This window comes from Acinetobacter sp. PC34 (assembly GCF_051789135.1).
GTDB lineage: Bacteria > Pseudomonadota > Gammaproteobacteria > Pseudomonadales > Moraxellaceae > Acinetobacter > Acinetobacter johnsonii.
Window position 1 is genome coordinate 2,304,197 of the sequence record NZ_CP196664.1, and the last position, 56,892, is coordinate 2,361,088.

Genomic DNA, 56,892 nt, shown 5'->3' on the forward strand with positions numbered 1-56,892 from the left:
GGTTGGCCCTCCAGGTGTAGGTAAAACTTCACTGGGTGAATCTGTTGCGAAAGCGACAGGTCGTGAGTTTGTGCGTATGGCACTCGGTGGCGTACGTGACGAAGCGGAAATCCGTGGGCACCGTCGTACTTATATCGGTGCGATGCCGGGTAAAATTGTGCAGTCTTTAACGAAGGTCGGCGTGAAGAACCCATTGTTCTTGCTCGACGAAATCGACAAGATGGCACAAGACTACCGTGGCGACCCTGCTTCTGCGTTGCTTGAAGTACTCGATCCATCACAGAACAGCAAGTTTAACGATCACTATTTAGATCTTGATCTGGACTTGTCTGAAGTGATGTTCATTTGTACTGCGAACAGCATGAATATTCCAGAAGCCTTGCTTGACCGTATGGAAGTGATTCGTCTACCGGGGTATACCGAAGATGAAAAAGTGAATATTGCTGAGCGTTACCTTGTTCCGAAAGCAATGAAGAACAATGGCCTACGTGCGAAAGAATTGACTGTTCATGAAGAAGCGATTCGTGACATCGTACAACGTTATACACGTGAAGCCGGTGTGCGTAGTTTAGAGCGTGAAGTCTCTAAAATTGCCCGTAAAGTGGTAAAAGAAGCGGTCAGCAAGAAGGCGAAAAACCTACAAGTCGACGTGACTTCGGCTAACCTTCCAGACTACTTAGGTCCACATAAGTTTGACTTTGGTATGGCGGAAGACGAAGCCCAAGTGGGTCGTGTCAATGGTTTAGCATGGACTTCGGTCGGTGGTGAGTTGTTGACCATTGAAGTTGCAGCGGTCAAAGGTAAAGGTAAATTCATTACCACGGGTTCACTCGGCGATGTAATGAAAGAGTCCATTACCGCAGCTATGACTGTCGTGCGTACCCGTGCAGATGAATTGGGTATCGAATCGACCCGCTTTGAAGAAACCGATGTTCACGTGCACTTACCAGAAGGTGCAACACCGAAAGATGGTCCATCTGCAGGTTTAGCGTTAACAACTGCATTGGTTTCTGCTTTCACAGGCATCCCAATTCGTCCAGATATTGCCATGACAGGTGAAACCAGTCTTGGTGGTCGTGCAATGCGCATTGGTGGCTTGAAAGAGAAACTACTGGCTGCACACCGTGGTGGAATTAAGCTGGTCTTCATTCCTCAAGACAACGTCCGTGATTTATCTGAAATCCCTGACAATGTCAAAGAAGGTTTAGAGATTAAAGCGGTGAAATCGATTGATGAGATTTTACCACTGGCGTTGACCTCTATGCCTGAGCCTTTGGTCAAAGCACCAATAGTGAAAGCGGTCGATGAAGGCAAAAAAGCTGCACGCCACTAATTCGGCATCGTAAAAAAGAGAGCTTCGGCTCTCTTTTTTATTACAATTTACTGTAGATAACACCACACATCTTTATGCTTTTATTTCCTACAATAATTTGATCAAGGGATACATGTAGGACAACTAAAATGAAAAACCCGATTGGCTGGTTTGAAATTTATGTGGATGACTTATCTCGTGCCAAACAATTTTATGAATCTGTTTTTAATATTCAATTAACTGAATTAACCCCACCAGCAGATGATAATTCACTGCAAATGTGGGCTTTCCCCTCAGACATGCAAGCCTATGGTGCTTCAGGTGCACTGGTGAAAATGCCAGGCCTATCCGCAGGAGGAAACAGTACCTTAATCTATTTTTCATGTGACGATTGTGCGAATGAAGCGAGCCGACTTGTTGAGTCTGGTGGAAAAATTCATGAAGCAAAAACGGCCATTGGTGAATATGGTTTTATTGTGCTGGCCTTTGATAGCGAAGGAAATATGATTGGCCTACATTCCATGACGTGAAATGAATCTACCCATTTTCGCTTAGTTGGTTTGAATTTTTGTATAAAACCTTTTCCTCTATCATCCATCAGACTTGAAAAATCGATAAAAAGCCCGATATAAATAATAAGAACAGATACGCGCTGTATGTTTCTTTTTATTGATAATTTGAAATTGCATGGTCATCTGATTCTCCAGACGGATGACCTTTTATCGCAGTTCTCGCTACTTGGGAACTGCGTTTTTTATTGCTCAAAATACATTAAGGTTTCAATAAATGCTGTACCAACCCATCGATCACATTCGCCATTTTGGTCAAATTCAACGTTGCTAAGCGGTCTGCTTTGGTATGGTAGTGACCATTTCGATAAAATGCGGTATCGGTAATCATGACTGCGGGAATATCAAACTCCCAATAATTCAAATGATCTGAAAAATCAAAAGCATTGGCAAAGCTCGGAGCAACCAAACGCTGACATTCTAACTGATCAAGTTGCTGCATCGCTGCACAATAGCCTGCGCCTAAATCACGTGAACTGACATTACTCACTGTCGCAATAAAATTACCATGGCTTGGATAAATCCACTTTAAGCCCACAGGATAGCTTTGGATGGGTTGTTCGCTAAAGAAGCCGATCATTTCTAAAATATACACACCTTTAATCTTATCTTTTTGTGCCTGAACCGATTTCGCATGCACATAACTGCCCATTTGTTCAGTTTTAGAAAACGGTGGTTCTTCTAAACTATAGAACACAAAGTCCACATTGTTAGGCAGTTTAAACTTCTGCTCTGCCAAAATACGCGCCGTTTCAATAACGCCTGCAACACCAGAGGCATTGTCATCTGCACCATCTTGATCGCCAAAGACGTCATAATGCGCCCCAACAATCACGCGGTCTGCCCGTCCGACGTTTAAACTACACACTACATTTCGGTAAATTTGCTGATTGGCCGTAAAGTTTTGATAGTGACACGGAACGCCCAATAAGCGCATTTGTTCTTTGATCCATGCAGAGACACGGTTCAGTTCATCAAGGTTTTTATAGTTACGTGCTTTGCCCTGACCAATCACTTGCTCCAAATAGACTTGTAGGTTTTGTTCATCAGCCATTTTGGCGTTGCTTGCAAATACCTGCCCTGTGAAAGTACCCAGTACAACAATCAACAAAAAAGCCTGTTTTTTTAAAGTTTTGAGCCACATTGTTATTATTCCAAGTATTTCTTATTCCTTTCATCTGTTGAATTAAGCAACATTAGTTCAGTGAATTCAATTGCATTTTGTTTCGTCTCACTGCAAAGCATTGCTTTCACCGTTATAATGAATCGTCTCCTTATACATGCCCCATTATGAAAATCCGTATTCTGACCATTGGTCAAAAAATGCCTGCATGGGTACTGACTGGTTTTGAAGATTATTTCAAACGTATTCAACCTTTTGTGCAAACGCAGATTATTGAACTGCCAATGGCAAAGCGCGGTAAAAATGATTCAGAAGCAGATATTTTAAAATACCGTCAAATTGAAGGTGATAGCATTTTAAATGCAATGAAAGGTAACGAAGTACTGATTGCTTTGGAAGTCGGTGGTCGTGAGTTTAGCACCGAAAAACTGGCAGAAACCATGAAAGGGTGGATGCTTGAGGGCAATGATATTGTACTGGCAATTGGTGGGCCTGACGGTCACTCTGAAGCAGTACGTAAAGCAGCTGCTTGGCATTGGTCTTTATCCAAACTGACTTTACCACACCCGATGGTTCGCGTGATGCTGATTGAACAGCTTTATCGTGCTATGAGTATTAACCATAATCACCCTTATCATCGTGCAGGTTAAGCTCAAGTATTGTTCTTTTTTTGGAACAATACGTTGATATTTCCCCCATTACACAGATGATAAGAATCTGACAAAATCCTTTTCATCTTCCCTTATTAGGCTTTCACAATGAACTTACAAACGCTACCCGGCTTATTCATTTCTCATGGCTCTCCCATGCTTGCGTTGAATCCAGAGCAAGTTGGGCCTGCGTTACATCGTTTGGGTCTAAACTTACCGACACCACAAGCAATTGTGATTATGTCCGCTCACTGGGAAAGTAACTCACTTGAAGTAAGTACTGGAGCCCGTCCTGAGACATGGCATGACTTTCGAGGCTTTCCTGCTGAGCTTTATGACATTCGCTACCCAGCACCCGGTCAACCTGTTCTAGCCGAAGAAATTCTACATTTATTGGCAGAAGCGGGTTTTTCAGCTCATGCAAACAGTACTCGTCCGCGTGATCATGGCGTTTGGATGCCTTTACTCCATATGTATCCAGATGCAGACATCCCTGTGGTGGAAATTTCACTCCCGATGAATCTGTCGGCAGAAGAGATTTATAAAATTGGTCAAACCCTTGCGCCACTACGCGAGCAGCAGGTCTTGCTCATTGGCTCAGGGAGTATTACCCATAACTTAGCCGAGTTGTCTTGGCATGGTCAGTCACAAGCGGTACCTGAGTGGGCATCGACATTTCGTAATCATGTGGTCGCGAAACTTAGCCATCAGGACTTTGACGCCATTTTAGACTGGGAATCGATTCCTTTTGTCCGTCGTAACCACCCAACGTTAGAACACTTTGCCCCAATATTTTTTGCGATGGGTACAGGACATCGTTTTAATATTGTGCATAGTAGCTTTACCATGGGTGCACTGGGCATGGACATTTACCGTTTTGATTAATGTATAAATTTTACTTATATATTAACAAAAAAATATTTATGGATATATTTTGAAACCCAAAAGAACTGAATGTATCCATTCTTTTAAAAACAACATCGGATATCATGTATCTTGTTATTTTAAATCAAGAACTTGTAACCCATGAAATTAAAATATTTAGCGATTGCCCTTTTCCCACTCGCACTGGCTGCTTGCCAATCATCTGATATTCAAAAAGTAGGAGATTTGGCTGTGTCTGTACTACAACAACAAAATGCAGATCAAACACTCGCAAACTACCATTGGAGCGCGAACACCGCAGGTACGCCTAAACCTTTGGTTTTAAACTTTGACAAACAAGCTGGTCGCTTAGGCATTGCAACCAGTTGTAACGGTATGGGGACTAGCTGGAAAGTTGAGAGTAATCAAATCGTGACGGGTAACCTGATGGCGACTCAAATGGCATGTGAACCAAAAGCCATGGCTCAGGAAGGCATGGCAGCAGATTTATTTGACAACCGTAAAGCACCGTTTGTTTTAAACCTAAATGATCCTGATGCGCCAACACTGACCGTGGTATCGGCAAAAGGTGAAAAAATTGTATTCACAGGTAAGCAAACTGCTGAATCGAAATATCAAAGCCAAGGTGAAACTGTTTTCTTAGAAATTTCACCAGAAACCAAAACATGTTCTGCAGGTGTTGCCCGTATGGAATGCCTACAAGTTCGTGAAATTAAATATGCTGAAAATGGCCTAAAAACGCAGGTCGATAAAGACTGGACGTTATTCTATAACCATATCGATGGTTTCACCCACAATCCGAAAGAGCGTCAAATCGTACGTGTTAAACGTTTTGAAATTGCCAACCCTGCGGCTGACCAATCAAAATATGCTTATGTTCAAGACATGATTATTGAACGTGAAGCGGTCAAAGGTTCATTGTAATCGTTCAATGACCTAGAAAAAAACCGAGGCTATCGCCTCGGTTTTTTATTGGGATTTTCTAAGTGTACAAAACTTAGAATACGCCTTGAGCTAGCATTGCATCTGCAACTTTTACAAAGCCTGCAATGTTCGCACCATTGACATAGTTCACAGTACCATCTGCTTGTGTACCGTATTTCACACAGTTACGGTGAATTTCTTTCATGATCGCATGTAAGCGCTCATCGACTTCTTCAAAAGTCCAACCCAAACGCAAAGCATTTTGTGACATTTCTAAGCCAGAAGTCGCAACACCACCCGCGTTCGATGCTTTACCTGGTGCGTATAAAATTTTCGCTTCAACGAATTTTTCGACTGCATCTAAGGTAGAAGGCATGTTTGCCCCTTCAGCGACACAAATCACACCATTTGCAAGAAGTACTTCAGCATCTGCCTGATCTAACTCATTTTGAGTTGCACATGGCAGTGCAATATCACATGGAATAGACCATGGACGCTGACCTTCTAAGTATTCAAAGCCATGCTTAGATGCAAACTCAGAAATACGACCGCGCTTCACATTTTTCAATTCCATCACTTCAGCAAGTAAAGCATCGGTAAAACCTGCTTTTACATATACCGTACCCGCAGAGTCAGACAATGAAACGACTTTTGCACCCAGATACATTGCTTTTTCAGCAGCGTACTGTGCTACGTTACCAGAACCAGAAATCGTGACTGTTTTGCCTTGGAAGCAGTCGCCACGTGTTTTCAGCATTTCTTCAGCAAAATACACTGTGCCGTAGCCCGTTGCTTCAGGACGCGCCAAAGAACCACCAAAGGTCAAACCTTTACCCGTAAACACAGATGAAGTGTCATTACTTAACTTCTTCATCATGCCAGCCATATAACCCACTTCACGGCCACCCACACCAATATCACCCGCAGGGATATCCGTATTTGAACCTAGGTGACGGTATAGCTCAATCATTAGCGCTTGGCAGAAACGCATAATTTCGCCTTCAGACTTACCCTTAGGATCAAAGTCTGAACCACCTTTACCACCGCCCATTGGCAGTGTAGTGAGGGCATTTTTAAAGGTCTGTTCAAAACCCAAGAACTTAAGAATAGACAAGTTCACCGATGGATGAAAACGCATACCACCTTTAAATGGACCAATAGCCGAGTTGTATTGAACACGGAAAGCACGATTTACATGCGTTTGACCTTGATCATCCACCCATGAAACGCGGAATTGAATCGCACGCTCTGGCTCAACCAAACGCTCCAGCAAACCGTGGTCTGCATAACGAGGATTTTTTTCAATGAACGGCCAAAGGCTGGTCATGACTTCCTCTACCGCTTGTAGAAATTCGGGTTGATGTTCATCACGTGTTTTCACGTAATCTAAAAACTCATTAAGGCTGTTATATTTCAACGCTTAATCCTCAGCAGAAAATGGATCAAAATTGGTCAAATTTTATAAACAATGTTAAATTTTGGCGCAAACAATTAAATATCTTTTACCAACAATTCACAACACATTTCTATAAAAAAACATATTTATCATTTATATAACAATTATTTATATAAAACATACCTCAAAACTGGTTATAAAAAAACACCAATGAAAACACAGGTTTAAAATCTTTTTTTGCTCAAAAATGATGCAGTTAATGAACCGTTTTAGAACACAGGATTATTCAAAAAAAACATGGTAAAATTCAGTGATCTACCTATTTCTCCTAATATCTCTGCAAATTCAGTTGCAGGATTGGTTTACGCATGAATTCGCACATTTCCCTGATCCAAAATATCGATGCCCTCCTTCCCCAAACCCAATGTGGACTCTGCGGACATCGTGATGGATGTCTGCCTTATGCCCAAGCCATCAGCGAAGGTGAAGCAGCCAATAAATGTGTACCCGGCGGGCAGCCTGTAGCCGATGCATTGGCTCAGTTGCTAAACAGGCCAGCATTAATTGCAGAAGAAAGTATTTGGCCTATTCAAGCCGATGGCCGCCCACAGAGAATGAAAGCAGTTATTCGTGAAGATGAATGCATTGGTTGTACCAAATGTATTAGTGCCTGTCCTGTAGATGCCATTATTGGCTCAGGTAAACTTATGCACAGTATTTTGACTGACCTGTGTACAGGCTGTGAATTGTGTATCCCACCTTGTCCTGTCGACTGTATTGACCTTATTCCAGATGTAGACGGCATACCGACGGAAATCTTGCGTAAAGCTGAGCAAGATGATTTAAGACAACGCTATTACGCACATATTCAACGTGAAGAAAAACAGCGTCTACACCGTAAATGCCCAGTGGTTCGTGCAGAAATTGATACGGCTTTATTTGCCCAGTTTTCAGCACAGAACGATACTATACCCGATATTCAGATCATTGAAAAAGAACCAGAAATGGCAGCAAAACTCGATGCAAAATCCACCATTGAGCTGGCGAAATTACGCGTACAAATTAAAAAATTAGAAAAGCAGCTCAGCGTTCGTGAAGATACGAAAAAACGTTTGTTGTTAGATGACTTAACCCAACACCTTCATCAGTTACAGGAAGCTTAAAACATGCTCACAACAAGCGGAAAACCTGTAAAAAACATGACCAAAAAGCAAATCCAAATCTTTTTTGAACGTTTACGTGCGCAACGTCCAAATCCCAAAACTGAATTAAATTATTCGAGTCCTTTTGAGCTGTTGGTGGCTGTGACCTTGTCTGCTCAGGCGACAGATGTGAGTGTCAACAAAGCTACAGACAAACTCTTTCCTGTTGCCAATACACCTGAAACTATTTACGCCTTAGGGGTCGATGGTTTAAAAACCTATATTAAAACCATAGGTTTATATAATGCGAAGGCCGAAAATGTAATTAAAGCCTGTAAAATGCTGATTGAAAAACATAACAGCATCGTGCCAAACAACCGTGCCGATTTAGAAGCTTTACCCGGTGTAGGGCGAAAAACAGCCAATGTAGTGTTGAATACTGCTTTTGGGCAACCGACCATGGCGGTCGATACGCATATTTTTCGTTTAGGCAATCGTACGGGATTAGCGGTCGGCAAAAATGTGCTTGAAGTCGAGCACCGTTTAGTGAAAGTCATTCCGAAAGAATTTATTGTGGACTCACACCATTGGCTCATTTTACATGGTCGATACTGCTGTATCGCACGCAAACCGAAATGTCATGAATGCATCGTTTCAGATGTGTGTAACTGGCCAGATCGTTTTGAATTTGGTGCAGCACGTATTGCCACAACGACGATTGAAGCTGAACACTAAAGTTCAGTTTTTTTATTGTTGATTTGATTTATCTTTTAAGTCTTGCTGCAACTTCGGATGCAACTGACGTTCTGGTTGCTTCTTCGACAGTTTTTCTTGTTTACTGACATCGCGTAGCATTTTTACGCTAATGCAAAACAAACCCACCAATACCGCCACGGCAACAATAATTAAAACAATGATTCCAACTTGTGCCACACGCGACTCCATTTTTAGAGGATCAAGAAAAAGAGCCCTAATATGACTTAGAGCTCTTTCAATGTCAAAACATTGCCATGTTTAAAACATGCAATTATTTGTCTTGATCAAGAATCGCGAACAAATCTGCTTGTACTTCGTCAATTGGACGTAAGCCATTCAGCTTGTCATAGGTTGGTGCATTTTCACCAGACGCTGCGCGACCTTGGTAGAAACCAACCAACTGTTCAGTTTCAGTGTGGTATGAACCTAAACGCTTACGAATCGTTGCTTCTTGGTCATCTGGACGCTGTACCAGCTCTTCACCAGTTTCGTCGTCCTTACCTTCCACTTTAGGTGGGTTGTAAACGATGTGATAAACACGGCCCGATGCAGGGTGCTGACGGCGACCAGAAAGACGTTGTACGATTTCTTCGTCAGGTACATCAATTTCAATCACGTGATCAATGTTGATGCCTTCATTTTCAAGCGCTTCGGCTTGAGGAATGGTACGAGGGAAACCATCAAAGATACAGCCATTTACACAGTCAGGTTGTGCAATACGTTCTTTCACTAAACCAATGATCAGTTCATCAGATACAAGACCACCATTGTCCATCACGCTTTTAGCTTGTAGACCGAGTTCAGTTCCTTCACGAATTGCAGCACGGAGCATATCACCGGTTGAAATTTGTGGGACATTGTAGCGCTTACAGATCAACTGAGCTTGTGTACCTTTACCTGCTCCAGGTGGTCCGAGTAAGATAATGCGCATAAAAAAACATCCTCATTTAAACAATATATTTGACGCTTTATACATGCCGACAAATTCGACATATTTTTAGCATCTAATTATAAGAAAGCTACAAACAAATGTATTGTACCCGCAATGAAGCCCGTTACCCCACCCAATAAAATCAAAATCCATTCGTCTTCCTGAAATGCAGGACGTAATAAGTTTTGAAATTCTTTCGGCGTTAGCTCCCGAATACGGTCTCTAAACATTTGATAGATTTTCTGTGCACGGCTCGCATTGAACGCTGGGTCGCATACAGGCACCATCGTAATTTCAATTGAACGATCAATCAAGTCCGTCTTGAGTTTTGCGTATTCACGTGGCCCCAAAGACAGCTGCAAAGATGTTCTCACCAATGGTGTTTCCATAATTTCATTAATATGACGTTTGACAATACGACGGGTCTTGTCTTTTTTATTGCCATACATCATTTCAGTCATGATGGATTTTAACGTAATCAGGTCTTCTGTGACTACACTTGCAAACACATCAGACACTTCTTCTTGACGCTTCATGAAAGCGCCTTGCACATTATAAGTCCCAATGCGCGGAATCACAGGCTTAATCCATGGAAACTTACGATCTTTTGTTAATTCAGTCAGTTGCAGATATCGAACATAGTGTGGCTCAATTGGATTAAACACCATCCAAATCGCAATCCAGTTGGTTAAGAAGCCCCATACTGCCGCCCAAAATGGTACGGTCCAATGCCATGGCACCACAAACCAAACAATCATTTGGAAGATACCAAAGAACATCCCAATGAGGGCACTAATATGCCAAATAAAGTTGATTTCTTTCTGACCCACTTTCAAGAACATACGCACCATTAGTCTGCGGTCACCTTCCATTTGGCTGACCACCATATCGCGCATATCCACAAGTGACTCGACGTTCATGGTCAGTTCGGTCACTAATTCTCTGAGCACAGCCGGAAGCTGTTTGTGTGCCTGCGCATAAATTCGACGCTTAATCGAATAAGGTAAGTTTTCCCAAAGTACAGCATTACGGTCAATCATGACTTCATCAATCAGGTGCTCAAGTTCAAAACCAACTTGCTCACCAATGATTCGCGCCATATCCTCAGGATCCATTGCATCTAAAAATTCACGCAAAGAACCAAGCTTAGATAAGGTGTTATCCGTAATGATGCCTGAAATACGCCCCGCTTTTCTGGGCACAATGCCCTGCCAACCCACAGGCAAAGGCCCAATATGAAAGCCCCAAAATGTAATCGGGTAAAAGACCATTTTCAGGGCCATCCAAACGTGCGCCCAAGTCACAAAAGCAGTCACAGGAATAATGCTGAGTACAGCCCAAAAATCGGGTCGATTCAAAAAGGTTTGCCACAACTGATTGACGTACTCAAGCATGCATAACTTCCATATTTAATTTTATTAACTGAATTATATAGCGTTTTAAAAAAGATATTGTGTCTACAAACCGAAACTTAGAGTATAGGAAAATTGTAGTCTCGGTTCAGTTTCTGCAACCACATAGCCCGATTTGGCTTCGAGTTTTTCCCCTGCACCAATCCCTACACTGAAAGTGCTGATTCGTTCAGGACTCAGTAACACATAAGCAAGATCTACACCACCACCAAGGCGAGATTCGTACTCGCCATCCACTTTCTTACTGTCAATATGCCCCGCATAAACACCGAGATAATAGCCATTTTTATCTTTACCAGTAAAATGAACTGGAAATCTAAAACCCAACTGACCACCTACAGGGTAATCATCATTGATAAATACCCCAGCTTTTGCGTATGCAATGCCATAAGGATTCACCCATTCCAGATTGGTGTGCAGTAATTTCTGCGTTACACCAGCCCCTACATTCCACGTTTGAGCACTGCCAGCAGGAATTTTTGCATCTGGCAAAAAGGAATTATCTTGAGCGTAGGCTACGTTTGCACAGGCAACAAGTGCCAACACTGGATAAATTCTTGTCATTATTGTCACCATTATCCGTAATGTTATTTTAGTAATTGGTCCCTTTTTACAGGATTTTGACTGTAGCAGAATTTATAAAACACTTATATACAGCAATTTATATTTTTGATGTCTATAAAGTCAAAATTTAGGCAAAAATGAAAAGCAGAAGCCGCGATTACAAATATCAAAACAGTGTGACATGCGTTAGAATAGCGCGCAGGTATTTTCCTCTTTATCCATGTGTTTAAGTCGATTTGGTATGAAACAGCACTTTCCTTTAAAAAATGTCCAACAAGAAAAGCGCATTTTTCGCAATCGTACCTTTATCTCCATGGGTATTGTGGTTTTCTTCTTGCTGATTTTAGTCACTCGCTATGCCTATTTGCAGCTGGTTCAATTTGACGAGTTTTCAACTGCATCCGATCAAAACCGCATTCGCCTACAACCTTTAGCCCCTGCCCGTGGTTATATTTATGACCGCAATGGTGTGCTGTTGGCGGACAACTATCCAGTCTTTACCGCGACGATGAGTCGAGCGGATGTGACGGATATTGATGCCACGATTGAACGTTTAACGCCAATCTTAGAACTCACCCCTGATGATATTGAGCGCTTTAACAGTCGTATTAAAGCCTCACGTAAAACTGAACGCGTTTCCATTAAACTTAATCTCAATGAAAACGATATTGCTCGCTTTAGCGAAGTTAAATATCAATTCCCTGGGGTTAATATCGAAACCCAGATGACGCGCTACTATCCACATGGTGAGCTATTTGCCCATGTGATTGGTTATGTCGGTCGAATTAACGATAAAGAATTAAAAAGCATCAATAAAGATTTGTATGCGGGCACTAACCTGATTGGTAAAATTGGGGTAGAAAACTCTTATGAAGATTTGCTGCATGGTGTACCAGGAAATGAGTCGGTCGAAGCCGATGCGCATGGTAACGTGCTACGTCATTTAGGTCGCAAAGAACCCGTTCGTGGTAATGACTTATATCTTTCACTCGATTATGGCTTGCAGACGGTTGCCTCAGAGCAGCTTGCAGGTCGTCGTGGTGCAATTGTGGCGATGGATCCACGTACAGGTGAAATTCTTGCCTTGGTCTCAAGTCCAAGTTTTAACCCTAACCTGTTTGTCACCGGCATTAGTCATACCGACTATAGTGGTTTACGCGATAACCTCGATCAACCCTTATATAACCGTGCTGTGCAAGGCGCTTACCCACCTGGCTCGACCATTAAACCGATGTTTGGTTTAGGTGGTATTCATTATGGCTTAATTGATTGGGGCACGGCCATTTCCGATCATGGCTATTTCACACTTCCGGGCGATTCGCATAAATTCCGCGACTGGAAAAAGTCAGGACACGGCGTAGTCAACTTGCATAAATCGCAAGTGGTCTCTTGCGATACCTTCTTCTACATTCTGTCGTTCCGTATGGGCATTGAAAAAATGAACACATGGATGCGCCAGTTTGGCTTTGGTGAAAAAACTGGTGTGGATTTACCAAGTGAAAGTACAGGCCTTTACCCAAACCCCGAATGGAAAATGCGTACCCGAGATGCCAAGTGGCTCAAAGGGGAAACCATTTCAGTAAGTATTGGACAAGGTGCTTTTACAGCAACACCGCTGCAATTGGCCATGGCAACAGCCATTACCGCCAACCATGGTTCACATGTGATTCCGCATGTTTTACAAACCAGTAAAGGCGCAAAACCACATAAAGACTTAAATGCACCTGATGGCAGAATCCAGTTCAATGGCACCGATCAAGACTGGATACAAATGCGTGATGCCATGGTCGATGTCATTGAAACAGGGACTGGACGTGGCATTCGCACGCCAATGTATAAAATTGCAGGTAAAACCGGTACTGCACAGGTCAAAAGTATTGCTCAAGGTAAACGCTATAATGAAGCCCTATTGACTGAACGTCAGTTAGATCACGGTTTATTCGTAGGCTTTGCACCTGCGGAAAACCCTGAAATTGCGATTGCAGTGGTTTGGGAAAATGGTCGTCATGGTGGTTCTGCGGCACAGCTGGCTCGTCCGATCTTAGACTACTGGCTGCTCACACGTCATAAAAATCCAATTCGTCCACAAAACCATCAAATTAGTGGCGGCTTGATGACAGCGGGGATTAAACCGGGTGAATTACCAAGTGGTAGCACTCCACCAGCGACCACAACTGGGACAAGTACAGCTACGCCAACCAGTACTTCCAATACAGCACCCGCTTCAACAACGGCAAATACAAGCCGTTCAGCTACACCACCTTCTGCACCTGTGGAGTCAGACTAATTATGAAAAACCAACTCCGCATCATTGGAGGGGACTGGAAACGTCGTCAACTGCCTTTTGCCAATATTGAAGGTTTACGCCCTACGCCTGATCGCGTACGTGAGACTTTGTTTAATTGGCTCATGTGGGATGTGCAAAACACCAATGTTTTGGATATTTGTGCAGGTTCGGGTGCGTTGGCATTTGAAGCCTTATCACGTGGTGCATCAAAGATAGTGATGATTGAACCTGACCGCAGTCAAGCACAGTTTTTAACGCAAAACTTGGAACTCCTTAAAGTCCCTAAGTCTCGTGCCCAGTTAAAAGTAGCGACTGCACAGCAAACATTAGCCACCTTAAAAGAGCAATTTGACTTGGTCTTTTTAGACCCACCGTATAGCCTAGAGCTATGGGAAGAACTGGCCCTCTTGGCGGATCCGATAATTCAAAATAATGGCTATATTTATGTAGAAGCCGATCGGGATTTGAATCTATTAAAACTTCCAGCATCGTGGGTGCAAGTGAAGAGCACCAAAGCTGGGACTGTACGTGCAGGTTTATATCAAAAGAAAGTGGTGGTTTCCCCATAATCTAGACACTTTTACGCCCTTTTGATTTAGGCCATCACGAAAGAAATTGCTCTTAGTGCATATTAGTGTGGTTCTGAGCTACGCTATGTATAAAGATCAATATACATATTCAAAATCAAGCTAAGGTTTCAATCATTTTTCATGTCTAAAACTATGTAGACAGATCGAAAAACCATACACTCGCTAAAATTTTAAATATATCGCATATGACTTGGTTGATCTTTATCTTAGGTGCAATGGTGGCGGGTTTTGTACAGGGACTCACGGGCTTTGCATTTGCCTTAATTGCCATGTCATTTTGGGTCTGGATCTTGGCACCTCAGCTCGCAGCGCCCTTGGTGGTGTTCGCCTCAGTCTGGAGTCACCTAATTTCCTTAAAGTCGGAATCTGCCTTTCAACTTGATAAAAGCCTTGTTACGCCTTATATCCTTGCAGGTCTGATTGGCGTTCCATTGGGTACCTATCTGTTAGACATCATTCAAGCACATACCTTTAAACTGGTTCTAGGAATTTTTTTGATTCTTTGGTGTCCATTGATGTTAATTAATCCCCAGATTCGCTTCATTCAAAACTCTGGAAAATACGCCGATAGCAGTATTGGTTTTCTTGGAGGTGTATTGGGTGGGTTAGGAGGCTTTTGTGGCTCACTGCCTTCAGCTTGGGTCATGTTAAAAAACCTTCCTAAAGAGCAACAGCGCTCAATTTTAAGGCATTTTAATTTCGCCATTCAGCTATTCACCTTACTCACCTATCTGCTCCGCGGAAATTTAAACTTGCAACATTTACCCTATATGGGCATCTTACTTTTGAGTGTGAGTCTACCTGCCATGCTCGGCGCGCAATTGTTTTATAAAATTTCTGAGCGGCAGTTCAAACATACGGTACTGGGTTTATTGTTTAGTTCAGGCTGTTTTCTATGTATCAGCTATCGCTTTCTGTAGTGCTATAAAAACCTGACTCTGCACTTTGGCATTGGCTTGGGTCAGCAATTGTGTGTTTTGTGTCAAAATAGGCTCATCTTTAAACAACTTAGCTCTACTGGGCTTTCTCCAACTCCAAAAATCTTTATACAATTGGCACACCTTCAAACCCACCGCTCACCATATATGAAACTGCCTCTTGCACTACTGAGTATTTGCTTTATCAGTGCTTGCTCCATAAGCTCATCCAAAGAAATAAAACAAGCCGAAAAACTTCTCCAATCTTTTGACTGTCAAAATATAGAGCGCGATCAGGCAGACCACAGCAGTATGACCAGTTATCATGAACAAGTGCTTGCCAGCAGCAAACAAAAAGCCCAATCCTATGTAGAAAGCTATCAACATGGCGATCAAATTTTTGACCTGCCCCTGCCCGAAGTGATTGAAACACAGCTACAAAGTTATACGGCCGCATGCCAATCACTAGGTGGGGTTTTACCCAATCCCCAGCAAAGTCCTTAAAATACGATTAGCAATAAAAAAGACAGCTCGAAAGCTGTCTTTTTTATTTCATATGATTCGAATTTAAGACACAGTTGAGTCGTTGTGATAGCGAGTATCGACACTGAAATCTTGAGGAAATTTAGCAGAAATTTGCGCATAAAATGCCATAATTTCAGCCATATCTTTTTCATAATCACCAGTAGGATAAATAATTTTACCCACTCCAGTTTTTTTCTTCGCATAGTCCATATAGGCCAACGCAATTGGAACACCTGCACTAACTGCAACATGGTAAAAACCTGTTTTCCACTGTTCCTGCTTGGCACGTGTCCCTTCAGGGGTGACCAACATCACCAACTTAGGGTGTTCTTTAAAAAGATCACTCATGAGTTGCACCATACTTGGACGTGGTTCACCTTCATGCTTCGGACGACGGTCAATACCTATCCCGCCCATTGCACGAACAAATGGCCCAAATGGCAGTTTCATATAGCTGTCTTTAATAGTGATACGGACATGCACACCTAAGGCCTTTAATGCCAAACGAGCGTACAGCGCATCCCAATTGCTGGTATGTGGCGCTGCAATCATTACACATTGATCGATATTCAAATCCCAATGATTATCAATCTGCCACCCCATTAAGGCTAAACTTTGTTCTGCAAGCTTTTCGAACACAAAAAATACCACATTACTGAAAATCCGCGCCGATTCTAGCAATGCTGCTGATCAAATACACGGCGAGACGCTCAATAAAACAACAATTAATCTATAAACGTATATTTTATTTAATTCCAAATATTTCAAGAAAAAACAGGGTCTTTGAGATTAAAGGTAAAAATACGTGAATAGTATTCTTTATTGAAGATACAGAAGCACTCACAGATCTTCACAGATTCATTTCCTGCACTACTGTAGTGTAAAACTAAACATTGAATAATATCAGGTGCTGTATATGCAAAAGACTGTTTTAGCACTATGCCTATCTTTCACCATGTTAACTGCATGCTCAAAGCCAAATGAAAACAATCCTCCACCAGATCACAATGTCACGGCATCTCTGGACGACAGTGCTAGCACAACCGTGATGGATGCACCAGACACAGCAAATGCCTTAGATTGGGTAGGCACATATCAAGGGGTTCTACCCTGTCATGATTGTTCTGGGATCGACACTGAACTTGAACTGACCTTAGATCATCATTTTGTGCTGAAACAAAAATTTTTAGGCAAATCGAATAATAATTATGTCAATGAAGTGAAAGGTTCATTTCAATTTTTGAATGACTCTGATCAACTGATACAGCTCGACTCATCTGGTGATAGCCGTATTTATTATATTGGTGCGCAATTCATTGAAATGCGTGGCGATAAAGGCCAACTACTGGATCAACCTGAGTCCAACTTTAAACTCACCAAATCCTTAGAATAGACACTCGCAACATTCTGAATGATTTAAATTGCTTCTTTATATATCACAGCATAAATTTCACCAAAACATCAAAATGGTGGCTGAATTACTTCGGCCACCTTTATCAGAGTTTACTGCTTTTGGGTCTGCATATTCTTAATTAGCTCGCTAAAATCAAGTGTTGCAGCTTTTTGTACAGGTGGATAATCCATCAAAGATTTAATGTGTGAACCCAGTAATGCCTGTAAAGGTTCAGAAATCCATTGCTTGGTTTGAATAATCTCCGAACGGTCTCTAATACTATCAAAAGTCTCAAATGGGTCTTGACGAAGGTTGTACATCACTGGAAATTTTTGCTTTTGATATTGGTCGTAATAATTTTCACTGGTTTCAAAATGAACTTTCCATTGATTAATACGAACTGCACGTAAAATCGATTCATGATAGTACAGAAAATTATCTCGCATACTCTCTTTTGATTTGCCCGTCCAATAGTCGATATTGTTTACACCATCAATAATTTGCTTACGATTGGTTTTCATCACCTCGACCACATTTTTATTCCCTGCGACATTCGCCAAAGTTGTAAACAAATCCATATGCGACTGAATGCCGTGTTTCACTTGTCCCGCAGGAATATGTCCCGGCCATCGCACCATCATTGGAACACGGACTCCCCCTTCATAGGTCGTCATTTTTTCACCACGGAATGGTGTGGTTCCACCATGATTTTTTGCACTGTGCTCAGGGCCATTATCAGTGGTATAAACAATGATGGTGTTATCCAACACCCCCATCTTCTTCATATCATCCAAGAGTTGACCGACTTGCATATCGTGTTCAACCATACCGCTGCCGTATAGATCATCTTCTGAGGTGGCTTTAGCAGCTAAGTAACGATGCTCAGGACGTAAATGGGTAAACATGTGCATACGACTTGGGTTTAACCATACAAAAAACGGCTTGTCTGCTTTTTTACTGCGCTTCATAAAGTCTAAGCTGGCTGCAATGAATTCATCATCCACCGTTTCCATGCGTTTACGCGAAAGTTCACCCGTATCTTTACATTTTTGCTTACCCATTTTACCAAAACGCGGATCATTCGTTTCATCATCTGTAGTGTTTGCATAACAGTGTAGAACGCCACGAGTACCAAATTTTTGACGGAATTCTGGATCTTTTGGATAATCAAATTGCTCAAAAGTCTCCTCAGTATTGAGGTGATACAAATTACCGAAGAACTCATCAAAACCATGTACCGTTGGTAAATGTTCGTTACGGTCACCCAAGTGGTTTTTACCAAACTGACCACTCATATAACCCAAAGGTTTTAGTACTTCTGCCAGCGTTGGTGTTTCTGGTTTAATCCCTAAAGGCGAATCTGGTCGCCCTACCGTGGTCAAACCTGAACGAATTGGATACTGACCCGTAATAAACGATGCACGACCTGCGGCAGAACTTGGCTGTGCATAATGATCAGTGAACATAATGCCTTCTTTGGCAATACGGTCAATATTCGGCGTGTTATACCCCATAACCCCATGGCTATACGCGCTGACGTTTGTCATGCCCACATCATCCGACATAATCACCAAGATATTCGGTGCTTTTGCCATCAGGGCGGTTGAAAGCAAAGCCCCTCCTGCCAGAGCGATGGAACGTGCAATAATTTTTTTACGCATATGTTTTCCTTAACAGTTTTTGGAACAGATAAAAACTCACTTTCAAACAATTGTATCCACACAATCATTTGATACTTCATCATTTATGGGCGACGTCCTGCCCTACGTTATTACGGTTCTTTTAATGTGGTTGTAAGCGTTTCGCAATCTCACTTTTGGAAGTGGTTGCGGTATGAAAAAATTTCTTTAAGCCTGAGCACAGGTAATGTAAGCCAACTTCTCCTTCAGGGGTTTTCAAGAAACGGTCTTTCGGACAATCGCCCCAGCACAGTTGTAAATATGGACATTTGCGGCAGTATTCTGGGAGTGAGTTTGACTTGGCATAGGCAAATTTCTTTTGTCGCTCTGCAAAAACCAAATCCCCCTGATGGGTCTCTTGAATATTGCCGAGCTTATATTCTGGATAGACAAAGTGATCACAGGAAAATAAATCACCATTGTGCTCCACTGCGAGTGACTTCCCGCAAATCTGTCCAGATACACATTTTTGTGCGCCATATCCAAACATCATCGAAATCACATTCTTAAATTGATCGATAAACACTTGTCCAAAGTCTTGAGCAAACCACTCCTTCCATACAGTAGATAAGAAGCTCCCCCAATCATCCGCAGCAATCGACCAGTCGGTTACTACGGAATCAATAGTTCCGGGTTGTGCTGCGGTACTGCCTAGTTTCGGTAAATCGGCTGGATTCCAGTGTCCTGGCGCTGTTTGTTGGAACTGCGCACTTTCCATGCCTGGAATAAACTGAATCATGTAAGGTTTAACCTGATCACGCAGGAAGCGGTACACATCGAGCGGTCGTTTGCTGTTATCGCGATTGACCACACATAATGCGTTAAAGCGTATTTGGTATTGATGCAGTAGTTGCGCAGCATGCATCACTTTGGCATGGGTAGGTTTACCACCTTTGTTATAACGGTGGATGTCGTGCAAATCGGCTGGACCATCAATGGATAAGCCAACAAGATAATCATGTTTTTTTAGAAAGGCACACCAGTGTTCATCGAGTAAAATACCGTTGGTTTGTAAGTCATTTTCAATGCGTTGATTGGGTTTCTTATATTTATGTTGTAGTGCAGTCACGCGTTTAAAGAAATCCACCCTCATTAAGGTCGGCTCACCGCCCTGCCAACTAAATACAATTTCATCCCCAGTTTGTGCTTCAATATATTGCTTAATATGAAGCTCTAGCATTGACTCCGTCATGCGCGGAGTTTTCGGTTGATGCAACATATCTTGCTTATGCAAATAGAAGCAATAACTACAGTCCAAGTTACACTGTGCGCCAGAGGGCTTGACCATCACGTGATAGCGATATGTTTGTCCCTGCACTTGCAGGCTTTTTAAAGGCGGCGATTCAGCTTGTATAGGTATCATTCGCATTTTTTAGAGTCCTCATTTTTTCAGCGTTCAGGCACTAATTCGCAACTGTACATAACCATGTGCACAAGTCATTTTGCGAAAAGAGATTAGCGAGTTTCATTCCATTCACTACATGAAGTCTGCTAAAGAGCAGAGCCGTTTTGTATTTTGAATGGATTAACCCGAGTGACTGTTGCCGCTAAACACGCAACAGGAAGGCTGCTATAAGATAACCTTTCAGATATTTTGATAATTTCAATGTTTTATAATTCATTCTCTTCTTATCCCTAAGCTTAATTGTCATCAGCAAAGCTACCGTGTAAGAGTAAAAATCAACAGCCAATTCCAATTTAGGCATGCTGAAAAATACTGACCCATCTCACACAGTTGCATTGCTTGGTAGAGCACGTTATCAAACTTTGAAAATAGAAAAACCACTCAAAAGAATGGTAATTGTATTTTTTATGGTCTCTACTTATTAAAGCTTTCTTCGGATTCAGATCATGTTCTAAAACTTATTATTCTTTAGCGTGTATTTGAAAAAATGCCTTTTCCTATACAGCGAATACAGACCTATCGTCGTCTGGAATTTTTGCTGAAAAAGGATTTTGTTGCACAAATATTTAAAAAAATACCCCTAAGCGACTCAAATTTAAGTGACAACTTGGATATGAATTCGGTCTTAAAATGGCTATACGGGCATGTACCTCGTTGACCTAGCTTTGAAAGTTCCTAGCACTGAGTTTATCGCCTAGTAATTTGATGCAATGCATCTTGGTTTCTACCAAACTACGACGATGATAGCCTGACCATTTTTTCCAAATCATTTTTCCTAGGCGTTTAACTATTTTCAATAATTCATTTCTTTCTAAAGATTCTACTTTTTTGTCTTTCCAAGGCTTTGCATTTTTTCTAGGTGGAATCACTGCATACGCTTGCCGATCTGCAATGACCTGACGGCATTGTTTTTGTGTCATAAGCCCCGTCTGTATAGACTGAATCAATCTGCTCATCCAATGGGATTTGATCAAGTAAATCACCGAGTACCTGTGAATCACTGATATTGTTCGTTGTGAGCTGAACTGCACGTATTTGCAGCGTTTCAGCATCTATACCAATGTGAAGCTTACGCCATTGGCGATGATATTCGGGCTGATGTTTCTTCCTTTTCCATTCACCTTCACCTAAAAACTTTAAGCCAGTAGAGTCCACGGGCAAGTGAAGTCCATTACTACTTTTTTGATAGCGAATTGCAATATCAATATGCTTCTGTCTTCTACACAGCGTGGAATAATCTGGTGCTGTCCAATCTAATCCACTAAGTTTAATGAGGCTCTGAACAAATTCTGTGGCTAGGCGTAAAGAGAGTAGAAATAGCGATTTGATTATTAAACAACACTGAATCGCGGCATCGGCATAAGTTTGATTTCGACCTTGCTTACCTTGTGGTTGAGCATACCATTGAGTCGTTGGGTCAAACCAAATGAAGATGTTTCCTCTATTTATTAGTGCTCAGTTATACAAAGGCCAATTAGTTGTGCGATAAATTTTAGGTGCAGGCTTCTTCATTTAGAAATTATATTGATGAAGAAGCCCTTAAGAGTAGGTTTGTGCAACAAAGTCTATTCAGATTAAAAATGGCTAAAAATATCAATTATTTTAATTTAACAGCCTAACTAAACCACTTTAAGCATTATGCACCAAACCAATCCAACATTTACAAATAATAAAAAGGCCGCATTTAAGCGGCCTTTTTACATCTAAAATAATATGGTGCAGCTTACATCATTCCTCACTGCTTTATTACTATATATCACCTTTCCAGAAATCAAAAGCAACATATTGTTTTACATGGTTTTTTATTTTCACCTTGTATAACCTAGCATGCAATGACATTTCAAAAAAATGTGAGTAAGATCGTGAGTAAATCTAATTAACAAACTTGTTACTCACACACCATGCTAAACGATCTTAAAATCAAACAATTAAAGCCTAAAGAAAAACTTTATAGAGTTGCAGATCATTCCGGTTTATGCATTGAGATACGTCCCACAGGTGCCAAATTTTGGCGGTATAGATACCGTTATTTAAATATTGCCAAAATGCTAACCATCGGGCAATACCCAGAAATTAGTCTCGCTTATGCACGTAGTAAAACAATGGAGTATCGAGAAAAGCTAGCTAAAGGTACTGATCCTATTCAATTTCAGAAAGAAGAGCGTACAGCTGCTATTCAATCAAATGCAGATAGCTTTAAAAATGTCGCAGAAGAATATCTAGAGAAGTACAAAACAGGAAAATCTAAAGACTGGTTTATGAATAGAACTCGATATTTTTCTAAAGACATTTATCCGGTTATAGGAAAAACCCCTATCAAGGATGTCAATTCTAGTGATATTAGAACCATTATAGACAACACTATTACACGCATACGCAAAAGTAGACGTGGTACTGGAGAAGTGAAAGCAACATTTGTACGACAGATTTGTGCTGAAGTACTGCAGTATGGAATTATTACCCAACGAATAACTACCGACCCCACATATGCATTAAGACGTTATATCCATAGACCTGATGTTCAACATGCCCAACCACTCAGTGATGAAGATAAAAAAATCATTCTTCCAACCATAAAAAGTTACGGAGGATGTACCAGCACTAAAAACTCTATCTTAACTTTGCTTTACAGCATGCTCCGCACAATTGAAGTACGAAGAGCTAAAAAAACATTTATTAATTTTGAAGATAAAACTTGGATTATTCCTAGAGCAACTAATGAAGAAGTCTTAGCTGGCAAAAGAAATATGAAAAAGAATCGTATTCATATAATTCCTTTATCAAGTCAATTGATTGAAATTCTAAAGGAACAATTTATTCTTTACCCAAACAGTGAATACATTTTTCCCGGCGATGATGGAATCTCCATGATCGGAAAGAACACCCTTAATTCTGCTTTAGATAATTTGGGTATTGGTCATATTTCTATGCACGACTTCCGTGCTACAGCATCGACAGAATTACATGAAGCAAATTTCAATACTGATTGGGTAGAAATACAACTTGCCCATGCCAAAGGCAACAAAACACGTGCCTCTTATGATCATGCCAAGTGGCTGAAAGACAGGAAGGCTATGTTACAAACATGGGCTGATATGATTGATAAATGGGAATATTAATAAACTACTTTAAAATAAAGTATACATATGAAAGAGTGGTGTTCTTAAACGCACACCACATCATTCCAATTACCAGCTACAATTTTGATTTATAATAAATTATTATTCCTACATAAAATATGCATAGTATTGTAGCCAAACCTACTAGCCTGATAACCCATGCTAGTTGATAACTGAGTAAAAAAACCAGTACTCCCACCCCAAACGTCAATACACCAAAATATGCTGCCAATCCAATCGAAAAGCCCCATATTTGAATACTTAGCTTCAAGACTACAGCTAGAAAAATCCATCCCATAACTCTTAAATACACTGGCTTTAGGAAAGTGACAGGTAGCCAGAAAGGCTTGCATTTGATTAATTGTATGTGAGCTTTATCCATCGCAAAATTAAGGTTTGCCATACCGATAAAATTGGTCGCAAAAACAGTAATTACCGACAAACCAAACATTAAACTATCCATTGTTTTAAGCCCCAATTCACCGTAGCCATAACCATTAAAATTATTAGGATAGCCCACCATGCTTTAATCGAACTTTTGACACTAAATACATAAATAATGATTAATAACCACATGATAAAACTGATGATTAAACCTGTGTAGGTTGCAAGTGCTTTTTGCTCAGAACTCAATGCAATTAAAGATACCGAAATGCTAGCAATCAAAAATCCACCCACAGCTGCTAGAAAACAACGACCAAACACCATCCAACGATATTTTACAATGTCAGAGAAATTAAAAAATTTCATCATTGACTATCCGTTTAGCCGATTTTTTATTGGTATAGGGGTGTTTATTTTTTTCTGTACTTCCAATGTTGCCCATAATAATAATAGACCAATAAGCATCAATCCGATTTCAATATTAACTAACACCCAAGCGCCATATGGAATGGCGACACCTAAATGCCGATCTGTTGTGAAAAAATTTAAAATAGGAAGTAGTAACCAAGCTAAGGCTGCAAAAGCTAAAATCTCCCGCCATGCTTTCATCAATGGTCGGAAAATTGCATAAATAAGAGTGAGTAACCATGCAATAAACAGGCTATGGACTTCCCAATCCGCACGTCCATCAAATGGTACGGGAATCAAACGATTTGCCCAAAAATACATTGCAATAGCAAAAGGCAAACCTGCAATTGTGGCAATATTGAGTTTTTCTACCAGTTGATGACCAAAGCTCACTTTGCCTGCTTTGGTAGCTTTAACTGGCTTTGTTGCACAAAGCTATTCTTGAAGGCTTCTTCAGCAATATAATTTCCAGATGAAGAAGCCTACATCTAAAATCTACCGTACAACAAATTGGTCCTCGTATAACTAAGCTTTAATCAAGCGAGGGAATATTTCAATCTGGTTTGATCCGAATACCCAATGGTATGCACAACCACAAGGCAAGCACGGACGAAATCAAACTTATTCCGATACAGCGATTCAATGCTGTTTAATGATCAAATCTCTATTCCGTCTTTCTTTGCGTATGGTCACTGGCTTTGCTCAAAGCCTGATTAAACTCAGTGGCTTGAATTGGACAGCACCAGATTACTCCACCCTCTGTAGACGACAAAAGCATATTGATATTGTGATAAGCTATCAGAAAAGTCGTGATGGGTTACACCTACTCGTCGACACTACGGGTTTAAAATTTTTAGGTGAAGGCGAATGGAAGCGTAAGAAACATCAGCCTGAATACCGTCGGCAATGGCGTAAACTGCATATTGCTATAGATGCTAAAACCCTGTAAATACGCGCTATTCAGCTCACAACCAATAATGTCAGTGATTCACAGGTACTTGGTGATTTGCTTGATCAGATTCCACAAGATGAACAGATTGACTCTGTTTATACCGATGGAGCTTATGACACCAAGCAATGCCGTCAGGTCATTGCAGATCGGCAAGCGCATGCGGTGATTCCACCTAGAAAAAATGCGAAACCATGGAAAGATACAAAGATCAGCTCGCTAGCGCGAAATAAATTACTTCGAACAGTTAAACGTTTAGGCAGGACACTATGGAAAAAATGGTCAGGCTATCATCGGCGAAGTTTGGTTGAAACTAAGATGCATTGCATCAAGTTATTAGGCGATAAACTCAGTGCTAGGAATTTTGACAGCCAAGTGAATGAGATCCATGCACGCGTAGCCATATTAAATAAATTTACAGAATTAGGCAGACCACACACCCGAGTTGTGCCTTAAATTTGAGTCACTTAGGGGTATTTTATTTTTTAAATCTTTGTGCAACAAAGCCCTTCATAACTATAGATAGTGGAATCTGGTCTTTCTTACTCTCATCAATAGTAATATGTTGTATGAAACCTGCTAACCATAACAGAAACTCATCTTCATTTGAGATTCGAGGAATTAGGGTTAAATCCAACCTTTTAATACCCTCAATTTTATTCTCATCATCAAAAATGGTCGCACAAATTTCATGATCAACTTTTAAATTACTTGAGTGGGTATACTCTCTAACTTTGAGGATTATCAATGTGAAAAGGCCTTTTTGATCCCTTTCAATACCAACCTCATCCTTAATGTCTTTTATGACTTTTTCAGCCAAAGCTAGATATTGTGGCATGATAATTTCCTTTATATAAATCATACCTAAACTATTATGTGAATACATAATCAATAATTAATTACTCGTTTGTTACGTAAATGAAACTTCCAGTAAATATTGTAAATTCACAATTACACTAAAATTTAACCAGTTTACATATTCTATCCATATTGTGATGTAGTTATATCTTGCAATAAAAAACCACCCGAAGGTGGTTTAACTAAACATCATGGACATCTGTCCAAACTCATAAATGAGTAATGTGAGACCAAATGCTGAGGCTGAAAATACGAGTACTTCTTGCGAGGTCATATCCATCTCCTTCTATTGTTCTATTTAATGCTCTAGTCATTAAGAATGCATTTGACTCTAAATGCAAACAATTATCACAAATTCTAGGGATAGACATGTAAGAGGTTTTATAAAAGGGCAGAGTAAAACTTGAAGTGCGACATAAACCACCTAATTAATTTAAAGGGTTTATGGAGTATATAAAATTGTCATACCATCATCTTAACTTTGAAGATCGTACTGCATTAATGCTTGAGTCAAGAAAAGAAGGCTTTTCAGCCAGAAAATTTGCTGAACTCATTAAAAGACATCCTAGTACGATCTATCGTGAGCTTAAAAGAAATAGCATCAATGACGTTTATCAAGCTCGATATGCTTCTGATAACACCTTCGCTAGACGTAGACGTGGTCACAGAAAACTCAAAATCGATTCAATCCTCTGGAAATTTATTGTTGAAGCGATCCGTTGTTTATGGTCTCCTCAGCAAATAGCAAAGCGTTTAAAGACATTTCCTGATTTGGATCAAACAATGAATGTAAGCCATACAACGATTTATTCAACGATACGAGCATTACCCAAGGGTGAGTTGAAAAAAGACTTATTATCCTGTCTGCGTCATGAAAATAAAAAGCGAAAAGCTAACGGTGAACCTAAAAAAGATTCTATATTACAGGATATTAAAACTATTCATGAGCGCCCAGCCGAAGTTCAAGAAAGAAAAATACCGGGTCATTGGGAAGCTGATTTAATTAAAGGTAAAGACAATAAAAGTTCGATAGCAACACTTATTGAACGAAATACACGGCTCTGTATCTTGGCAACATTACCTGATGCAAAGGCAGAATCAGTGCGCAAGGCTTTAACTGAAGCTCTGAAATATTTACCTGCAGAACTGCGTAAAACGTTGACCTATGACCGTGGACGCGAGATGTCAGAACATAAAATACTCGAAGAAGATTTAGGCATAGATGTATATTTCTGTGACCCACATTCACCTTGGCAAAAAGGCACATGCGAAAATATGAATGGTTTAATTAGGCAATATTTACCTAAAGGGATTGATTTAAATCAGGCAGATCAGCATTATTTAAATCAAGTTGCCATGTCACTGAATACTCGTCCTAGAAAGGCGTTAGATTGGCTTACACCATTAGAGAAATTTGCTCAGCTTGTTGATTATCATATGGCTTTTGAAACTGTCGCACCTCATGTTTGAATTCGCCAAGTAACTGTGACGTTGATTAAGTGTATAAAGTTTTATAACAACATTTCATAAGAGAGAAAAAACCTCCGCGAATAATAGATATCGAACAGGGTCTTTTATGTCTGATCCATTTAAAAAAATAGAGGCTTAGAACTCTCTTAAGATGGATTGCTTAAAAGTTTACGCATCTGTCTATGTCTTCTAGTGAGACCTAGTACCTCTTTGCGCTTAATAATTTCATCTTCAGTAAAAGGCAGATGATTGATAAGCTCCTCAATCGCCATAACACTATTTTCAATTAAGAAAATATCCTGCTCGGTTGTCCAAATTGAGGTTATATGCTCAGATTTTTTAGGCAGTCTTTTTATAAAAAGAAATTATACCTAATCATGGCTTTGTTGCACAAACCTAGCCTATAAGGTTTATTCAGTCCTATAATTTCAAAATGAATAAACCTACTCCTAAAACTTATCGTACAACCAACTGGTCTTCCTATAATCGCGCTCTCATTAATCGGGGCAACATTTCCATTTGGTTTGATCCAAACACTCAGTGGTATGCACAACCACAAAACAAGCAAGGTCGAAATCAAACTTACTCCGATACGGCTATTCAATGCTGTTTAATGATCAAATCTTTATTTAGACTCTCTTTACGCATGGTCACGGGTTTTGTTCAAAGTCTGATTAAACTTTGTGGATTAAATTGGACCGCACCAGATTACAGTACGCTTTGTCGAAGACAAAAACATATTGATATTGCGATTAGCTATCAAAAAAGTAGTGATGGGCTACATCTACTCGTCGACTCAACTGGCTTAAAGTTTCTAGGTGAAGGTGAGTGGAAACGTAAGAAACATGGACCTGAATATCGTCGCCAATGGCGTAAGCTTCATATTGGCATCGATGCTGAAACCTTGCAAATACGTGCAGTACAGCTTACTACAAATAATGTGAGCGATTCGCAAGTACTCGGTGATTTACTTGCTCAAATTCCCTTAGATGAACGAATTGATTCGGTCTATACCGATGGTGCTTATGACACGAAGCACTGCAGACAAGTCATTCTAGATCAAGATGCACATGCGCTCATTCCGCCAAGAAAAAATGCAAAACCATGGAAAGATCAGAAATTGAGATCTTTAGAGCGGAATGAGTTACTGAAAACAGTTAAACGTTTAGGAAGAACGCTTTGGAAAAAATGGTCTGGTTATCATCGTCGAAGTTTAGTTGAAACCAAGATGCATTGCATCAAACTATTAGGTGATAAATTAACAGCAAGGAGTTTTTCTAGTCAGGTGAATGAGATTCATGCACGCATAGCCGTATTGAACAAATTTACAGAATTAGGTCGTCCTCATACCCAAGTTGTCATTTGAATTCTGTTCAAATGAGCAGAGTGTTATCTTTTAAATCTTTGTGCAACAAAGCCCCTAATCATGAGGACTTTTAAATTTCTTCAAGCACTCTCGGCATACACAAATTTCTTTATGGTCATTTGTGTAATCAATCTCTCTAGCACCATGAAGGCCAAATATACACATTAATAATCTGATCATCTTATTCCTCCTTTAAGTACCTAAAAAGTATATGTCTTAGGCATCTATATTTATATGAATCCCTGTAAGACAGCATTTCGAACAACTTTATCGAAGTTTGAATGAAATGAATTTTCAGTAGTGTGACTCTTTAACAATAAACAGAAAGTTGCTACCGCACCTATGCTCACCAAAGTTAAGAATTTCATCTTTAATTCCATCCATGTAGAACTTTTGATTCAAACATATCACTGTGATTTGTATTTATCTAACCGCCTTATGATGAATTACTGTTCATAATGTAACCACATTATTATTTATGTAATTGAATTTGTTAAACAATGAAACAATTCCTATTAAATTACACTGATTTATTACAACTTATAAATTTAAAGCTTTATGTGCCCATTTCAGAAATTTATCTTTATCGTTGAAATTAGGGACATTCAATAAATTGATATAGGAAACTTCACCAAAGTTTCCTGAGATTTTATTTGATTCAAGAATTGTAAAATCTTCTTCTCGCCCTACATGTACTTCCCGAAAAAACTCCGTAACTTTCCGATCAAGGTTTAGTGAGGTAAACGCCTCTCTTTCAACTAAAAAGTCATAGATCTGGCTAATCACATGTAGTTCAAATTTTCTATTCATTTTTTCCGTTCTCATAATTATTTTAACAATTGGTTCAATTTAAACTAATTTCTTTTACGGATAAAGACAATAAAAAACTTACTATCAGGGACAGTTAAATAGATTTTCGCTTAGTCTTTGCCAGTAAGATCTCTATACGTTGAGTAACTTCCAATAATTTAAGCTCAGCATCACGCCAAAAATAATAGACGTCACCATGTATGACATACATTTGCTTAATGTAGTTTGCTGCTTTTGTCTTGTTTACTTTTTTAGCATTAAAACATGGTTTATCAAGCACTATTACCCTGCCATCTAAATCACCACCGATATAAATATTCATTTCTATTCTTCTTGTTGTAAGTAATGATTAAAATATATCACAACAAAAAAGCGCAATTATTTGAACGCACTTTATCGACTAAGCATCTGATAAAAAATTAAAATTTATACCAATACGATTTAAGTTAAGCTCCTATTAAAAAAGCCCTACATTTCTGTAAGGCTTTCCCCTTGGTCTTTTGCGCCGAAACAAGGAATCGTTGTTTTTATTTACAACAAAATAATTAAATCATTAATCGAATAAAAAATGAAGAAAAAAACCTGCAACTTGGGGAAGGTGCAGGTATAAACTGATATTAACTATCATGGAGAACTTAATACCAACTAATATACTTGGTTTATATTGAGACCTCATTCACATTTTATTCCAAATTATCTAGCAACAAAAAAAGCCCATCAAATGATGAGCTTTTTACGGTAATTAAGTGAATTTCCATATGTACGTCCACTATAGCAGAAATATGCCATATACCTTGATCAGGGTCAAGTGAGCATATTCTCAATTTGCACTTCTGGCTTTGCTTTAATACTATTCATCTAAGCACTTCAAATAATTGATCTAATGTCTGAACCTCAGTTTTCTCTCAGTGATTATCTATCAACCGTACAGGAAGTCATTCAAATTACTTTCAATGAGCCTGTATGGGTGAAAGCTGAGATCCGTAATCTAAATATTAAGGGCGGACATTACTATCTTGAGTTAGCTGAAAAGGATGAAAGTACCGACAAAGTTATAGCGAGTTGTAAAGGAACCATCTGGAAATTTACAGCTCAAAAAATGGTGCTTAAGTTTGAAAGGGAAAGCGGTGTAGAGCTTTCAAAAGATTTAAATGTCCTGGTAAAAGTCAGAGCCAAGTTTGATCCACAGTATGGCTTTTCAGTTAATGTTGAAGATATTGATTCAAGCTATACCCTTGGAGACATTGCACGGCGTTATCAACAAATATTAGAAAGACTAACCACTGAAGGTCTGTTAAATAAAAATAAGCTCATTCCTACTCCGTTTGATATTCAGAATGTCCTGGTAATTGCTCCTGAGAATGCGGCAGGTTTAGGTGACTTCAAAAAAGATGCTGATGCTTTAGAAAAATCTGGTGTATGTCATTTCAAATACTATTCAGCCACATTTCAAGGGAACACGGCAGCACAGAGTATCATCACTTCTCTAAGTAATGGTCTGAGACAATGGGCTACTGATTTCAATACGCCACCCGATCTCATCGTGATTATCCGTGGTGGCGGTGCTGTGAACGACCTTGCCTATTTAAATGATTTCGAACTGGCAGCATTGTTGGCCAAACGAACCGTTCCGATTTGGGTCGGTATTGGTCACGAGAAAGACCGTACGATATTGGATGAAGTTGCAAACCGTTCATTTGACACACCAAGTAAGGTAATTGGTGGTATTCGTAATCTTATCGCTGAACGGACTCAGGGTGTCTTAGATTCATTCCAAACCATTAAGCTATTATCCCAACATCAAATCACGACGTACCAAAGCCAAAATGATCAATACATGAGAGTGATTAAGACGCTTGCGCATGGGCAAATTAATGAAGCAAATAAGAGCGTAGATTTGATGCGAAGCATCCTACATTACTTAGCCCAGCAACAGATCAAACTGGCAACGAATCAAGTCGAATCGCTGATGCGTGAAACCCTAATCCAGAATCCGCGAAACGTGCTGGCTAAAGGCTATGGAATAGTTCGTAGTGAAGGGAAAGCTATTCGCTCTATTCAACAGATTTCAGGTGATAACATCCAGGTCGAATTACAGGATGGTACCATTCAAGCAAATGTAATGAAGGTAATTGGTAATGAGTAAAAAAGAACTCTCTTTCAAGGAAGGCTATGGAGTCCTTAAAAAGAATGCCGAGCTATTGGAGTCACAGGAAGAGCCCGACATTGATAATTTAATGAAAATCGTTGAAGAGTCTATGGTGGCATACAAAGCCTGTAAAACACGTGTGGACGCAGTGCAAAATGCTTTGAATGAGACATTTAAGGAATAATAAGTTAATAATATGGGAAAATTTGATTTTACTTTTTGGTTTACATTAGATGAAATAAGGATTTGATCATTAAAACAACATTGGATAGATGTGTTCAAATAAGTTTAATTTCGACCATGTTTACCTTTGGGAGGAGGCTACCATTAAGTTGTAAGATCAAATCCAATCGAGATATTTCCTCGATTTATTAGGCTCGGTTATTGGTGGACCAATTCATTGTACGATAGATTTTAGGTACAGGCTTCTTCATTTGGAATTTATATTATTGAAAAAACCTTCAAGAAGAAATTTATGCAATAAAGCGACTTCAACTTATATGTCTTTGTGTAACAAAGACATAATAAATATAAAAAATGAATTCTTATTAAACATGTAAGAAAGATTTACGATGTATTCTAAGCGTTACTAATGTAAATTACGTTCTGCTTGTGTTTGCTTATTGACAACTTAAGTATTATAAAAAAAATATCGATCTATAATAAAATATAATCGCAATATGAGATATTAAAAATTGAGAGACATAATAGATAAATCAATTTCAAAACTAGAATACTTGAACTCTTTAAGAGATAAGCTTAGCTCAAATTACAATAAGCCATGTCTATTTTTAGATATAGATGGCACTTTATCTGATTTTCAATTAGATCCTACTAACAGTTATATTCCGACTAAGACTTTAAATATTTTAAGACAAATTATTTCAAATAAAATTCCTGTTATAGCTGTGACAGGACGAGACATTGATTCTGCACGTAAATTATTTGAATCCCTTGATCTTCCAATTGCTGCATTGCATGGATTAGAAATATATCTTGGAAATGAAAAAGAATTACGTACACCAAAGGGTTTCTTAGAAATTTCACATATTCACAAAATTTTAGCTCGAGCATGTATCGCCTATCCAAGTTTACTGATTGAAAACAAGAAATCATCAATTGCGTTGCATTATAGGAAAGCTCCAGAGCTAGAAGATATAGCAAAAAAAATAATGTTAGAAGCTCAAAAGATATTCCCCAACCTAAGATTAATTCAAGGGAAATTCGTTTATGAATTAATACCCGCTCAAGCCAATAAAGGCTTGGCAATCAAGGAAGTTTTAGCTCATTTAAACCAGTATGAGGTTTACACACCAATTTTCATTGGTGATGACTTTACGGACGAAGATGGTTTTTATTTTGTGAATCAGTTGGAAGATGGCATCTCAATCAAAGTCGGTCAAGGGCTTACCCATGCCAAATACCAGCTTAAAGACACAAAGCAAGTATATGATTTTTTAGAATTATTTTTAGACCATATTCGAAACCATGATAACAATTTTAAGGGTAACAACAACTTAGATGGAGAGAAAACATGTCTAAATTAATTATTTTATCGAATCGAGTCAGTATTCCCAACGGGCAAAAAACTACCGCAGGTGGGCTTGCAGTCGCTATACAAGATGCATTAGATGATATTGGTGGTGTATGGCTCGGATGGAATGGCGAACGAGTTCATAAGCAAGAGGAAGTACATTTTAATATTTTTCGGAAGGATAAAGTTGATTATGTCACCTGCCCTTTAACAAATTCTCAATATTCAGATTATTATGCAGGGTTTGCCAACAATTCACTTTGGCCTGCCATGCATTATCGTTCAGACCTGATTGAGTTTAAAACATCAGAATACGAAGGATATCAAAAAGTAAATTCTTTATTCGCTCAAAAACTTGCCGAAATTGCAGATCCAGACGATACCATTTGGGTTCATGATTATCATTTTTTAAGTGTGGCGAAATATTGCCGTGAACTCGGTATGCAGAATAAAATTGGATTTTTCCTGCACATTCCTTTTGCACCTTTATTTATCTGGCAAAAAATTCCATGTGCTCAACAATTGATTGAGGATCTATGCCAATACGATGTGGTGGGTCTACAAACAGATAAAGATCAAAAAGTGTGTATGCAAGTATGCACATCTTTATTGAACGCACAGAAAATTCAACAAACTTTATTAAGCTACCATCAACGTTTAACCATAATTAAATGCTATCCAATTGGTGTAAATCCAACAGCGATTCAAAAAGCGGCCCATAAGTTTATTGATGTACAAGACTTCCTTACCCGTCCAGTAGAGCTGAATGCTGCAAAAACCATTATCGGCGTAGATCGGATTGATTATTCAAAAGGTTTACTGGAACGCTTTTTGTCCTATGCAGAGTTCTTAGAGAAATATCCTGAGTATCAGCAGCATATTCAACATTTACAAATTGCTTGCCCATGTCGTTTGGAAGTTCCAGCTTATCAACGTTTATTTGAGCGTTTCAAGATTAAGATCGAGATGATTAATCAGGAATTTGCAAAGGAAGAGTGGCAACCCGTGGAATGTATTTATGATGCAATAAAACATCATCATTTGATGCAAATCTATCGTCAAGCCGATGTGTGCTGGATCAGTTCAATACGAGACGGGATGAATCTGGTCGCGAAAGAATATATTGCCGCGCAAAATCCATCAAATCCTGGTGTACTTATTCTATCCAAATATGCAGGTGCAGCGGAACAGATGTCTGAAGCACTTCTGGTTGATCCCACCGACAAAATGGCGATGGTCAATGCCTTAAAAAAAGCACTGGAAATGCCACGACGTGAACGTATTTCACGTTACAAACAACTGATGAAAGGTTTAAAAGATTTTGATATTAATGAGTGGCGCAATGCATTTCTTAACGACTTACAGAACAAAACCGCTATGCAGGATTTCAGATTCCTGAGAATGCGTAACGTTAACCCTATTTATCAAAATTTATAGTACTTTGATTTGTAAGGAACTGGCAGTATCCAGATATTGCCAGTTCAATTCACTATGAGGCTTATTTCACATAAGTAAACCGATTTAAAGCCACAATCAATAATAATAGACCCGATAGTGCCATAAACACTGTACTTAGGCCAATCAGCTCACTCACCATTCCAATGAAAGCAGGTCCAACCAGAATACCCGTATAAGCCATGGTCGAAACACAAGACAATGCAACTGCGCTCGGCATCACCGTCTGACGTCCAGCACGGGAAAACATGATCGGGACGATGTTAGAACAACCTGTCCCAACCAGTGTATAACCCACTAAAACCAGCCACCAATAAGGCGCGATACTGACCAAAGCTAAACCTAAAGTTGCACAAATCGCGCTATAGGTTAAAAGCTTTTTTTCACCAAAATAACGGATCAGATAATCCCCCGTAAAACGTCCTGTGGTCATGGCAATCGCGAAGAAGGTATACGCCAATCCCGCAAAAGTGGTATTAACTCCATATTGTTGCGTTAAATAAATACCACTCCAGTCCATCGCCGCGCCTTCCACCATGAAAATGATGAAGCAGGCAATACCAATTAATATAATCAAAGGTTGTGGCAGGCGCTGGCGTATCGACTTTTTCACTTTCGAAGATGCTTCAAGACTGGTATTTTCTACAGCTTTTATGCTGTATGGCACTGAAAGAAAAATAATAATTACCAACAGTAAACTCACAGCAAATGCGCTCATAACAGCCGAAATACTTAAAGCAAGCAATGCAGTAATCGTCAGTACCCCAGCTAATCCGCCTAGACTCGCCATACCATGAAAGCCAGACATCAATGATTTTAAGCTATTTTTCTCAACCACTACGGCCTGAATATTGAGTGCAACGCCCAGACTTCCTGCTGCTGTACCAAATAAGAATAAGGTGATCGCCATCATTAACGGCGTGGTCCATAAGCTTAGGCTTGGCAATAAAACGGCAAGCAAGAGTAAAGCGAAACCGATCGGCACACGACAACCAACACGCTGAACAATTTTACCTGTTGCAGGCATAGCTAGCATTGCACCTAAGCCGCTGCATAATAGCAACAAACCAAAATCGGCATGATTAAAATGTAAACGTTGCTGGGCAAAAGGAATCAGCGGCGCCCATGCAGCCGTGGCGAAACCAAGACCGAAAAAGCTAAAACGAGTTGAAAGACGTTGAGCACTTAATTGAATTTCAGGATCAATAAGAGCAGTTCTGGAAAAAAGGATCATTTAATACCATCCACACAAATTAACTCAGAGCGTCCATCTCGGATAAATCGCCATAGAAAAACCCCTGCTAATCTATAGAGAAGTTCTATAAATCCACAGAGGCTTTTATGACGAAATTATACACAAAACCAATCTAAAAACAGTATTTTTTACAAAAATAAAATTTATATATATCAATAACTTATTATTACTTATCCAAATAAAATTAAAGCATTTATTTTTAACACTTTTTCTTCTTAGCTTTTCAATTTAATTAGGCAAAGATATGAATTTACTTAAATTTTGTAAAGATGACAGAATTAAATAGCTCATTTATAAAGCTGAATAATATATGTCACCCGCTAAAGCTGTGGATTAACTTTCTCTCTCGAATTAGGTCAATTTTATAAATGTTTTAAAAAGTACGATAAACCTTCAGGTGCACGTCCATTTAATCGACTGCTAGTGGTGACGCGAACCAAATTGCTCCAAGTGATTTTGCAACATTGCTTAATAAATTTTTCAATTAATGAGACATCCTCATGACAAGGAATAGGTTCAAAGCCTCCCGCCTGAATATAGGCTTCGGCACTAAAGCTTAAATTCGCCCCATGTATATGTTGATGATCCATCATGTCTTGATAATGCGTCAGATATTTTTGCTGTTGTTGTATTGATAAGTGACTAAGATCATCCAGTATAACGATTCCACAAATAGCATCTGTTGGCTGATGTCGCATTTGGCATAGTAACCAATCTGGATCTACAATTGTATCAGCATCCGTGCAAGCGACCCATGTAACTCCTTGATCGATTAGCTGCCTAATGCCAAGGTCTCTGGCCTTGCCCACACAAGCAAAATTACATTCAAGCCAATTCATTTGATGTGACTTTACAATCATGAGGGACTGGTCAGTACAACTGTCTAAAACCACTAGAATCTCGACCTGACCGTGACCTATATGCTGTATAGCGTGTTTAATTGACTGCAAACAAGCGGATAAATTCTGTTCCTCATTATGGGCTGGGATAACAATACCTATTTTCATACTAAGCCCTGTTGTTTTGCCAAAGATGAAGGATTTACCGTCCAGATATCAATGATGAAATCTGGATCATTCAGACTTAAATAATGAGTGAACAACAAAGATTGTTTTAAATAATGATGGACTTGATAAGCATCTAGTTCAAAATCCTGAATGGCGTGACGCCAGTGACAACACAGGATTTCACCTTGTGACGTTAAACTGTCTTGGAGCTGATCGATCAGTTCATGCAGTTCATTGCTTGATAAGTAATAGGCCACTTCACTGATGACAATCAGATCAAATTTCTGTTCAGGAAAATATTCAGGAATTTTTTGGTGTTGAACGCTCACATGCTTCAAATTCTGTAAACGTTTAGCGGCCCAATGAACAGCATGTTCAGAAAAATCTAGACATAAAAGCTGATCAGCGCGTTTGGCTAAATGTACACTTAAATGGCCATTGGAACAGCCGATTTCCAACACTGATGAATAACGCTGTTGAGTAAGCAATGCCAAACAAATCTGCCTTTTACGAGCTTCATACCAATGTAAATCATAGCCCCAAGGGTCATTATTGTGATGATATAAGGCTTCGAAATATTGATTAGAATCATTCACAAAGATAAACCTCCCAAGGCATTAACAAACGTTCGATGATTGCTGGAGATAAAATCGCAGCATTGCCTGTACTTTCATCAGCTTCAATCTGACTCTTAAACTGCATGATGGCCTGACGTTTTTTGATTAATTGGGCCTGAGTTAAGTTGTAAGCTCTAGCCTTTTGCCAGTGGATACGCGGATCTAGTGGTCGCGCCCAATGCCAAGCCCAGATCAGCACGTGTAAATATGATATGTCATGAGCTAGAGCAAATGCCTGTACAGTCTTTCCTACCGCTTCATGATCTGGATGCCCATCCAGTGCATAGCTACAAATTAAAATATCTTCCGCTTTAACCAACTTGTCTAATTCTTGCCACAGATGTTCCCTGTGCAAATGAATCTGCCCGTCTGGTAAATTTAATGCAATACGTTGAACATATTCAGAAATATCTAGACACTGTAAAGCCGCTAAGCTTTCTTGTGGGCGAATTTGATCTAATTGATCTGGGCTGTATTTGGTTGAATGTGGATGGCTTTGTGTCCCATTACTGACGGCAACGATCACCAACTGACAATTCAACATAATTAATTGTTGCATCAAGCCGCCACACCCCAGTATCTCATCATCTGGATGGGGTGCGACAATCAAGATTCTTTTAGATTGAAATTTTTTAAAATTGAGTAGAGAAAGCGGCTGCTGCTCAAATGCATGCAGCCATTGTTCTCGGGAGGTCCCTTGCCCTTCAATAATACGATCTTCGACTAAAGCATGTTTTAGAGCTGCCATGATATTTGCTCCTGTAAACATCGTTCAGCAATTTGCTCATCATCGAATGCCGCATGACTTTGCCGAATAAATACAGGTAAATCAGCCATTAGGCTGGCAAAAGTTGCTTGTTCACAAAAAGGCCGTGCTCCAAGCGCTTTTCCTACCCCTTCAATAACCTCCAAACAGCTTTGTTCTGCCTGCGCACGCAAGATCCGTACATCCCGTTCATGGCTAAGCTTGGGTTGGCTATCAATCAGTTGCGCGATATATTGGAAATATTGTCGGGTTACAGCAAGTCGAGTTACCAACCGCCCTAAATACATTTTCTTAAAAGGATTAGGGGTTTTAAGGCAACTTTGTTGTAGCTCATCCACTAACCGTACCGCGGCACCGTACCAGCAAGCTGCAACACCCGCAGCACCATGCCAAAAACCAACCCGATCAAGGTAGTCATTGGGATGACCAATGAGTTTGACTGCTATCCCCTGAAAATTGACTCTTGCGGTCTGTGTTCCCTTCATGCCTATAGCTTGCCAGTGAGCCAGATCAATGGTGATCAATGATTGGTTGAGGTCAATAATGCAGAGCTGAGATTGCCCCTGTTGATCTTTAAAACTGATTAATGCTTTATGAATAAATTCAGCGCCTGAACACCACGGCTTAATTCCATGACAAAGCCCATTTTCGACCTGTAACGGCACGGGTCCACCATCGGCAGCCCAAACAGCCCATGTCTCCTCATTGATTTCATGTTGATAACCGAGTTCATGCAAAATACTTAAAGCATCAAAATGGGACTCAAAAAGCTTTCCTAAACTTAGGTCAAAGCCAGCTATCTGGGCAAAAATTTGCCAGCGTTGATAGGTTTGTCCCGAAGCAGGTTCAGGCAATCGTCCAACAGAATGAATCAACTGTTTCAACACAATCGGACGTTGACTTAGCTTTTCTTCAGCTGAATACTGCTCAAAGCGATTTAATATGTCTAAAGTTGAGCCTTTTATAAATATTTTTCTATTCATTCTTAAAATTTTAATTCAAATGAGTTTATTTAAATAATAATTGAAATAATCTGTTTAGTTAAATAGATAAATTGTAATGAAAAGATAATTATTCGTAATTATTTAACTATTTATTTCTTTTGTTTCATTGTTAACTAAATAGCAGGTTTATGTGAATCTATAAAATCATCATGTAAGGATTATTTAAAATCCAACAATTATGATGAAATAAGCAGTAGCTTAAAGGCTTCTGTGTTGTAATGTTTATAAAAGAGGTTTAAGAAATGAGTACTTTAAATATTCAAGATATTAAAAAACATTCAGATGTAATTGCTTCTTGTGGTACCAAAGTCGGAACAGTTGATCATCTCGAAGGTGATAGCCAACTCAAACTGACGCGTGATGAAAATGATCAGCATCATCTGATCCCAACGGCATGGATTGGTGAGGTCAAAGATGACAAAGTAGTTCTGATTAAAAATTCAGAAGAAGTTAAGCAACAATGGCAAGCTATTTAAATTATCGTAAAATAAAGAGTACGGCTAGACTTTGATCGTACTCTTTATTTCTTTGTAAGTAATTTCAAAAAAGCCCTAATCCTTCGCAATGTCCGTTTGAGTCATAGGTATTTGATTTCATACTTGTAAAAAATAGCTAGATGCAATCTATTTGTCATAGACTACATCTATTCTGTATAAATTAATAAGTTAGCCTACTCTTATTTAAAATTACTGCCTAAGAATGGGAAAATATACTCAACTACTTTTTGCGTAGCCCATAAACCAATCTCTTGGTGATGTTGATGTGGAGCTAAATATGGCATCAATTTGCTAATTTTATGCCCAGTATTTGTAGATATCTGAATTTGCTGCTGTAACAGCGATAATTCTTTTTCTGACAAATAACTAAAATCATTTAGTTCTATAAAGTTTTTTATATATTCTGTATTTACTGGGTTAATGCGTCTACTTAAATTAGCACCCGCAATCCAATCATAAATAAAAGCTTTTTCTGCAGCAGAGAAAACACCAAACATTTTCCCATCTTCTTCATTGATCATTTTCCAAAATCGGCTATGTTCTGGATCTTCGTTAAGCTTAATCCATCCTATTTTTATTAGCTCACTAATGAATTCCTCAACCTGATCTTCTTCTGATAGCCATGAATTTACAGACTTATTATTAAACTTGCATTTCTCATTATGCATGTGCTTTCCAACCAAAGCTTTGCTCTTGAAAATTTCCAGAACCACTCGCTCAGTATTTAGGTTCTTTATTATTTGAACTGAGCTAACTCCCCGATTATTCAATAAAAAGCCTATCTTTAATTTACGAATAAATTCGGATTGATTTGGGTAGCGTTTGGCTAAACATTTAATCGCATTTGTAGCTAATTGAGCATGCCCATTATCAAAGTTATCAATTGTAATGTGTAGGTTAAAATATTTGGAATCAATACCTAACTCTTTAAGTTCATAATTTGTAATCAGTAAATGAAGTGGTAATTGTTCGTATCCAAAATTAAAACCTGCAATCTCGGGTATAAAATCTGATGGAGCATAAGCTAAAGCTAATTGTATTGCTGACTGGTGATAATATTCATCAGGCAAATTCATTGAAAATTGATGAAGACCAAGTGATAGAAGTAATTTATTGAAAAGTTTTACATGGTTACTTTGACTGGAACCTAACCCCAACTCCTCAACATATATCTGTATAAAGTCTCTAAAAGCTGGATCATTCCAGTACTGTGTAAAGCTATAAAGCCAAGCCCCGTCTACACGTTTGGTCGGTGCTACTTTGTATAAAAACTCATAAGCTTTACTTGTAGTTCCAAAAAACTCCCTTGCACTCCCATTTTCACGCCTTTCTAAGTACTCTTTGTAATGCAAGCATTGTGTTTTATTTTGTTTCTGCATCCAGACTGCCAATTGATCAACATTAGTAGGAAAATCAGAGAAATCACTATCCAAATGAAGTATTTCGTTTTCTAGGAAATGAAAAGCTTTCAACTCTTTTGCAGAACGCGACACTGATGGATCTAAGAAAAATTGTGTTATTTCAAAATATTTCTGATGGGCATCGGTTATTAAATTTAAAATTCTCTCTTTTACTGCAGTAGGCATTATAATTCTCTCGCGGTAAATAACTTATACCAACATAATTGACACTTGCACTTAATTAATTAACAACTTTGAAAAGAAACGTTAACAAATGTAATCCTTTAGTTTATTTATTTTAAAATACAAAAATTTAAGTAAATAATTATAATATTTGAAATAAAGAAACATTTCACAATCTGTGATATAAATCACACTCATTGGAATTAAAAAAATTATGGTGTTTAAAATTAGTAAAAAGCATTATATCTAATTTATAAAATTTTTAACTTTATTTATTGAAAGTACAAGCACCGTTATTATTCCTTTCGTTATTTCATTGATCCAACACAGATTTTTATTTTTTCAAATTCAAAAAAATCAATAAATTACAAACACAAATCCAATCAAAAAGATATAAATCTGAATTAAGAATAAAATTTAACATTGTTAGCCTTTTGTAAAAAACAAAATATATATTTCCATTTATTATCAACACCTAAACCTTTAAAACAAACACAATTTAACTCAAAAATTAAAATGTAACACCTCTGATGTTTTTTAAAACACAAATTATGATATTAATAATAAATCTACTGATTAATTAATGTAGATTAATTCTAATCTTATGAGGTTCAGTAAAATGACTAATCAAAATCAACAGCAGAAAAATCAGCAACAGCAGCAGCCAAATCAACCGCAAAAAAAGCCAGATCAGCAACAACAGCAACAGCAACCAGACCAACCACAAAAAAATCCGAATCAGCAAAAACAACCGAACCAAAACCAGAAAAATGACCAACACGCTCAACAGAAATAATAGTTTTTCATGTTGAATAATATTATTAAATTCTTAAACTCATTCATTAATTAAATCCAACTATGAATTTTTTTTGAATTCTTAGTTGGATAGAATTGGAGTTCATTATGACTATCAATGACCATCAAGACGAAAACCCAATCAAGCATGATTGGCGTACAGATTATTCAAACCGCCCATATTACGGCGATATCCAACGAGAACTTCCTGATGTAGATTATGACCGTGATCTTCGTTCAGCCTATGAATTAGGTCAGCATGCCCGAAATGAGCGTGGTACTGATGCACGATTTGAGGATTCAGAAAGTGATCTAAAAGTAAAATGGGAAGAACTAAAGGCTGAATCACGCTTAAAGTGGGAACAAGCCAAACATGCGATTAAAGATGCATGGGACAAAATGTAAGCCAATATAATGATAATGAGCCTTTTAGGCTCATTATCAGCACATCTAAATAATAATTAAATAGGTGTAAAATGGACTTTATAAAAATACTATTAGCTGATACTACATTTACTTTTGCAGCAGAAATTGTACTTCGTAGTGTCTTGATGTACTTCCTGATTATCTTAGTTTTAAGATTTTCTGGTAAACGTGGTGTTAGACAACTTTCCATCTTTGAAATCGCAATTATTCTTAGTTTAGGATCTGCTGCTGGCGATGCTATGTTCTATGAAGAAGTTCCGATCATACATGCTGTCATCGTTTTTGCAGTAATTATGGCTTTATATCGCTTAACAACTTATTTAATGATGAAATCCGATGCTATTGAGACCGTATTGGAAGGTCGACCTATATACATCGTCAAAAATGGTTTACTGATTGTTGAAGATATTAAGCAAGAAAAGTATTCATACGATGAATTCTTTGCTGAAATGCGCCAAAAAAAAATAGAGCATCTCGGACAAGTTAAAATAGCACTGCTTGAGACTGATGGCTGCCTAAGCGTGATCCCATATTCTAAAGAAAATATAAAATGGGGCCTTCCTCTGTTTCCCGATGAATACCAAATCGCAGATCATCATAATGTCGATCACTTTTATTCTTGTATGTTGTGTGGTCAAACCCAACGTTTAAATCATTTAAATGAAGAATGCCCTCGCTGTCAAAATACAAAATGGGCTAAATCCTGTTTGTATTGCGAGGAATATCAAAATTAATAAGCTTTTGTTTTGACTTAGATTATTTCAATATTATTTAAAATGAATAGTTTAAGCGAACAAAAAATACACATTTCTTTACCTTACTCAAAGCATAAATACTTAAAGTTTATATGGGTATCTTTGATCCAAAAAAGAGTTTTCTTGCAAGAAACTCATATTCGATTGTAGATAACCTAATTAAATTGTATAAGCACACAATATCCGTCAACAAATAAGCCATTAACTTAAGTGAAAACAAATACTTAATTTCACAAAACGTTATAAAGCAAATGTATAAGAGAATGTGATATGAAAGAACCAAATACACCAAAAATCGACCAACTTTCTGAGGAAGCATACGTGGATCCTATAGGTAAAACCCTTACCTCTTCTTTAGGTGTTCCCGTAGCTGATAATCAAAATAGTCTAAAAATTAATGAGAAAGGCCCTACTCTTCTCGAGGACTTTCTTCTAAGAGATAAACTTATTCATTTTGATCGTGAGCGTATTCCAGAACGTGTTGTACATGCTCGAGGGGTCGGTGCTCATGGTTACTTTCAAGCTTATACAGGTAATGAAAAATGGACTAAAGCCAAGTTCCTAACGGACACAAATAATCGAACTCCTATCTTTGTCCGTATTTCTACAGTTCAAGGTGGGCGAGGTTCGGCTGATGTCGTTCGAGATGTACGAGGTTTTTCTATAAAATTTTATACTGAAGAAGGAAATTATGATTTGGTGGGGAATAATATCCCTGTCTTCTTCATTCAGGATGCTATTAAATTTCCGGACTTTGTTCATGCAGTAAAACCAGAAGATGCCAATGAAGTTCCAACTGGTCAATCTGCCCATGATACTTTCTGGGATTTTATTTCTTTAAACACCGAAGCATCACATATGACTACTTGGATAATGTCTGATAGAGCAATTCCAAGAAATCTACGCTCTATACAAGGTTTTGGTGTCCATACATTTAGATTGATTAATAAGAATAATGAAGCATTCTTAGTGAAATTCCATTGGACTCCAAAGCAAGGGGTAGCTCAAGTCGTCTGGGATGAAGCTCTAAAAATTAATGGCAAAGATCCCGATTTTCACAGACGTGATCTGTGGGATGCTATTGAGCGTGGCAATTACCCGGAATGGGAATTAGGCGCACAAATTTTCTCTGAAGAAGATGCAAAACAATGGGACTTTGATGTCTTAGATGCCACAAAATTAATCCCAGAAGAACTTGTACCAGTTACTCCACTAGGTAAATTTGTTTTAAACAAAAATACAGATGATTTTTTCGCAGAAACAGAACAAGTTGCTTTTAGTCCTGCAAATATTGTCTCAGGTATAGATTTTAGTAACGATCCCCTTTTACAAGGACGGCTATTTAGCTATACGGATACTCACTTACACAGACTAGGTACGGTAAATTTTAATCAAATTCCAATTAACAAACCCGTTTGTCCTTTTCATACGAATAGACGAGGTGGTTATGCTAATCACGAAGTTTATAAAGGAAAGGCAAATTATGAACCTAATTCTGTTGATGAAAATTGGCCAAGAGAATCACCTAATGACAGTGGTGCTTTCAAGACACATCCTGAAGAAGTACAAGGCAGCAAACTAAGAGTTCGACCAGAAAGTTTCGCTGATCATTTCTCGCAAGCCACAATGCACTACCATAGTTTGGAAAAATATGAACAACAGCATATTAAGGATGCATATTCTTTTGAATTATCTAAGGTTAAATCGGAAGATATCCGCAGACGTGTAGTTTACGCTGTCTTAGCTAATATTGACTTGGACTTAGCTGAATATGTTGCGAAAGAGTTAGGTATTAAAACTCCCCCTAAACAGCAAGATAGTCTGCACCAACCCGTAATTGCATCTTCGAAAAGATTAAGTACCTCATCTTTTCCTGCATCTGATATTAAACAGCGAAAAATTGCCTTGCTCGTTCATGACGGTGTAAATGCGTCATCAATAGATGATATTAAAATATGGGCTGAAGCAGAAAAAGCTATTGTGGAAACTTTAGCACCGAACGCAGCCCCTGTTAAATCTAGTGATGGCAATGAAATACCAGTAGATGGAAGACAAAATGGCGAGCCTTCAGTGACTTATGATGCCGTAATCGTGATTGATGGGAATAATTTAGAAGTATTTAAGGCTGATGGAGTTTCTAAACATTATGTATTAGAGACATATAAACATCTCAAGCCTATTGTTTTCCTGGGTGATAAATGCGCTTTAATAGATGAGTTTCAGCTCACTAAGGATGCAGCTCTATTCTCTACTCAAAATTTTAAAGAGATCCAAGATCAATTCAAACAAGCTATTCAAAATCATCGTTTGTGGGATAGAGAAAAAGTTGTCGCAGCTATTCCAGCATGAATCTATTTGAGCTTAAAAGTAGTGTAAGCATTTGATTTCAAAAAGCCCTCGACGAGGGCTTTTTGATCTACTTTTGCTCTTTAAGTGGATTCTCAGGTTCTTGATTTGGTTTTTTTTGGGGATCTGGATTCTGATAGGTTTTCTGATCACCCTTGTCATCGTTTGATTCTTTTTGAGGTTTTGATTCTGGATTTTGCTTATTAATCATGTCGGTTCCATCACCAGTATAGCTTATATAAATAAATATGACTTGTAGAGCTGAGTATCAATTATAGATATGTAAAACTCACTGTTTTTAGGTTTAATACTGCAAATTCTTATGTGAGCACTGCGTTGACGATACTAAATTGTTTTGAAATCATTTTATTCTTAGTTGGGTTATTATTTGAGCGATGATTACAAAGAATAAAAAGGGATAAGTCTATGTGCGCAGACTTTGAAGCTATCAGAAAGAATCGTGCTTTTCTCCTAGATCTCCCTGAGCCTGATCAGTTGGAGTTCCCTGAAGACATTTTCCCGAACTATCCTTCACCTTTGATCTTTTCCAATGACGGCAAGATCGAATGGAGATCAATTAATTTTGGAATGATTCCCAAATGGGCCAAGGAAAAGAATTTCGGCAAGTACACATACAATGCCCGGACTGAGACGGTCGCTGAGAAACCCAGTTTTAGGGAAGCTTGGCATAAGTCTCAGTTTGGCTTGATTCCAGTCGAAACCATCTTTGAACCTAAATACATTGACGGGAAATCTCACTGGTATGGGATTGCACGTGAGGATGGCATGCCCTTTACTGTGGCGGCCATATACGAGAATGCTGTCATCGATGGGGAGCAAATCCGATCAATGAGCATGCTCACCATCAATGCCGATAAACACCCCTTTATGAAGCAATTCCATAAACCTAAAGATGAGAAGCGCTCGATCATCGTAATCCCTGACGAATACCGCGAAGAATGGCTGAATTGCAGCTTTAAAGAGGCGCATGAGTTCTTCTTTGAAATGCAGGATGAGTACATCACCTTCCCTAAATCCCACTTATCCGAAAATGGTGCTCAACCTAATTTAATTTGAAGGTGCCTTGATTATCCACAGCTTTTAAATTTGAAATTTAATTCAGCGCAGACTATTCTAAAAAAAGAGTTCAGTTCCAAACACGCCTCGTAGCGTAGGAGTCAAACATGTCAAAGAAACTACCGATCTATTTCTCGGATGACGTCTGGTCATTCCTTCAAACACTCATGGGTCCCGATGGTGCTCCTAGTCCTACAGTCAATGCTGTCTTTGAAAAAATACAAAAAAAGCATGAGCTAGGCTCTAAGTTTGATCTTAAAGAAATTTCAGTCAAAACCCGCCTCGAAATTCCGTCTGCACTGGAACGTTTTTCAGCTGGTCCTGCTTTTGGTACCAAAGACCATATCGATAAGTCGATCGACTTAAATGACTTTCTTATCTTCAACCCCATATCCACTTTTATGGGACGGGTTGATAGTGAGTCTATGCTTTACGCTGGTTTTGAAATCGATGACCCTTTCTTGGTCGATAAGAGCATTACAGCACAGCATAGAGATATCGTTTTAGCCCTCATCGATGAGCGTGAAATAACACTTAAGCGGTTAATGATGACCGCTAAGATGTCAAAACAAGAAATCAAAGAAATGTTTGGGGATGAAGACTATGAACTTCCCCCTATTTGGCTGAGAGCTGAAAATCCAGCTTACGAGCATATTATTCCTAAAGACAGCCAGTCTATCTCTATCCAAGGGGTTGTGACTTTCAACCTCAAGCAATTTTATAGACGCTCGACCAGCAAATAAGAAGTATAAAAAATGAAAGCTGAAAATCGTATATTCGCGTTAGTGGACGTGAATAACTGCTACGTCAGTTGTGAGCGTATTTTTAATCCGTCCCTTAATAATCGTCCGGTCATTGTTCTCTCGAGTAATGATGGTTGTGCCGTGGCGCGCTCCCAAGAAGCCAAAGACATTGGTATTAAAATGGGTGTGCCGGTATTCCAGATTCAAGACATCATCAAGAAGCATGATGTTCAGGTGTTCTCCAGCAACTTTGCCCTATATGGGGCCATGTCTCGTCGTTTTATGACTTTACTGGGGATGTATGTTGCACCAGGAGAGCAAGAGATTTATTCAGTTGATGAATGCTTCTTGGATCTCACCAGCTATGAGCACTTATTTGATTTAACCGACTATGCCCAAGACATTCGCAAGACTGCTTGGCAGTGGCTCACTTTACCCTGCTGTGTGGGCATTGGACGTTCAAAGACTGAAGCCAAAATTGCCAATCATCTAGCCAAGAAGAATAAGTTCTTTAATGGAGTGTGCAATCTGGTCGATATGGATCCCTGCTCAACTGAAGCCATGCTTGCACAGATCGATGTTGGCGAGGTTTGGGGAGTTGGTCGCCAGAACAGTAAAAAGCTCAATACAATGAATATCCGTACCGTTTTGGATTTAGTTCAAGCGCATCCAGCAGAGATTAAAAAGCAGTTCAGTATTGTTATGGAAAAGACTGTACGCGAGTTGAATGGGATCTCATGCATCGATCTAGAGAGTGATGCGCCTGCTAAAAAGCAAATCATCAGTAGCCAATCTTATGGCCAACCGATTTACGACATTGAAAATATCAAATCCTCAGTGCGTTTATATGTGCAAAGAGCTGTCTCAAGGCTTCGGGATGATATGTCCCTATGCAAAATGATTGGGGTGTTTATTCAAACTGGTCGCTTTGATAAATGTGCAAAATACACACCTTACGTGATTATGCAGCTACATGAACACAGCGATGATGTATTAGAGATTACCCGCATAGCAATGCAGGCCATTGATGAAATATTCAAACCCGGATTTAAGTATAAAAAGGCAGGCATCATCCTGATGGAGATCATACCTAAAACCAAATTCTCCCCTGACCTATTTACCGATTATTCTCTACAGATTAAGCGAGCCAAGCTCTCCGACACCTTAGATCACATCACCCACAAGTATGGCAAGAACACGCTGTCGTTGGGCTTGTGTGGGCGAAAAGAAGAACACTGGCAAATGAATCAAGAACGCAAATCCCCAAACTATTTAACCGAATGGAATGAACTCTTTAGAGTGAGATAAGACTATGCATTTATTTAAACTTTCAAATGAACAATTGGCACAGATTTTAATTCCTAAGCGGTTCGTGCCGCCTACTCCTGAAGAATTCAAAGACAAGAATATGGTCTATGTCTTTGACAGTGAGGATAAGTTTGAGCTGACTTATGATGAGCTGGTTGAGATTATTGGTAAGGCTAGACAGGCTGGACCTAGAATGATTCCAGTGTTGGGAACAGTAAACTAAAACAATCGGCAGGAATACGGGTTTTAGAGAAATTGAACAATTGAAGTAGGTCAAAAATGAGAGATGAATTAAAAGAAATTTTTATTCGTGGGTGCAACGAGAAAATTGAGAAAAAAGGAGAAAATGTCGGTCTATCCTTTTATGCTTTCTTCAAGAATAAAAATGATAATCCAGAACTATTAATGGAGGCTGCTCACTGGTGGATTATGAAACACAAATTAGATCACTTCGAGAAAGCAGTTAAAGTTAGGCAACTTGTTTTAGGTGAGTCAAAGTAATAAAAAACAATGATAGAGCGCTTAACTCTATCATGGTTTGATATAGGATATTGATTATTACAATAAAAATTATAAACAAAGTACAATATTAAAATCTTAGTCTTTAGCTAGGTGTTTAGTCCCAGATTTTAATGGTGCAATATTCTCAGATAAATGGAAGGAAGCACTATGGGACAAGTTCTACACAGCAGCGCCACAACGACATAGGCAGTGCGTCGAGCAATACAAAATAGTCAAGAGAGCTTAAGAACGCTAGCCAAGCGTTACGGCATCAATCAAAAGACCGTCGCAAAATGGAAGAAACGTACTTCAGTAGATGATCTTCAACCGGGCCAAAGAATCCTCGCTCAAGCGTGTTATCGCCTGAAGATGAGGCGGCAATTGTTGCTTTTCGAAAACGCACTTTGTTGCCGCTAGACGATTGCCTTTATGCATTGCAGCCCAGTATTCCTTATCTGACACGCTCGTCGTTACACCGCTGCTTGCAGCGGCATGGTATTTCACGACTACCTGAGGTACAAGGTGATCGCCCTGTCAGGAAGCGCTTCAAGAGCTACCCCATTGGTTACTTTCATATCGACATCGCTGAGATGCAAACAGCACAGGGTAAGCTTTATCTCTTCGTTGCAATTGATCGCACTTCCAAGTTCGCGTTCACTGAATTGCATACTAAAGCCAGTAAGATGGCAGCCGCGGAGTTCATGCGCAATCTGGTTAAGGCTGTGCCCTATAGAATCCATACGGGCTAACAGATAACGGCATCCAGTTCACGAACCGCACCTGTGATCGCTACGCCTCTGAGCACATCTTTGATCGGATTTGTACTGAATGTGGCATTGAACATCGTCTTACCAAGGTTAAGCATCCATGGACCAATGGACAGGTCGAGAGGATGAACCGAACAATTAAAGAAGCTACTGTCAAACGGTTCCATTACGACGATCACACTCAGCTATGCATTTACCTTGCTGATTTTATTGCTGCATACAACTTCGGCCGCAGACTCAAAACACTCAGGGGCCTGACTCCCTACGAATTCATCTGCAAACAGTGGACAGATGAACCTGAACTTTTTAAAATTGATCCGATCCATCAAATGCCGGGACTAAACATATTCCATTTACCAAAATGAGGAGGTAGATCACGCCATGGACTGCCTGTACGGGCAATCCATAGGACTGCTTCTAAAAATAATCGATTATCTTTTCCACTACGACCTCGATCGGTCACTTTACCTAGGCAAAAAGGTTCCATTTTTGCCCATTGGGCATCAGTAAGTATGTATCTATCCATAGTACTATTATAAATTAATCAGTAGCCTTTGTTAATTCTCAACAAGCCCTAACATAATCTTCAGTTGATATTACTTGAGCATATGCAAATTCAAAAGCAGCCATTAATGTTGCATGTACATGACCAGCAGGTACTTTGATACCATTAAATTCTTGGTCTAGCGTTGCACAAGCATCATGAATAACTTTTACCTTGTAACCAAAATCAGAAGCAGCACGAACAGCAGCATCAACACACATATGGCTCATAGCACCAATCACGACTAACTCAGTCACTTGATTGCTATCTAAAATTTCTTTGAGATTCGTATTTAAGAACGCATTGATGTGATTTTTAATGATTACAGCTTCATCTTCTTGCGGCTTAACTGTGTCCTGAAATTCAATACTATTTGAGCTAGGTTCAAATATAGGAGATTCAGCATCAGCAATATGTTGCACATGAATCACTTGAGTACCCAGTTGACGGGCTTTCGCAATTACTTTCACTGCATTAGCAGCAGCTTGTTCAATATTTACCAATGGTAATTTACCTGTAGGTAGATATTCATTTTGTAAGTCGATAACTAATAAAGCTGATTTTGACATACCTATTCCTTTACTTAACTAATATTTGTTTTGTTCTACTTATGTTTTAAAGAAGTGGAATGCTTCCACTTCTTTAAGTCACTTTAGAAAGAAAGCGTTTCACCATCGATAGGAATTAAAACCTTATCTTGGATTCCTTTGTCCTTTACGTAATCTGCAAGCTCAGCACGTGTTACCGACATGTGGTTAATTGCATCCATGTGAACAGCAACCACTTTAGCATTTGGTGCTTTCTGAGTTGCATGATAAGTATCTTCTTTGCCCATAATAATGGATTCTTTAAAGCCATCAACCAAGGCGTTACCTGTATTCAAGACAATCACATCAGGTTTAAATGTTTGAATCGCTTGATCAACTTCAGAACGCCAGATGGTATCTCCTGCCACATAAACAGTTTCATGGCCAGCAGCTTCAAATACCACACCCATTGCTTCACCTAATCCAGCTTTAAGCTTAGGAATACGGTACATGGCATCAGTACCGTGTTGACCACCAGTTTTAGTGAGCTTAATCCCTTCAAAGGTCGCTTGAGTTAATACACGAACATCTTTGAAGCCTTGTGACTGAATGATTTTCTGGTCTTCTTTATTCTGTACAAACAACGGCATGTTTTTCGGAATAGTCGCTTGTGCTGCATCATCCCAATGATCTAAATGGGTATGGGTCACGATTACCGCATCTACACCTTCTAAAATCGTTTCGGGCTTGATAGGCAAATCGACTAATGGGTTCCGTAAATAGCTACGATGAGTATCAGGAAAACCTTCATAGAATCCTTTTTTAGCAAACATTGGGTCAATTAAAAAAGTCGTATCAGCATAGGTTACTTTAATCGTTGCATTGCGAATTTCTTGTATATGCGTAACTTTAGAAGTATCTCGCTGAACCACCTTGTCATTCGCATATAAATGGACTGAAGCCATTGCCAGAGAGAGTGCAATAACAGAGCTACTTAAAATTTTATTCATGTTCCAGATCCAATCATTTAGTCATACTCGAATCATGATAGGAAAAATTAAGCAATAAAATTGTCTTTAAGGACAATCATCGAAACTATTGGGACAACATGCTATATTTATTATTTTAGAGAGGTAGACCGAATGGCTATACCAGTGATTGGATTGTTCGTTTATCCCAATATAAATCCATTTCACTTCTCTATCCCCCATATCATTTTCAATATCAGGATTGAAGATAAACGCTTATTTGATCTGAAAATTTTTTCTATAGATGGCCAACCCGTAAAAACAGAACAGTCTATGATGATTATCCCTGATGGGGGGATCGAACTCATTAAAAAGTCGGATCTTATTATTATTCCTGGATGGGATGATTTTAATCATGAGCCTGAAGAAGTACTTATCAATGCCCTAAATTGTGCATATCAGACTGGAATTAGAATTGTAGGGTTATGCTATGGAACTTATGCATTGGCATATGCAGGGCTGCTTGACCATAAAAAAGCAGCTACGCACTGGATGGCTGAACAAGATTTTAGTGAACGATTTCCACAGGTTCAGCTTGATAATGACGCCCTGTATGTAGAGGACCAAAGGATCGTAACCTCTGCTGGAACAGGCGCAGCGTTAGACTGCTGCTTGTACTTGGTACGTGAAATCTATAATGCACGAATTGCGAATAAAGTCTCTAGAGTAATGGTGATCCCGCCTCACCGTGAAGGTGGGCAAGCTCAGTTTATTGAACAGCCAGTCGCAGAATCGAGCCAAGATGCACAAATTAATGTATTACTTGATTTTTTAAGAACGAATTTAGCTTTACAACATAATATTGAAAGCCTCGCTGAACGGACACATATGACACGCAGGACGTTCACACGGCATTTTAAGAAAGCGACAGGCATGACCCTAGTCGATTGGCTGAATACTGAAAGAATCAGATTAAGTTGTGAACTTTTAGAAACGACAAACTTGTCTATCGAAAAGATAACCGAGCTTTCAGGTTTTAATAATACCGTGTCATTTAGAAAAAATTTTCGTGAAAAATATGGCACCTGCCCACTAGCATGGAGAAAAGCATTTGGGATCAAAAAAAAAGATAATCATCCCCACTTTCCATAAAAGAATTATTCGAATCAGCCCTCACAAATGGACTATTCCAATTCACACACTGCACAAAGACAGTCACATGTACCTTTATCAAAATCGAATCCGCTGTTCAGGCTGAGAGCAGGATGCACAGCATGAATGTTTTGATCATGATAGAAACAAAGCCTTTTCTTTAGCATGTAGATTAATAAGCCCTTGCATACTTTTACCTCCTGCATTCCCCCAAACAGTGAACTGATCTACTACACTACAAAACACTATATGCTCAATAGTAATAGTGACTTTTCATAAGTATTGCCTAATAGAAACGCTCCACTGTAGTCTATGGAGTTCAGCCTAACCATTTGTGCTACTTCTGATATCAGTTAGGTGAAATAAATTTCAGATATAGATGTAAACAGAATACATTTTATAAAGGCTTTGTTGCACAAAGATTTGAAATGCAAAGCGCCCCTAATTGAGCCAAATTTAAGGCGTAACTTGGGTAAGTGGTCGACCTAATTCCGTAAATCTGTTAAGGACTGCTACACGTGCATGGATCTCATTCACTTGGCTATCAAAACTCCTTGCACTGAGTTTATCTCCTAATAATTTGATGCAATGCATCTTAGTTTCAACCAAACTTCGCCGATGATAGCCTGACCATTTTTTCCATAGTGTCCTGCCTAAACTTTTAATTGTTCGAAGTAATTCATTTCGCTCTAGCGAGCTACTCTTTGTATCTTTCCATGGTTTCGCATTTTTTCTAGGTGGAATCACCGCATGCCCTTGCCGATCTGCAATGACCTGACGGCATTGCTTGGTGTCATAAGCTCCATCGGTATAAACAGAGTTAATCTGCTCATCTTGTGGAATCTGATTAAGTAAATCACCAAGCACCTGTGAATCACTGACATTATTGGTTGTAAGCTGAACTGCTCGTATTTGTAGGGTTTTAGCATCTATACCAATATGAAGTTTACGCCATTGGCGACGATATTCAGGTCCATGTTGCTTGCGTTTCCATTCGCCCTCACCTAGAAACTTCATGCCTGTAGAGTCCATGAGTAGATGCAGCCCATCGCTACTTTTTTGGTAGCTGATTACAATATCAATATGCTTTTGTCTTCTACAAAGCGTGGTGTAATCTGGAGCTATCCAATTTAATCCGCAAAGTTTAATCAGACTTTGCACAAAGCCAGTGACCATACGTAAAGACAGACGGAATAAGGATTTAATCATTAAGCAGCATTGGATGGCTGCGTCGGAGTAGGTTTGATTTCGCCCTTGTTTGTCTTTTGATGGCGCATACCATTGCGTAGCAGGATCAAACCAAATGGCAATATTTCCGCGACTCATGAGTGCTCGGTTATATGCGGGCCAATTGGTTGTGCGGTAGATTTTGTGTGTAGGCTTCTTCATTTGAAAATTATATCGCTGAAAAACCCTTTACAGATAGGTTTGTGCAACAAAGCCCTTTCAAAATATAACGATAGAACAATTAGAAATAACATTTAAAACAAATATTTACTCGATGTTTTATCTGACTCAAGCAGTACTTCCTCATTTGAAAGAAGAGGACAGTATTATCAATACAACAAGTATTACGAGTTATCAAGGTCACGATGAGTTAATTGACTATGCAAGTACCAAAGGTGCTATTACAACATTTACGCGTAGTCTTTCTAACCATTTAATGAAGCAGAAAAAAGGAATTCGAGTAAATGGTGTGGCACCGGGTCCCATATGGACACCGTTAATTCCAAGTAGCTTTGATGCTGAAACAGTTGAAAAATTTGGTAAAGATACCCCAATGGGTAGAATGGGCCAACCAAGTGAAGTCGCTCCTGCATATTTATTCCTAGCCTCTGACGATGCAAGCTATATTACTGGGCAAGTCATACATGTGAATGGTGGGGAGATAGTCAATGGTTAATTTTGAAATTAGACCTCTTTCTAGAGGTCTTTTTATAGCATAACGAGACTATCATATATCTACGTATACAAAGCACGCTAATACAACAAAATGCTTTGCTCTATTTATTAGAATTTTAAGAAGAAAAAAAAACTTGTTGTGAAAAAAGAAGCCTGAAAGAGATTTTTTGTTTACACTGAATTACCTCTAATCTTCTTACGTAAGTGGTGGAAAAGATATTCTGAGCAAGGTGTTGATGGATTAAATTGTATTAGTCCTGACTTAATCTGACAGTTACCGATATTTGCTTAAAACTGTCTAGGATAAACTCAATCGGATTTTTCAAAGAGGGAATTTTAGCCCTATTTTCTTAAGTGGCTTATGCCGAAACAACAAAAATGGGAGCTGATCAACAGCTCCCATTTTTTATTTTTGTTCATGTTCTTTGTAGTATTGATGTGCTCTCTTAGAATTATGTTTCCAACTTTTAGCAACTTTATAAACGCAAGTCGGAAAATCATCCCAAACATGAGGTAAGCCTGTACCACGTGCTACACGAATTTTAAGCGAATAGCTTTTGTATTCAATACAATGCAAAAAATAAAAGCTACGCTCTTGCTGAGTACTAAATTTCTTAAATATAGAACTTCTGACATTAGGGTAAACCTTCCAAAGATAATCGTGTCGAGTACTTTGTATTGATTGCTTGTATTGATGTTTTAGTTTTTTCATTGTTCCTCCTAGGTAACATTACCTAGAAGGGATCCTCTGCGAAATAGTACATCGTCTTTAGCCCTGTGAATTAAAATTTAGCATGTAAAAATATCACCAAGTAGTATGAAATAAACTACTGCAAGGTAGTATAACTAAAATCAATGTATACAATATGTGAGCCCCATTATTTACTAAATACTGTCTTGTTTATTGGGCTCAGGAAAAATATGAGGAATTCAAAACATTCTTAGCATTAAATCCTGAAGCAGGAGATGTAGAGCCTAATGCAGGTGGCAGTCCAATTTTCATAATCACTCATCAACCTTTTGATCCATTTCGGCAAATCCGCTGAAAGTAACTTTGCATACTCGTCAAGTGATAACTGATCTTTGATCGCTTTTATGATCTTATCATCCACAACATTTGATCCTAAATAGTATAAAGCAGAGATCGCCATACCTACTTTTTGTAAAGGGTATTGGAGCAGTCGCTGATCATCCGTGTGATTCAGTACCACATCTACCCCAGCCAGTTTGAATCGCCTTGAACGGCCATTGGTATGTAAGACATAATATAGAGGAACTTGAGTACTTAACCCAAAACGATTGGCACAATAGCCACCATCATATTGAAACGTCTCACCAGTTAATCGAGTTAACGCGGCTAACACTTTGGAGAGGTCAGGCGGCAATACTC

General features: G+C 39.0%; 58 protein-coding genes and 6 pseudogenes (2 of these 64 only partly in view). 33 read left to right on the forward strand and 31 right to left on the reverse strand.

The genetic code is table 11. The features are described from left to right. Nucleotides 1-1,333: the 3' portion of an endopeptidase La gene (gene lon / locus ACSC9N_RS11215; protein ID WP_010326303.1), read on the forward strand. 1,097 nt of this gene lie to the left of the window's left edge; the window shows 1,333 of its 2,430 coding nt (coding positions 1,098-2,430); its start codon lies beyond the left edge, outside the window; it ends in the stop codon at nucleotides 1,331-1,333. 128 nt (nucleotides 1,334-1,461) lie between these two features. Then, a complete protein-coding gene (locus tag ACSC9N_RS11220) occupies nucleotides 1,462-1,842 on the forward strand; it encodes a VOC family protein (RefSeq protein WP_004980894.1) in 381 nt (126 codons plus the stop codon). 241 nt (nucleotides 1,843-2,083) lie between these two features. Here the strand turns inward: ACSC9N_RS11220 and ACSC9N_RS11225 are convergent, their stop codons facing one another. After that, complete coding sequence (locus ACSC9N_RS11225; RefSeq protein WP_058952086.1) at nucleotides 2,084-3,025, reverse strand: M20/M25/M40 family metallo-hydrolase; 942 nt, start codon at nucleotides 3,023-3,025, stop codon at nucleotides 2,084-2,086. Between the two features lie 146 nt (nucleotides 3,026-3,171). Here ACSC9N_RS11225 and rlmH point away from each other — a divergent pair, with 146 nt between their 5' ends. The 3 genes from rlmH to ACSC9N_RS11240 all read left to right on the forward strand — a co-directional run bounded on the left by rlmH (nucleotide 3,172) and on the right by ACSC9N_RS11240 (nucleotide 5,463). Beyond that, nucleotides 3,172-3,654: a 23S rRNA (pseudouridine(1915)-N(3))-methyltransferase RlmH gene (rlmH, locus tag ACSC9N_RS11230; RefSeq protein ID WP_004980899.1), complete on the forward strand. Its 483-nt coding sequence runs from the start codon at nucleotides 3,172-3,174 to the stop codon at nucleotides 3,652-3,654. Nucleotides 3,655-3,762: 108 nt separating this feature from the next. Then, nucleotides 3,763-4,539 (forward strand): dioxygenase family protein, encoded by a 777-nt coding sequence (locus tag ACSC9N_RS11235; RefSeq protein WP_010326300.1) that lies wholly within the window; start codon nucleotides 3,763-3,765, stop codon nucleotides 4,537-4,539. A gap of 141 nt (nucleotides 4,540-4,680) precedes the next feature. Next, nucleotides 4,681-5,463: a DUF4377 domain-containing protein gene (locus ACSC9N_RS11240; RefSeq protein WP_010326299.1), complete on the forward strand. Its 783-nt coding sequence runs from the start codon at nucleotides 4,681-4,683 to the stop codon at nucleotides 5,461-5,463. A gap of 73 nt (nucleotides 5,464-5,536) precedes the next feature. Here the strand turns inward: ACSC9N_RS11240 and gdhA are convergent, their stop codons facing one another. After that, nucleotides 5,537-6,880, reverse strand: a complete 1,344-nt coding sequence (gdhA, locus tag ACSC9N_RS11245; protein WP_004980905.1) for an NADP-specific glutamate dehydrogenase — start codon at nucleotides 6,878-6,880, stop codon at nucleotides 5,537-5,539. Between the two features lie 347 nt (nucleotides 6,881-7,227). Between gdhA and ACSC9N_RS11250 the strand changes: the two genes are divergently transcribed. Both ACSC9N_RS11250 and nth read left to right on the forward strand, forming a co-directional pair. After that, a complete protein-coding gene (locus ACSC9N_RS11250; protein ID WP_010326298.1) occupies nucleotides 7,228-8,022 on the forward strand; it encodes an RnfABCDGE type electron transport complex subunit B in 795 nt (264 codons plus the stop codon). Between the two features lie 3 nt (nucleotides 8,023-8,025). Then, entirely contained in the window at nucleotides 8,026-8,736 is a 711-nt protein-coding gene (gene nth, locus ACSC9N_RS11255; protein WP_010326297.1) for an endonuclease III, read from the forward strand. 12 nt (nucleotides 8,737-8,748) lie between these two features. On the opposite strand, the gene ACSC9N_RS11260 is transcribed toward nth, so the two are convergent. From ACSC9N_RS11260 to ACSC9N_RS11275, 4 genes are all read right to left on the reverse strand, one after another. Continuing rightward, on the reverse strand, nucleotides 8,749-8,934 hold the full coding sequence (locus tag ACSC9N_RS11260; protein WP_371746420.1) for a hypothetical protein: 186 nt from the start codon (nucleotides 8,932-8,934) through the stop codon (nucleotides 8,749-8,751). 94 nt (nucleotides 8,935-9,028) lie between these two features. After that, on the reverse strand, nucleotides 9,029-9,688 hold the full coding sequence (gene adk / locus ACSC9N_RS11265) for an adenylate kinase (protein ID WP_004980915.1): 660 nt from the start codon (nucleotides 9,686-9,688) through the stop codon (nucleotides 9,029-9,031). 77 nt (nucleotides 9,689-9,765) lie between these two features. Continuing rightward, nucleotides 9,766-11,082, reverse strand: coding sequence for a hypothetical protein (locus ACSC9N_RS11270; RefSeq protein WP_004694304.1), 1,317 nt, complete (start codon nucleotides 11,080-11,082; stop codon nucleotides 9,766-9,768). Nucleotides 11,083-11,145: 63 nt separating this feature from the next. Next, on the reverse strand, nucleotides 11,146-11,664 hold the full coding sequence (locus tag ACSC9N_RS11275) for a hypothetical protein (protein ID WP_004980918.1): 519 nt from the start codon (nucleotides 11,662-11,664) through the stop codon (nucleotides 11,146-11,148). Between the two features lie 241 nt (nucleotides 11,665-11,905). Between ACSC9N_RS11275 and mrdA the strand changes: the two genes are divergently transcribed. From mrdA to ACSC9N_RS11295, 4 genes are all read left to right on the forward strand, one after another. Next, nucleotides 11,906-13,951, forward strand: a complete 2,046-nt coding sequence (gene mrdA / locus ACSC9N_RS11280; protein WP_010326295.1) for a penicillin-binding protein 2 — start codon at nucleotides 11,906-11,908, stop codon at nucleotides 13,949-13,951. Between the two features lie 2 nt (nucleotides 13,952-13,953). After that, on the forward strand, nucleotides 13,954-14,520 hold the full coding sequence (rsmD, locus tag ACSC9N_RS11285; RefSeq protein WP_010326294.1) for a 16S rRNA (guanine(966)-N(2))-methyltransferase RsmD: 567 nt from the start codon (nucleotides 13,954-13,956) through the stop codon (nucleotides 14,518-14,520). Between the two features lie 206 nt (nucleotides 14,521-14,726). Then, nucleotides 14,727-15,461, forward strand: coding sequence for a sulfite exporter TauE/SafE family protein (locus ACSC9N_RS11290; protein WP_010326293.1), 735 nt, complete (start codon nucleotides 14,727-14,729; stop codon nucleotides 15,459-15,461). Between the two features lie 165 nt (nucleotides 15,462-15,626). Continuing rightward, nucleotides 15,627-15,962 (forward strand): hypothetical protein, encoded by a 336-nt coding sequence (locus ACSC9N_RS11295; RefSeq protein ID WP_010326292.1) that lies wholly within the window; start codon nucleotides 15,627-15,629, stop codon nucleotides 15,960-15,962. A gap of 63 nt (nucleotides 15,963-16,025) precedes the next feature. Here the strand turns inward: ACSC9N_RS11295 and ACSC9N_RS11300 are convergent, their stop codons facing one another. After that, nucleotides 16,026-16,622, reverse strand: a complete 597-nt coding sequence (locus tag ACSC9N_RS11300) for a 1-acyl-sn-glycerol-3-phosphate acyltransferase (protein ID WP_010326291.1) — start codon at nucleotides 16,620-16,622, stop codon at nucleotides 16,026-16,028. A 277-nt stretch (nucleotides 16,623-16,899) separates the two neighbouring features. Here ACSC9N_RS11300 and ACSC9N_RS11305 point away from each other — a divergent pair, with 277 nt between their 5' ends. Next, nucleotides 16,900-17,376 carry a copper resistance protein NlpE gene (locus ACSC9N_RS11305; protein WP_010326290.1) on the forward strand — a complete coding sequence of 159 codons (477 nt, stop codon included), beginning with the start codon at nucleotides 16,900-16,902 and terminating at the stop codon, nucleotides 17,374-17,376. A gap of 110 nt (nucleotides 17,377-17,486) precedes the next feature. On the opposite strand, the gene ACSC9N_RS11310 is transcribed toward ACSC9N_RS11305, so the two are convergent. The 3 genes and pseudogenes from ACSC9N_RS11310 to ACSC9N_RS11320 form a co-directional block, all read right to left on the reverse strand. Further along, the gene (locus ACSC9N_RS11310) at nucleotides 17,487-19,037 is read right to left on the reverse strand and encodes an arylsulfatase (RefSeq protein ID WP_171253706.1); all 1,551 of its coding nucleotides are present in this window, start codon (nucleotides 19,035-19,037) and stop codon (nucleotides 17,487-17,489) included. Between the two features lie 121 nt (nucleotides 19,038-19,158). Then, nucleotides 19,159-20,424, reverse strand: a complete 1,266-nt coding sequence (locus ACSC9N_RS11315; protein WP_010326288.1) for an anaerobic sulfatase maturase — start codon at nucleotides 20,422-20,424, stop codon at nucleotides 19,159-19,161. 698 nt (nucleotides 20,425-21,122) lie between these two features. Further along, nucleotides 21,123-21,972 (reverse strand): annotated as a pseudogene (locus tag ACSC9N_RS11320) (IS5 family transposase); the annotation flags it as partial. Nucleotides 21,973-22,361: 389 nt separating this feature from the next. Between ACSC9N_RS11320 and ACSC9N_RS11325 the strand changes: the two are divergent. Beyond that, nucleotides 22,362-23,579 carry a tyrosine-type recombinase/integrase gene (locus tag ACSC9N_RS11325; RefSeq protein WP_094148954.1) on the forward strand — a complete coding sequence of 406 codons (1,218 nt, stop codon included), beginning with the start codon at nucleotides 22,362-22,364 and terminating at the stop codon, nucleotides 23,577-23,579. A 76-nt stretch (nucleotides 23,580-23,655) separates the two neighbouring features. Here the strand turns inward: ACSC9N_RS11325 and ACSC9N_RS11330 are convergent, their stop codons facing one another. The 3 genes from ACSC9N_RS11330 to ACSC9N_RS11340 are packed head-to-tail and all read right to left on the reverse strand — an operon-like array spanning nucleotide 23,656 to nucleotide 24,764. Next, nucleotides 23,656-24,042, reverse strand: coding sequence for a DUF3325 domain-containing protein (locus ACSC9N_RS11330; RefSeq protein ID WP_151862434.1), 387 nt, complete (start codon nucleotides 24,040-24,042; stop codon nucleotides 23,656-23,658). Further along, entirely contained in the window at nucleotides 24,030-24,332 is a 303-nt protein-coding gene (locus ACSC9N_RS11335) for a hypothetical protein (protein WP_125274842.1), read from the reverse strand. The genes ACSC9N_RS11330 and ACSC9N_RS11335 overlap by 13 nt, the downstream gene beginning before the upstream one ends. 3 nt (nucleotides 24,333-24,335) lie before the next feature. Then, the gene (locus ACSC9N_RS11340) at nucleotides 24,336-24,764 is read right to left on the reverse strand and encodes a hypothetical protein (protein ID WP_094148950.1); all 429 of its coding nucleotides are present in this window, start codon (nucleotides 24,762-24,764) and stop codon (nucleotides 24,336-24,338) included. Between the two features lie 79 nt (nucleotides 24,765-24,843). Between ACSC9N_RS11340 and ACSC9N_RS11345 the strand changes: the two are divergent. Next, nucleotides 24,844-25,776 (forward strand): annotated as a pseudogene (locus tag ACSC9N_RS11345) (IS5 family transposase). 22 nt (nucleotides 25,777-25,798) lie between these two features. On the opposite strand, the gene ACSC9N_RS11350 reads toward ACSC9N_RS11345, so the two are convergent. Further along, entirely contained in the window at nucleotides 25,799-26,158 is a 360-nt protein-coding gene (locus tag ACSC9N_RS11350) for a hypothetical protein (protein WP_227556819.1), read from the reverse strand. 464 nt (nucleotides 26,159-26,622) lie between these two features. Here ACSC9N_RS11350 and ACSC9N_RS11355 point away from each other — a divergent pair, with 464 nt between their 5' ends. Further along, on the forward strand, nucleotides 26,623-27,648 hold the full coding sequence (locus tag ACSC9N_RS11355; RefSeq protein WP_004994718.1) for an IS30-like element ISAba125 family transposase: 1,026 nt from the start codon (nucleotides 26,623-26,625) through the stop codon (nucleotides 27,646-27,648). A gap of 146 nt (nucleotides 27,649-27,794) precedes the next feature. Here ACSC9N_RS11355 and ACSC9N_RS11360 read toward each other — a convergent pair whose 3' ends face one another. Continuing rightward, nucleotides 27,795-28,004, reverse strand: coding sequence for an acyl-CoA thioesterase (locus ACSC9N_RS11360; RefSeq protein ID WP_094148948.1), 210 nt, complete (start codon nucleotides 28,002-28,004; stop codon nucleotides 27,795-27,797). Between the two features lie 77 nt (nucleotides 28,005-28,081). On the opposite strand from ACSC9N_RS11360, the gene ACSC9N_RS11365 reads away from it, so the two are divergent. After that, nucleotides 28,082-29,014 (forward strand): IS5-like element ISAha2 family transposase, encoded by a 933-nt coding sequence (locus ACSC9N_RS11365; protein WP_131230071.1) that lies wholly within the window; start codon nucleotides 28,082-28,084, stop codon nucleotides 29,012-29,014. 540 nt (nucleotides 29,015-29,554) lie between these two features. Here the strand turns inward: ACSC9N_RS11365 and ACSC9N_RS11370 are convergent. Both ACSC9N_RS11370 and ACSC9N_RS11375 read right to left on the reverse strand, forming a co-directional pair. Then, nucleotides 29,555-29,824 carry a hypothetical protein gene (locus tag ACSC9N_RS11370; RefSeq protein ID WP_004984984.1) on the reverse strand — a complete coding sequence of 90 codons (270 nt, stop codon included), beginning with the start codon at nucleotides 29,822-29,824 and terminating at the stop codon, nucleotides 29,555-29,557. Between the two features lie 94 nt (nucleotides 29,825-29,918). Beyond that, a complete protein-coding gene (locus ACSC9N_RS11375; RefSeq protein WP_004984985.1) occupies nucleotides 29,919-30,146 on the reverse strand; it encodes a hypothetical protein in 228 nt (75 codons plus the stop codon). Nucleotides 30,147-30,707: 561 nt separating this feature from the next. On the opposite strand from ACSC9N_RS11375, the gene xseA reads away from it, so the two are divergent. Further along, nucleotides 30,708-31,970 carry an exodeoxyribonuclease VII large subunit gene (gene xseA / locus ACSC9N_RS11380; RefSeq protein WP_094148960.1) on the forward strand — a complete coding sequence of 421 codons (1,263 nt, stop codon included), beginning with the start codon at nucleotides 30,708-30,710 and terminating at the stop codon, nucleotides 31,968-31,970. Continuing rightward, entirely contained in the window at nucleotides 31,963-32,157 is a 195-nt protein-coding gene (gene xseB, locus ACSC9N_RS11385) for an exodeoxyribonuclease VII small subunit (protein WP_094148961.1), read from the forward strand. Before xseA ends, xseB begins: the two co-directional genes overlap by 8 nt. Nucleotides 32,158-32,203: 46 nt before the next feature. On the opposite strand, the pseudogene ACSC9N_RS11390 reads toward xseB, so the two are convergent. Beyond that, nucleotides 32,204-32,407 (reverse strand): annotated as a pseudogene (locus ACSC9N_RS11390) (transposase); the annotation flags it as partial. A 261-nt stretch (nucleotides 32,408-32,668) separates the two neighbouring features. On the opposite strand from ACSC9N_RS11390, the gene otsB reads away from it, so the two are divergent. Next, complete coding sequence (gene otsB / locus ACSC9N_RS11395) at nucleotides 32,669-33,520, forward strand: trehalose-phosphatase (RefSeq protein ID WP_094148962.1); 852 nt, start codon at nucleotides 32,669-32,671, stop codon at nucleotides 33,518-33,520. Beyond that, nucleotides 33,508-34,944, forward strand: coding sequence for a trehalose-6-phosphate synthase (locus ACSC9N_RS11400; protein ID WP_439036036.1), 1,437 nt, complete (start codon nucleotides 33,508-33,510; stop codon nucleotides 34,942-34,944). The genes otsB and ACSC9N_RS11400 overlap by 13 nt, the downstream gene beginning before the upstream one ends. A gap of 61 nt (nucleotides 34,945-35,005) precedes the next feature. On the opposite strand, the gene ACSC9N_RS11405 is transcribed toward ACSC9N_RS11400, so the two are convergent. The 5 genes from ACSC9N_RS11405 to ACSC9N_RS11425 all read right to left on the reverse strand — a co-directional run bounded on the left by ACSC9N_RS11405 (nucleotide 35,006) and on the right by ACSC9N_RS11425 (nucleotide 39,590). After that, nucleotides 35,006-36,196, reverse strand: coding sequence for an MFS transporter (locus tag ACSC9N_RS11405; protein ID WP_094148963.1), 1,191 nt, complete (start codon nucleotides 36,194-36,196; stop codon nucleotides 35,006-35,008). Nucleotides 36,197-36,579: 383 nt separating this feature from the next. Next, the gene (locus tag ACSC9N_RS11410) at nucleotides 36,580-37,224 is read right to left on the reverse strand and encodes a glycosyltransferase (RefSeq protein ID WP_004638728.1); all 645 of its coding nucleotides are present in this window, start codon (nucleotides 37,222-37,224) and stop codon (nucleotides 36,580-36,582) included. Next, nucleotides 37,221-37,820 (reverse strand): class I SAM-dependent methyltransferase, encoded by a 600-nt coding sequence (locus ACSC9N_RS11415; RefSeq protein WP_094148964.1) that lies wholly within the window; start codon nucleotides 37,818-37,820, stop codon nucleotides 37,221-37,223. The genes ACSC9N_RS11410 and ACSC9N_RS11415 overlap by 4 nt, the downstream gene beginning before the upstream one ends. After that, a complete protein-coding gene (locus tag ACSC9N_RS11420) occupies nucleotides 37,813-38,589 on the reverse strand; it encodes a PIG-L deacetylase family protein (protein WP_078424967.1) in 777 nt (258 codons plus the stop codon). Before ACSC9N_RS11420 ends, ACSC9N_RS11415 begins: the two co-directional genes overlap by 8 nt. Then, nucleotides 38,577-39,590, reverse strand: a complete 1,014-nt coding sequence (locus ACSC9N_RS11425; RefSeq protein ID WP_058951824.1) for an acyl-CoA/acyl-ACP dehydrogenase — start codon at nucleotides 39,588-39,590, stop codon at nucleotides 38,577-38,579. Before ACSC9N_RS11425 ends, ACSC9N_RS11420 begins: the two co-directional genes overlap by 13 nt. A 263-nt stretch (nucleotides 39,591-39,853) precedes the next feature. Here ACSC9N_RS11425 and ACSC9N_RS11430 point away from each other — a divergent pair, with 263 nt between their 5' ends. Further along, nucleotides 39,854-40,087 (forward strand): DUF2171 domain-containing protein, encoded by a 234-nt coding sequence (locus tag ACSC9N_RS11430; RefSeq protein WP_004772208.1) that lies wholly within the window; start codon nucleotides 39,854-39,856, stop codon nucleotides 40,085-40,087. Between the two features lie 200 nt (nucleotides 40,088-40,287). Here ACSC9N_RS11430 and ACSC9N_RS11435 read toward each other — a convergent pair whose 3' ends face one another. Continuing rightward, the gene (locus ACSC9N_RS11435; protein WP_058951822.1) at nucleotides 40,288-41,694 is read right to left on the reverse strand and encodes an iron-containing redox enzyme family protein; all 1,407 of its coding nucleotides are present in this window, start codon (nucleotides 41,692-41,694) and stop codon (nucleotides 40,288-40,290) included. Nucleotides 41,695-42,310: 616 nt separating this feature from the next. Between ACSC9N_RS11435 and ACSC9N_RS11440 the strand changes: the two genes are divergently transcribed. The 4 genes from ACSC9N_RS11440 (at nucleotide 42,311) to ACSC9N_RS11455 (ending at nucleotide 46,016) form a co-directional block, all read left to right on the forward strand. Continuing rightward, complete coding sequence (locus ACSC9N_RS11440; RefSeq protein ID WP_004986537.1) at nucleotides 42,311-42,487, forward strand: hypothetical protein; 177 nt, start codon at nucleotides 42,311-42,313, stop codon at nucleotides 42,485-42,487. A 107-nt stretch (nucleotides 42,488-42,594) separates the two neighbouring features. After that, on the forward strand, nucleotides 42,595-42,891 hold the full coding sequence (locus ACSC9N_RS11445; RefSeq protein WP_004981674.1) for a hypothetical protein: 297 nt from the start codon (nucleotides 42,595-42,597) through the stop codon (nucleotides 42,889-42,891). A 71-nt stretch (nucleotides 42,892-42,962) separates the two neighbouring features. After that, on the forward strand, nucleotides 42,963-43,646 hold the full coding sequence (locus ACSC9N_RS11450) for a DUF421 domain-containing protein (RefSeq protein WP_004986536.1): 684 nt from the start codon (nucleotides 42,963-42,965) through the stop codon (nucleotides 43,644-43,646). 291 nt (nucleotides 43,647-43,937) lie between these two features. Next, nucleotides 43,938-46,016, forward strand: a complete 2,079-nt coding sequence (locus ACSC9N_RS11455; RefSeq protein ID WP_131230069.1) for a catalase — start codon at nucleotides 43,938-43,940, stop codon at nucleotides 46,014-46,016. 67 nt (nucleotides 46,017-46,083) lie between these two features. Here ACSC9N_RS11455 and ACSC9N_RS11460 read toward each other — a convergent pair whose 3' ends face one another. After that, nucleotides 46,084-46,224, reverse strand: coding sequence for a hypothetical protein (locus tag ACSC9N_RS11460; RefSeq protein WP_004676713.1), 141 nt, complete (start codon nucleotides 46,222-46,224; stop codon nucleotides 46,084-46,086). Nucleotides 46,225-46,439: 215 nt separating this feature from the next. Between ACSC9N_RS11460 and ACSC9N_RS11465 the strand changes: the two genes are divergently transcribed. The 6 genes and pseudogenes from ACSC9N_RS11465 to ACSC9N_RS11490 all read left to right on the forward strand — a co-directional run bounded on the left by ACSC9N_RS11465 (nucleotide 46,440) and on the right by ACSC9N_RS11490 (nucleotide 50,774). Next, nucleotides 46,440-47,090: an SOS response-associated peptidase family protein gene (locus ACSC9N_RS11465; protein ID WP_094149022.1), complete on the forward strand. Its 651-nt coding sequence runs from the start codon at nucleotides 46,440-46,442 to the stop codon at nucleotides 47,088-47,090. Nucleotides 47,091-47,197: 107 nt separating this feature from the next. After that, on the forward strand, nucleotides 47,198-47,833 hold the full coding sequence (locus ACSC9N_RS11470) for a LexA family protein (RefSeq protein ID WP_010326904.1): 636 nt from the start codon (nucleotides 47,198-47,200) through the stop codon (nucleotides 47,831-47,833). Between the two features lie 12 nt (nucleotides 47,834-47,845). Continuing rightward, nucleotides 47,846-49,141 (forward strand): Y-family DNA polymerase, encoded by a 1,296-nt coding sequence (locus ACSC9N_RS11475; protein ID WP_010326905.1) that lies wholly within the window; start codon nucleotides 47,846-47,848, stop codon nucleotides 49,139-49,141. Nucleotides 49,142-49,145: 4 nt separating this feature from the next. Next, nucleotides 49,146-49,364, forward strand: a complete 219-nt coding sequence (locus tag ACSC9N_RS11480) for a hypothetical protein (protein ID WP_010326906.1) — start codon at nucleotides 49,146-49,148, stop codon at nucleotides 49,362-49,364. Nucleotides 49,365-49,420: 56 nt separating this feature from the next. Next, nucleotides 49,421-49,642 carry a DUF6500 family protein gene (locus ACSC9N_RS11485; RefSeq protein ID WP_087014582.1) on the forward strand — a complete coding sequence of 74 codons (222 nt, stop codon included), beginning with the start codon at nucleotides 49,421-49,423 and terminating at the stop codon, nucleotides 49,640-49,642. A 210-nt stretch (nucleotides 49,643-49,852) separates the two neighbouring features. Continuing rightward, a pseudogene (locus ACSC9N_RS11490) lies at nucleotides 49,853-50,774 on the forward strand (IS481 family transposase). Here the strand turns inward: ACSC9N_RS11490 and ACSC9N_RS11495 are convergent. From ACSC9N_RS11495 to ACSC9N_RS11505, 3 genes and pseudogenes are all read right to left on the reverse strand, one after another. After that, nucleotides 50,756-50,935 (reverse strand): annotated as a pseudogene (locus ACSC9N_RS11495) (transposase); the annotation flags it as partial. The pseudogenes ACSC9N_RS11490 and ACSC9N_RS11495 sit on opposite strands and share 19 nt — an antisense overlap. A gap of 38 nt (nucleotides 50,936-50,973) precedes the next feature. Continuing rightward, nucleotides 50,974-51,522, reverse strand: coding sequence for a cysteine hydrolase family protein (locus ACSC9N_RS11500; protein WP_094149105.1), 549 nt, complete (start codon nucleotides 51,520-51,522; stop codon nucleotides 50,974-50,976). An 83-nt stretch (nucleotides 51,523-51,605) separates the two neighbouring features. Further along, nucleotides 51,606-52,490: an MBL fold metallo-hydrolase gene (locus tag ACSC9N_RS11505; RefSeq protein WP_005176778.1), complete on the reverse strand. Its 885-nt coding sequence runs from the start codon at nucleotides 52,488-52,490 to the stop codon at nucleotides 51,606-51,608. Nucleotides 52,491-52,622: 132 nt separating this feature from the next. On the opposite strand from ACSC9N_RS11505, the gene ACSC9N_RS11510 reads away from it, so the two are divergent. Then, nucleotides 52,623-53,600: a GlxA family transcriptional regulator gene (locus ACSC9N_RS11510; RefSeq protein WP_439036037.1), complete on the forward strand. Its 978-nt coding sequence runs from the start codon at nucleotides 52,623-52,625 to the stop codon at nucleotides 53,598-53,600. A gap of 456 nt (nucleotides 53,601-54,056) precedes the next feature. On the opposite strand, the gene ACSC9N_RS11515 is transcribed toward ACSC9N_RS11510, so the two are convergent. Beyond that, nucleotides 54,057-54,989: an IS5 family transposase gene (locus tag ACSC9N_RS11515; protein WP_131230067.1), complete on the reverse strand. Its 933-nt coding sequence runs from the start codon at nucleotides 54,987-54,989 to the stop codon at nucleotides 54,057-54,059. Between the two features lie 64 nt (nucleotides 54,990-55,053). Between ACSC9N_RS11515 and ACSC9N_RS11520 the strand changes: the two are divergent. Next, nucleotides 55,054-55,503, forward strand: a pseudogene (locus tag ACSC9N_RS11520) (SDR family oxidoreductase); the annotation flags it as partial. A 405-nt stretch (nucleotides 55,504-55,908) separates the two neighbouring features. Here the strand turns inward: ACSC9N_RS11520 and ACSC9N_RS11525 are convergent. Further along, complete coding sequence (locus ACSC9N_RS11525; RefSeq protein WP_094149115.1) at nucleotides 55,909-56,214, reverse strand: hypothetical protein; 306 nt, start codon at nucleotides 56,212-56,214, stop codon at nucleotides 55,909-55,911. A 235-nt stretch (nucleotides 56,215-56,449) separates the two neighbouring features. After that, a protein-coding gene (locus tag ACSC9N_RS11530; RefSeq protein ID WP_228260981.1) for a DUF6088 family protein crosses the window boundary here: on the reverse strand, nucleotides 56,450-56,892 show its 3' portion. Its footprint extends 208 nt past the window's final position; the window shows 443 of its 651 coding nt (coding positions 209-651); its start codon lies beyond the right edge, outside the window; it ends in the stop codon at nucleotides 56,450-56,452.

Bases quoted from the DNA above. Each gene is read 5' to 3' on its own strand.
- ACSC9N_RS11220 (WP_004980894.1), top strand. From the start codon at position 1,462: ATGAAAAACCCGATTGGCTGGTTTGAAATTTATGTGGATGACTTATCT.
- ACSC9N_RS11225 (WP_058952086.1), bottom strand. From the start codon at position 3,025: ATGTGGCTCAAAACTTTAAAAAAACAGGCTTTTTTGTTGATTGTTGTA.
- rlmH (WP_004980899.1), top strand. From the start codon at position 3,172: ATGAAAATCCGTATTCTGACCATTGGTCAAAAAATGCCTGCATGGGTA.
- ACSC9N_RS11235 (WP_010326300.1), top strand. From the start codon at position 3,763: ATGAACTTACAAACGCTACCCGGCTTATTCATTTCTCATGGCTCTCCC.
- ACSC9N_RS11240 (WP_010326299.1), top strand. From the start codon at position 4,681: ATGAAATTAAAATATTTAGCGATTGCCCTTTTCCCACTCGCACTGGCT.
- ACSC9N_RS11250 (WP_010326298.1), top strand. From the start codon at position 7,228: ATGAATTCGCACATTTCCCTGATCCAAAATATCGATGCCCTCCTTCCC.
- nth (WP_010326297.1), top strand. From the start codon at position 8,026: ATGCTCACAACAAGCGGAAAACCTGTAAAAAACATGACCAAAAAGCAA.
- adk (WP_004980915.1), bottom strand. From the start codon at position 9,688: ATGCGCATTATCTTACTCGGACCACCTGGAGCAGGTAAAGGTACACAA.
- ACSC9N_RS11270 (WP_004694304.1), bottom strand. From the start codon at position 11,082: ATGCTTGAGTACGTCAATCAGTTGTGGCAAACCTTTTTGAATCGACCC.
- ACSC9N_RS11275 (WP_004980918.1), bottom strand. From the start codon at position 11,664: ATGACAAGAATTTATCCAGTGTTGGCACTTGTTGCCTGTGCAAACGTA.
- mrdA (WP_010326295.1), top strand. From the start codon at position 11,906: ATGAAACAGCACTTTCCTTTAAAAAATGTCCAACAAGAAAAGCGCATT.
- rsmD (WP_010326294.1), top strand. From the start codon at position 13,954: ATGAAAAACCAACTCCGCATCATTGGAGGGGACTGGAAACGTCGTCAA.
- ACSC9N_RS11290 (WP_010326293.1), top strand. From the start codon at position 14,727: ATGACTTGGTTGATCTTTATCTTAGGTGCAATGGTGGCGGGTTTTGTA.
- ACSC9N_RS11295 (WP_010326292.1), top strand. From the start codon at position 15,627: ATGAAACTGCCTCTTGCACTACTGAGTATTTGCTTTATCAGTGCTTGC.
- ACSC9N_RS11305 (WP_010326290.1), top strand. From the start codon at position 16,900: ATGCAAAAGACTGTTTTAGCACTATGCCTATCTTTCACCATGTTAACT.
- ACSC9N_RS11310 (WP_171253706.1), bottom strand. From the start codon at position 19,037: ATGCGTAAAAAAATTATTGCACGTTCCATCGCTCTGGCAGGAGGGGCT.
- ACSC9N_RS11315 (WP_010326288.1), bottom strand. From the start codon at position 20,424: ATGCGAATGATACCTATACAAGCTGAATCGCCGCCTTTAAAAAGCCTG.
- ACSC9N_RS11325 (WP_094148954.1), top strand. From the start codon at position 22,362: ATGCTAAACGATCTTAAAATCAAACAATTAAAGCCTAAAGAAAAACTT.
- ACSC9N_RS11330 (WP_151862434.1), bottom strand. From the start codon at position 24,042: ATGGATAGTTTAATGTTTGGTTTGTCGGTAATTACTGTTTTTGCGACC.
- ACSC9N_RS11335 (WP_125274842.1), bottom strand. From the start codon at position 24,332: ATGATGAAATTTTTTAATTTCTCTGACATTGTAAAATATCGTTGGATG.
- ACSC9N_RS11350 (WP_227556819.1), bottom strand. From the start codon at position 26,158: ATGCCACAATATCTAGCTTTGGCTGAAAAAGTCATAAAAGACATTAAG.
- ACSC9N_RS11355 (WP_004994718.1), top strand. From the start codon at position 26,623: ATGGAGTATATAAAATTGTCATACCATCATCTTAACTTTGAAGATCGT.
- ACSC9N_RS11365 (WP_131230071.1), top strand. From the start codon at position 28,082: ATGAATAAACCTACTCCTAAAACTTATCGTACAACCAACTGGTCTTCC.
- ACSC9N_RS11370 (WP_004984984.1), bottom strand. From the start codon at position 29,824: ATGAATAGAAAATTTGAACTACATGTGATTAGCCAGATCTATGACTTT.
- ACSC9N_RS11375 (WP_004984985.1), bottom strand. From the start codon at position 30,146: ATGAATATTTATATCGGTGGTGATTTAGATGGCAGGGTAATAGTGCTT.
- xseA (WP_094148960.1), top strand. From the start codon at position 30,708: ATGTCTGAACCTCAGTTTTCTCTCAGTGATTATCTATCAACCGTACAG.
- xseB (WP_094148961.1), top strand. From the start codon at position 31,963: ATGAGTAAAAAAGAACTCTCTTTCAAGGAAGGCTATGGAGTCCTTAAA.
- ACSC9N_RS11400 (WP_439036036.1), top strand. From the start codon at position 33,508: ATGTCTAAATTAATTATTTTATCGAATCGAGTCAGTATTCCCAACGGG.
- ACSC9N_RS11405 (WP_094148963.1), bottom strand. From the start codon at position 36,196: ATGATCCTTTTTTCCAGAACTGCTCTTATTGATCCTGAAATTCAATTA.
- ACSC9N_RS11410 (WP_004638728.1), bottom strand. From the start codon at position 37,224: ATGAAAATAGGTATTGTTATCCCAGCCCATAATGAGGAACAGAATTTA.
- ACSC9N_RS11420 (WP_078424967.1), bottom strand. From the start codon at position 38,589: ATGGCAGCTCTAAAACATGCTTTAGTCGAAGATCGTATTATTGAAGGG.
- ACSC9N_RS11425 (WP_058951824.1), bottom strand. From the start codon at position 39,590: ATGAATAGAAAAATATTTATAAAAGGCTCAACTTTAGACATATTAAAT.
- ACSC9N_RS11430 (WP_004772208.1), top strand. From the start codon at position 39,854: ATGAGTACTTTAAATATTCAAGATATTAAAAAACATTCAGATGTAATT.
- ACSC9N_RS11435 (WP_058951822.1), bottom strand. From the start codon at position 41,694: ATGCCTACTGCAGTAAAAGAGAGAATTTTAAATTTAATAACCGATGCC.
- ACSC9N_RS11440 (WP_004986537.1), top strand. From the start codon at position 42,311: ATGACTAATCAAAATCAACAGCAGAAAAATCAGCAACAGCAGCAGCCA.
- ACSC9N_RS11445 (WP_004981674.1), top strand. From the start codon at position 42,595: ATGACTATCAATGACCATCAAGACGAAAACCCAATCAAGCATGATTGG.
- ACSC9N_RS11450 (WP_004986536.1), top strand. From the start codon at position 42,963: ATGGACTTTATAAAAATACTATTAGCTGATACTACATTTACTTTTGCA.
- ACSC9N_RS11455 (WP_131230069.1), top strand. From the start codon at position 43,938: ATGAAAGAACCAAATACACCAAAAATCGACCAACTTTCTGAGGAAGCA.
- ACSC9N_RS11460 (WP_004676713.1), bottom strand. From the start codon at position 46,224: ATGATTAATAAGCAAAATCCAGAATCAAAACCTCAAAAAGAATCAAAC.
- ACSC9N_RS11465 (WP_094149022.1), top strand. From the start codon at position 46,440: ATGTGCGCAGACTTTGAAGCTATCAGAAAGAATCGTGCTTTTCTCCTA.
- ACSC9N_RS11470 (WP_010326904.1), top strand. From the start codon at position 47,198: ATGTCAAAGAAACTACCGATCTATTTCTCGGATGACGTCTGGTCATTC.
- ACSC9N_RS11475 (WP_010326905.1), top strand. From the start codon at position 47,846: ATGAAAGCTGAAAATCGTATATTCGCGTTAGTGGACGTGAATAACTGC.
- ACSC9N_RS11480 (WP_010326906.1), top strand. From the start codon at position 49,146: ATGCATTTATTTAAACTTTCAAATGAACAATTGGCACAGATTTTAATT.
- ACSC9N_RS11485 (WP_087014582.1), top strand. From the start codon at position 49,421: ATGAGAGATGAATTAAAAGAAATTTTTATTCGTGGGTGCAACGAGAAA.
- ACSC9N_RS11500 (WP_094149105.1), bottom strand. From the start codon at position 51,522: ATGTCAAAATCAGCTTTATTAGTTATCGACTTACAAAATGAATATCTA.
- ACSC9N_RS11505 (WP_005176778.1), bottom strand. From the start codon at position 52,490: ATGAATAAAATTTTAAGTAGCTCTGTTATTGCACTCTCTCTGGCAATG.
- ACSC9N_RS11510 (WP_439036037.1), top strand. From the start codon at position 52,623: ATGGCTATACCAGTGATTGGATTGTTCGTTTATCCCAATATAAATCCA.
- ACSC9N_RS11515 (WP_131230067.1), bottom strand. From the start codon at position 54,989: ATGAAGAAGCCTACACACAAAATCTACCGCACAACCAATTGGCCCGCA.
- ACSC9N_RS11525 (WP_094149115.1), bottom strand. From the start codon at position 56,214: ATGAAAAAACTAAAACATCAATACAAGCAATCAATACAAAGTACTCGA.